The organism is Microbulbifer sp. SE14 (assembly GCF_059834885.1).
In genome coordinates, this window is sequence record NZ_JCBAJA010000029.1 from 1 (window position 1) to 56428 (window position 56428).

General features: G+C 61.9%; 59 protein-coding genes (1 of these 59 cut by a window edge). 45 read left to right on the plus strand and 14 right to left on the minus strand.

Going from position 1 to position 56428, the window contains the following annotated elements; translation table 11 throughout:
• Positions 1-44 precede the first annotated feature (44 nt).
• The 23 genes from AC6R19_RS17855 to AC6R19_RS17965 all read left to right on the plus strand — a co-directional run bounded on the left by AC6R19_RS17855 (position 45) and on the right by AC6R19_RS17965 (position 19739).
• Positions 45-1652, plus strand: coding sequence for a hypothetical protein (locus tag AC6R19_RS17855; protein WP_500581207.1), 1608 nt, complete (start codon positions 45-47; stop codon positions 1650-1652).
• Entirely contained in the window at positions 1567-2235 is a 669-nt protein-coding gene (locus tag AC6R19_RS17860; RefSeq protein WP_500581208.1) for a hypothetical protein, read from the plus strand. The genes AC6R19_RS17855 and AC6R19_RS17860 overlap by 86 nt, the downstream gene beginning before the upstream one ends.
• A gap of 313 nt (positions 2236-2548) precedes the next feature.
• Positions 2549-3013, plus strand: a complete 465-nt coding sequence (locus AC6R19_RS17865; protein WP_500581209.1) for a pyridoxamine 5'-phosphate oxidase family protein — start codon at positions 2549-2551, stop codon at positions 3011-3013.
• Positions 3014-3174: 161 nt separating this feature from the next.
• On the plus strand, positions 3175-3567 hold the full coding sequence (locus tag AC6R19_RS17870; RefSeq protein WP_500581210.1) for a cupin domain-containing protein: 393 nt from the start codon (positions 3175-3177) through the stop codon (positions 3565-3567).
• 352 nt (positions 3568-3919) lie between these two features.
• Positions 3920-4543, plus strand: a complete 624-nt coding sequence (locus AC6R19_RS17875; protein WP_500581211.1) for a glycine-rich domain-containing protein — start codon at positions 3920-3922, stop codon at positions 4541-4543.
• Positions 4544-4625: 82 nt separating this feature from the next.
• Entirely contained in the window at positions 4626-5003 is a 378-nt protein-coding gene (locus AC6R19_RS17880; RefSeq protein ID WP_500581212.1) for a nuclear transport factor 2 family protein, read from the plus strand.
• 294 nt (positions 5004-5297) lie between these two features.
• Complete coding sequence (locus AC6R19_RS17885) at positions 5298-6839, plus strand: protein kinase domain-containing protein (RefSeq protein ID WP_500581213.1); 1542 nt, start codon at positions 5298-5300, stop codon at positions 6837-6839.
• 265 nt (positions 6840-7104) lie between these two features.
• A complete protein-coding gene (locus AC6R19_RS17890; protein ID WP_500581265.1) occupies positions 7105-8556 on the plus strand; it encodes a protein kinase domain-containing protein in 1452 nt (483 codons plus the stop codon).
• A 17-nt stretch (positions 8557-8573) separates the two neighbouring features.
• A complete protein-coding gene (locus AC6R19_RS17895; protein WP_500581214.1) occupies positions 8574-9134 on the plus strand; it encodes a GNAT family N-acetyltransferase in 561 nt (186 codons plus the stop codon).
• A 191-nt stretch (positions 9135-9325) separates the two neighbouring features.
• Positions 9326-10210, plus strand: coding sequence for a putative selenate ABC transporter substrate-binding protein (locus tag AC6R19_RS17900; protein WP_500581215.1), 885 nt, complete (start codon positions 9326-9328; stop codon positions 10208-10210).
• Positions 10210-10887: an ATP-binding cassette domain-containing protein gene (locus AC6R19_RS17905; protein ID WP_500581216.1), complete on the plus strand. Its 678-nt coding sequence runs from the start codon at positions 10210-10212 to the stop codon at positions 10885-10887. The genes AC6R19_RS17900 and AC6R19_RS17905 overlap by 1 nt, the downstream gene beginning before the upstream one ends.
• Complete coding sequence (locus tag AC6R19_RS17910; protein WP_500581266.1) at positions 10887-12419, plus strand: PhnE/PtxC family ABC transporter permease; 1533 nt, start codon at positions 10887-10889, stop codon at positions 12417-12419. Before AC6R19_RS17905 ends, AC6R19_RS17910 begins: the two co-directional genes overlap by 1 nt.
• Positions 12416-12730, plus strand: coding sequence for a cupin domain-containing protein (locus tag AC6R19_RS17915; protein WP_500581217.1), 315 nt, complete (start codon positions 12416-12418; stop codon positions 12728-12730). Before AC6R19_RS17910 ends, AC6R19_RS17915 begins: the two co-directional genes overlap by 4 nt.
• 18 nt (positions 12731-12748) lie before the next feature.
• Positions 12749-13150, plus strand: a complete 402-nt coding sequence (locus tag AC6R19_RS17920; RefSeq protein WP_500581218.1) for a GFA family protein — start codon at positions 12749-12751, stop codon at positions 13148-13150.
• A gap of 138 nt (positions 13151-13288) precedes the next feature.
• Positions 13289-15565, plus strand: a complete 2277-nt coding sequence (gene mbhE, locus AC6R19_RS17925) for a hydrogen gas-evolving membrane-bound hydrogenase subunit E (protein WP_500581219.1) — start codon at positions 13289-13291, stop codon at positions 15563-15565.
• Positions 15562-15978, plus strand: coding sequence for an MnhB domain-containing protein (locus AC6R19_RS17930; protein WP_500581220.1), 417 nt, complete (start codon positions 15562-15564; stop codon positions 15976-15978). Before mbhE ends, AC6R19_RS17930 begins: the two co-directional genes overlap by 4 nt.
• A 2-nt stretch (positions 15979-15980) precedes the next feature.
• On the plus strand, positions 15981-16358 hold the full coding sequence (locus tag AC6R19_RS17935; RefSeq protein ID WP_500581267.1) for a Na+/H+ antiporter subunit C: 378 nt from the start codon (positions 15981-15983) through the stop codon (positions 16356-16358).
• Position 16359: 1 nt separating this feature from the next.
• Positions 16360-17859, plus strand: a complete 1500-nt coding sequence (locus tag AC6R19_RS17940) for a Na+/H+ antiporter subunit D (protein WP_500581221.1) — start codon at positions 16360-16362, stop codon at positions 17857-17859.
• Between the two features lie 24 nt (positions 17860-17883).
• Positions 17884-18357, plus strand: a complete 474-nt coding sequence (locus AC6R19_RS17945) for a Na+/H+ antiporter subunit E (protein WP_500581222.1) — start codon at positions 17884-17886, stop codon at positions 18355-18357.
• On the plus strand, positions 18357-18695 hold the full coding sequence (locus AC6R19_RS17950) for a cation:proton antiporter (protein WP_500581223.1): 339 nt from the start codon (positions 18357-18359) through the stop codon (positions 18693-18695). The genes AC6R19_RS17945 and AC6R19_RS17950 overlap by 1 nt, the downstream gene beginning before the upstream one ends.
• The gene (gene mnhG, locus AC6R19_RS17955) at positions 18664-19026 is read left to right on the plus strand and encodes a monovalent cation/H(+) antiporter subunit G (protein WP_500581224.1); all 363 of its coding nucleotides are present in this window, start codon (positions 18664-18666) and stop codon (positions 19024-19026) included. The genes AC6R19_RS17950 and mnhG overlap by 32 nt, the downstream gene beginning before the upstream one ends.
• Positions 19027-19142: 116 nt before the next feature.
• On the plus strand, positions 19143-19313 hold the full coding sequence (locus tag AC6R19_RS17960) for a hypothetical protein (protein WP_500581225.1): 171 nt from the start codon (positions 19143-19145) through the stop codon (positions 19311-19313).
• A gap of 63 nt (positions 19314-19376) precedes the next feature.
• Positions 19377-19739: a DUF7737 domain-containing protein gene (locus AC6R19_RS17965; RefSeq protein ID WP_500581268.1), complete on the plus strand. Its 363-nt coding sequence runs from the start codon at positions 19377-19379 to the stop codon at positions 19737-19739.
• A 61-nt stretch (positions 19740-19800) separates the two neighbouring features.
• Here AC6R19_RS17965 and AC6R19_RS17970 read toward each other — a convergent pair whose 3' ends face one another.
• Positions 19801-20577, minus strand: a complete 777-nt coding sequence (locus AC6R19_RS17970) for an NAD(P)H-dependent oxidoreductase (RefSeq protein ID WP_500581226.1) — start codon at positions 20575-20577, stop codon at positions 19801-19803.
• Positions 20578-20666: 89 nt separating this feature from the next.
• On the opposite strand from AC6R19_RS17970, the gene AC6R19_RS17975 reads away from it, so the two are divergent.
• The 8 genes from AC6R19_RS17975 to AC6R19_RS18010 all read left to right on the plus strand — a co-directional run bounded on the left by AC6R19_RS17975 (position 20667) and on the right by AC6R19_RS18010 (position 25770).
• Positions 20667-21560 (plus strand): LysR family transcriptional regulator, encoded by an 894-nt coding sequence (locus AC6R19_RS17975; RefSeq protein WP_500581227.1) that lies wholly within the window; start codon positions 20667-20669, stop codon positions 21558-21560.
• A gap of 80 nt (positions 21561-21640) precedes the next feature.
• Entirely contained in the window at positions 21641-22096 is a 456-nt protein-coding gene (locus AC6R19_RS17980; RefSeq protein ID WP_500581228.1) for a GNAT family N-acetyltransferase, read from the plus strand.
• A gap of 170 nt (positions 22097-22266) precedes the next feature.
• Complete coding sequence (locus tag AC6R19_RS17985) at positions 22267-22836, plus strand: TetR/AcrR family transcriptional regulator (RefSeq protein ID WP_500581229.1); 570 nt, start codon at positions 22267-22269, stop codon at positions 22834-22836.
• Between the two features lie 25 nt (positions 22837-22861).
• Complete coding sequence (locus AC6R19_RS17990) at positions 22862-23149, plus strand: YciI family protein (RefSeq protein ID WP_500581230.1); 288 nt, start codon at positions 22862-22864, stop codon at positions 23147-23149.
• Between the two features lie 32 nt (positions 23150-23181).
• Positions 23182-23793 carry a DNA-3-methyladenine glycosylase I gene (locus AC6R19_RS17995; RefSeq protein ID WP_500581231.1) on the plus strand — a complete coding sequence of 204 codons (612 nt, stop codon included), beginning with the start codon at positions 23182-23184 and terminating at the stop codon, positions 23791-23793.
• A gap of 50 nt (positions 23794-23843) precedes the next feature.
• Positions 23844-24443, plus strand: coding sequence for an esterase/lipase family protein (locus AC6R19_RS18000; protein WP_500581232.1), 600 nt, complete (start codon positions 23844-23846; stop codon positions 24441-24443).
• 102 nt (positions 24444-24545) lie between these two features.
• Positions 24546-25376 (plus strand): ATP-grasp domain-containing protein, encoded by an 831-nt coding sequence (locus tag AC6R19_RS18005; RefSeq protein ID WP_500581233.1) that lies wholly within the window; start codon positions 24546-24548, stop codon positions 25374-25376.
• A 166-nt stretch (positions 25377-25542) separates the two neighbouring features.
• The gene (locus AC6R19_RS18010; protein WP_500581234.1) at positions 25543-25770 is read left to right on the plus strand and encodes a hypothetical protein; all 228 of its coding nucleotides are present in this window, start codon (positions 25543-25545) and stop codon (positions 25768-25770) included.
• A 91-nt stretch (positions 25771-25861) separates the two neighbouring features.
• Here AC6R19_RS18010 and AC6R19_RS18015 read toward each other — a convergent pair whose 3' ends face one another.
• The 8 genes from AC6R19_RS18015 to AC6R19_RS18050 form a co-directional block, all read right to left on the minus strand.
• Positions 25862-26623: a TerC family protein gene (locus tag AC6R19_RS18015; protein ID WP_500581235.1), complete on the minus strand. Its 762-nt coding sequence runs from the start codon at positions 26621-26623 to the stop codon at positions 25862-25864.
• Positions 26624-26788: 165 nt separating this feature from the next.
• Positions 26789-27175 (minus strand): SpoIIAA family protein, encoded by a 387-nt coding sequence (locus tag AC6R19_RS18020; protein WP_500581236.1) that lies wholly within the window; start codon positions 27173-27175, stop codon positions 26789-26791.
• A 64-nt stretch (positions 27176-27239) separates the two neighbouring features.
• Positions 27240-27959, minus strand: coding sequence for an SIMPL domain-containing protein (locus AC6R19_RS18025; RefSeq protein WP_500581237.1), 720 nt, complete (start codon positions 27957-27959; stop codon positions 27240-27242).
• A 71-nt stretch (positions 27960-28030) separates the two neighbouring features.
• Positions 28031-28429 (minus strand): VOC family protein, encoded by a 399-nt coding sequence (locus AC6R19_RS18030; protein WP_500581238.1) that lies wholly within the window; start codon positions 28427-28429, stop codon positions 28031-28033.
• Positions 28430-28588: 159 nt separating this feature from the next.
• Positions 28589-28900, minus strand: a complete 312-nt coding sequence (locus AC6R19_RS18035; RefSeq protein WP_500581239.1) for a putative signal transducing protein — start codon at positions 28898-28900, stop codon at positions 28589-28591.
• Between the two features lie 63 nt (positions 28901-28963).
• Positions 28964-29359, minus strand: coding sequence for a hypothetical protein (locus tag AC6R19_RS18040; RefSeq protein WP_500581240.1), 396 nt, complete (start codon positions 29357-29359; stop codon positions 28964-28966).
• Positions 29360-29720: 361 nt separating this feature from the next.
• Positions 29721-31229, minus strand: a complete 1509-nt coding sequence (locus tag AC6R19_RS18045; protein ID WP_500581241.1) for an aldehyde dehydrogenase — start codon at positions 31227-31229, stop codon at positions 29721-29723.
• Between the two features lie 310 nt (positions 31230-31539).
• On the minus strand, positions 31540-32202 hold the full coding sequence (locus tag AC6R19_RS18050; protein ID WP_500581242.1) for a fumarylacetoacetate hydrolase family protein: 663 nt from the start codon (positions 32200-32202) through the stop codon (positions 31540-31542).
• A 129-nt stretch (positions 32203-32331) separates the two neighbouring features.
• On the opposite strand from AC6R19_RS18050, the gene serA reads away from it, so the two are divergent.
• From serA to AC6R19_RS18080, 6 genes are all read left to right on the plus strand, one after another.
• Positions 32332-33564 carry a phosphoglycerate dehydrogenase gene (gene serA, locus AC6R19_RS18055; protein ID WP_500581243.1) on the plus strand — a complete coding sequence of 411 codons (1233 nt, stop codon included), beginning with the start codon at positions 32332-32334 and terminating at the stop codon, positions 33562-33564.
• A 303-nt stretch (positions 33565-33867) separates the two neighbouring features.
• Positions 33868-34776, plus strand: a complete 909-nt coding sequence (gene rarD / locus AC6R19_RS18060) for an EamA family transporter RarD (protein WP_500581244.1) — start codon at positions 33868-33870, stop codon at positions 34774-34776.
• A gap of 68 nt (positions 34777-34844) precedes the next feature.
• On the plus strand, positions 34845-35924 hold the full coding sequence (locus AC6R19_RS18065) for a sensor histidine kinase (protein WP_500581245.1): 1080 nt from the start codon (positions 34845-34847) through the stop codon (positions 35922-35924).
• Complete coding sequence (locus tag AC6R19_RS18070) at positions 35921-36226, plus strand: LytR/AlgR family response regulator transcription factor (RefSeq protein ID WP_500581246.1); 306 nt, start codon at positions 35921-35923, stop codon at positions 36224-36226. The genes AC6R19_RS18065 and AC6R19_RS18070 overlap by 4 nt, the downstream gene beginning before the upstream one ends.
• On the plus strand, positions 36223-36699 hold the full coding sequence (locus AC6R19_RS18075) for a LytR/AlgR family response regulator transcription factor (RefSeq protein WP_500581247.1): 477 nt from the start codon (positions 36223-36225) through the stop codon (positions 36697-36699). Before AC6R19_RS18070 ends, AC6R19_RS18075 begins: the two co-directional genes overlap by 4 nt.
• Before the next feature lie 139 nt (positions 36700-36838).
• Positions 36839-37696 (plus strand): DUF2306 domain-containing protein, encoded by an 858-nt coding sequence (locus AC6R19_RS18080; protein ID WP_500581248.1) that lies wholly within the window; start codon positions 36839-36841, stop codon positions 37694-37696.
• A 150-nt stretch (positions 37697-37846) separates the two neighbouring features.
• Here the strand turns inward: AC6R19_RS18080 and AC6R19_RS18085 are convergent, their stop codons facing one another.
• The 3 genes from AC6R19_RS18085 to AC6R19_RS18095 all read right to left on the minus strand — a co-directional run bounded on the left by AC6R19_RS18085 (position 37847) and on the right by AC6R19_RS18095 (position 41299).
• A complete protein-coding gene (locus AC6R19_RS18085; protein WP_500581249.1) occupies positions 37847-38830 on the minus strand; it encodes an alpha/beta hydrolase in 984 nt (327 codons plus the stop codon).
• A gap of 88 nt (positions 38831-38918) precedes the next feature.
• Positions 38919-39986 (minus strand): class II fructose-bisphosphate aldolase, encoded by a 1068-nt coding sequence (gene fba / locus AC6R19_RS18090; protein WP_500581250.1) that lies wholly within the window; start codon positions 39984-39986, stop codon positions 38919-38921.
• Between the two features lie 149 nt (positions 39987-40135).
• Positions 40136-41299, minus strand: coding sequence for a phosphoglycerate kinase (locus AC6R19_RS18095; RefSeq protein ID WP_500581251.1), 1164 nt, complete (start codon positions 41297-41299; stop codon positions 40136-40138).
• A 251-nt stretch (positions 41300-41550) separates the two neighbouring features.
• Here AC6R19_RS18095 and AC6R19_RS18100 point away from each other — a divergent pair, with 251 nt between their 5' ends.
• From AC6R19_RS18100 to AC6R19_RS18130, 7 genes are all read left to right on the plus strand, one after another.
• Positions 41551-42324, plus strand: coding sequence for an alpha/beta hydrolase family protein (locus tag AC6R19_RS18100; protein ID WP_500581252.1), 774 nt, complete (start codon positions 41551-41553; stop codon positions 42322-42324).
• A complete protein-coding gene (locus AC6R19_RS18105; protein ID WP_500581253.1) occupies positions 42324-42521 on the plus strand; it encodes a CPXCG motif-containing cysteine-rich protein in 198 nt (65 codons plus the stop codon). Before AC6R19_RS18100 ends, AC6R19_RS18105 begins: the two co-directional genes overlap by 1 nt.
• A 130-nt stretch (positions 42522-42651) precedes the next feature.
• Positions 42652-43050, plus strand: a complete 399-nt coding sequence (locus AC6R19_RS18110; protein ID WP_500581254.1) for a globin — start codon at positions 42652-42654, stop codon at positions 43048-43050.
• A 235-nt stretch (positions 43051-43285) separates the two neighbouring features.
• A complete protein-coding gene (locus tag AC6R19_RS18115) occupies positions 43286-46123 on the plus strand; it encodes a M16 family metallopeptidase (protein ID WP_500581255.1) in 2838 nt (945 codons plus the stop codon).
• Between the two features lie 504 nt (positions 46124-46627).
• The gene (locus AC6R19_RS18120) at positions 46628-48220 is read left to right on the plus strand and encodes a S8 family serine peptidase (RefSeq protein ID WP_500581256.1); all 1593 of its coding nucleotides are present in this window, start codon (positions 46628-46630) and stop codon (positions 48218-48220) included.
• Positions 48221-48337: 117 nt separating this feature from the next.
• On the plus strand, positions 48338-48568 hold the full coding sequence (locus tag AC6R19_RS18125) for a DUF350 domain-containing protein (protein WP_500581257.1): 231 nt from the start codon (positions 48338-48340) through the stop codon (positions 48566-48568).
• 5 nt (positions 48569-48573) lie between these two features.
• Positions 48574-49401: a transglutaminase domain-containing protein gene (locus AC6R19_RS18130; protein ID WP_500581258.1), complete on the plus strand. Its 828-nt coding sequence runs from the start codon at positions 48574-48576 to the stop codon at positions 49399-49401.
• Positions 49402-49577: 176 nt separating this feature from the next.
• Here AC6R19_RS18130 and AC6R19_RS18135 read toward each other — a convergent pair whose 3' ends face one another.
• Entirely contained in the window at positions 49578-51968 is a 2391-nt protein-coding gene (locus tag AC6R19_RS18135; protein ID WP_500581259.1) for a zinc-dependent metalloprotease, read from the minus strand.
• 194 nt (positions 51969-52162) lie between these two features.
• Here AC6R19_RS18135 and AC6R19_RS18140 point away from each other — a divergent pair, with 194 nt between their 5' ends.
• Complete coding sequence (locus AC6R19_RS18140; protein WP_500581260.1) at positions 52163-52951, plus strand: DUF2884 family protein; 789 nt, start codon at positions 52163-52165, stop codon at positions 52949-52951.
• 306 nt (positions 52952-53257) lie between these two features.
• Here the strand turns inward: AC6R19_RS18140 and AC6R19_RS18145 are convergent, their stop codons facing one another.
• Positions 53258-56428, minus strand: partial view of a S8 family peptidase gene (locus AC6R19_RS18145; RefSeq protein WP_500581261.1) — the 3' portion only. 213 nt of this gene lie beyond the right edge of the window; the window shows 3171 of its 3384 coding nt (coding positions 214-3384); its start codon lies beyond the right edge, outside the window; the stop codon is at positions 53258-53260.

Here is a 56428-nt window from a genome sequence, read left to right on the forward strand (position 1 = left end):
CCGCAACTGGAAGCCAGCGCTAAACCGTTTTATGATCGAATTTGGTGATCGCTTGGTCGATCACCAGTAACCAGCGGCATGGGCGGTTACACAGAATTATTTACAGCCTCGGCTATCGTGAAGATAGCGTGCCGTTTTATTGGTTGTCAGCACGCCTTTGGCTCATCGCTACATTTGATCGAATTGCATCCGAGGTGCCGGAAGCCATCGCACCTGTTGCACGCCGTTTGTTGTGTTTCTCCACGGATCAAGACTTCCCGCATGTTTTGATGCGCCATTTTGCAAAATCCTGTTTGATGAAGCTTCATTCAAACGGCTTTATTGATTTTGATGAGCAGGAAATTTCAGCTCTGCATGCTATCAATACTTCGGAATTAGCTACCGAAGAATCAAAGCGTCGAATTTCTCGAGGAGGATTTCGTAAGGGTGGTAAAGAGAGAAGGTTTAGCTTTGATTCACTTGATACTCTTAGGTATGTGTACCCGAGCGCGATAGGATGTTTTGCTGATGTTGACGAAGAAACGTTTCTTGATGAGGCGGAAGCTTGGATCATGGATCGCTGGAAGAGTGGTTCCGATTTATCAAAATGGGAAAATGAACCAAGAAAACATAAGTTTGAAAACGCTAACTACACCCTATACAGCCACAGTCACGGTTCGATGCCGACGATAGAGCGCCATAGATACTACCTGGAATGGCACGCTATGTGGTGTAGCCTCGGTTCTCTAATGGCAGGAAATGCGTTAGCTGAGCCTAAATATGATGATGACGATTATGGAACACTAATCGGATTTTTGAGACAAGAGGGATTAACTCAGCCGCCTCACTGGTCAAGTGATCTTCGCTGCCCAACACCACTAGAGTTACGTTTTCACAAACCACCGTCAATCGAAGCAGAAGAGTGGGTAGCATCAATTACCGCTGAGGATTTTGAGCTGGAGATTGGTTTAACCTCCGCAGATAATTATCTGGTTGTGGATTCTCTTCATGATATTCGCACCAGTAATCATCGCACCAGCGTAAGAATATCTTCTTCGCTTGTTAACGCTGATACCGGGCTGTCATTGATTAGGGCCCTTCAAACATCTGATGACTCCCACGATTACCGTTTGCCACCTGCAGATCATGAATTTGAAATAGATGATGGCCCCTATTTATTACGTGGTTGGCTATGCGAAAGTTCTGGTGATGCGCGATTGGACGGGAAAGACACGTTTAATCATGGTGTCCGTATGATTGAAAGTATGCCTTCCGAAAATACAATTGAAGTATTAGGGTTGTGTCGATCCAATAACTATCCAGTTTCTTGGATTGATAACCGTAGCGGGGATAGAGTATTTGCCTATGAGGCTTGGGGAGATGCAAGAGATGACTCTAGACAGAGAGAATACATTTACGATGGGAGTGTTATCTCTGATGGACATCGTTTGAAAATTTCATTGAGCTACCTCAAGAAGTATTTGAAAGATGTTGATTTAGATTTAATTCTTGAGGTCGAAATAACACGAAGGGTGACTAAAGATGGAGTTACGAAGTATGACGAAGAGTCCAAAAAAGAAGCGCGGTATGCAAGACTCTATCTTTTCAGAAGAACTGGAGAAATCTTTACCGCTGAAGGACGTGTTGGTGCTTGGACATCACTTAGCGACTGAGCTGGGTTTCTCCGACAGTTGTGATACCCTGGGGAAATGGATGTCACATCATTTAGCTGAAATGATGGATAGGGTTGAGCGTGAAGAAAACGCAGAAAAAAAAGAAAAATACCAGCAGCAGACCGTTGATCTAATTTTGAAAATATGGGAGCACAGAAGCTCATTAAATGGGCACGCATACCCGTTAGCAAGGTTTAAGGGGATTATCGATTCGTTAAGCATACTTTCCCCGGAGGCTAATGTGTGGGAGAGAAACAGGCTTGGCAGATATGAGTCGCTCGCAGCAGACAGTTTTTCAATGGTCGTTGATTTATATAGAGCCTTGCACTTTATTGAGTTTGTTTCCCTTAAATCGGTTAGAAATAAGCAGGTCCCTCCCTCTGTTTTTTCCGATGAAGAACAAAAAGTATATGATTTTTTGAGTGCTTGGGCTGAGCAGGAGCTAGATTTTCGCTCATTAGAAGGTTCATCATCAGATACAGCAGAGTTCGAAAAAGCGGCCGACAGTGTGTGTGATTTTATTGATAAATTATGTGGAAAGCTGAACGAACTCAAAAGTGAGATATCAGATAAAGATAAGTAGAATAATAATGTCCGCTTTTCCGGTTTTAGGCATCGCAAAGATGGTGCCGATAACGTATAACAAACGCAAGCACTCGGAACAAATTTCCGCTGCGCTCCAAGTTGTCCGGTGTTGCGGGCGTTCAGGCTATAGAAAAACTCGAGCAACTTCCGAGTAGATAAAGTTTCAGTGCGGAGAGGGGTCTGAATTGCTTTTCGCAGTGCAAAACAAGTCCAAAATTCACGTAGAGGCGCGGTCTGCGTGTAAAATTTAGCCAGAAATTAGAGGCTGGAGTCTTTCTACGGCCTCGTTACGTGTATTAGGAGAGATCGTGGTGTTAACTGAAGAAGTGAAGAAAGCGATGGATGAGAGCGTACTTTGTTGGCTCGCCACCGTTAATGAGAATGGGGTTCCAAACGTTTCGCCAAAAGAAATGTTCATACATCATGAAGACGACAAGGTGTTGGTTGCGAATATTGCATCACCACAAAGCGCTAAGAACGTGACGTTCAATTCCAATGTCTGCATCAGCTTTGTCCACGTCTTTAAGCAAAAGGGTTTCAAATTGATTGGCAGGGCTCGGGTAATAGACCGATCCAGCCCGGAGTATCAGAAACTTGAAGACAAACTGTATACGTTAGGTGGTCGAGATTTTAAATTTAAATCTATATTTGAGGTGTCAGTCAACAGCATCTCTCCAATTCTCGCACCTAGCTATTTGCTCTTTCCGAAAACTACTGAAAATGATCAGATAGAACAGGCAAAGAAGACGTATGGAGTTTTGCGCAACAACACGTAACAAAGCCAAGCACGGCGACAGCTTTTCCGTTGTGCCTTCGCCTCCACTACAAATCTGCGCGTGTTGGCGGCGTTAGAACATACGGGGAAATTTGAATGGTCTAAAAGTTACATAGAATTAAATATATTTAGTCAGTAGTTGATCAAAGAGGAAAGCCGCTAATGTCCAAGCCGTTCGTCCGCAAGGTTTCAGAGAGTTCATGGACCGATTGGAATGACTCGCGCAACGGCCTTCTGTCGTTCACCGCGATAATTGGAGATGGTACTACGCCATCGGACACGCTGACCGCAGGTCTGGCGAAAGTTCCGGTAGGAGGATGGCTCGGGCTGCACAGGCACGAGGCGACCGAGATTTACCATGTGCTGATTGGAGAAGGCATCGTGCATATTGCGGGAGATGAGGAGCACGTCAGTTCAGGCAGTATGGTCTTCATCCCTTCCGGATGTGTTCACGGAATACGCAACACAGGCGACCGTGAGTTGGAGTTTTTCTATGTCTACGCCGCAGATTCGATAACAGATAAGCGGACCCAGTATACCTACCCGGACAACTGAGCTAAAAGCCGTCGGAACCGGAGTATTCTCGCTGGGTAGATCCACTTTTCGCCATGGCTGGTGATCGCTATCCGATACCCAGCGCCTTCACTGTAAGAGCTATCTCTGTGAAACTGATTGTTGCACCTAGCTACCGGCTTTACCCTCGCGCGGTCAAGGTAAGTCTTACCTGGCTGGAGACGCGAGAAGGTATAAAAAGACTTAACAAACGAGTGAGATTGTTCCATACCTTAGGACATCGGCAATTAAGCTTTAAAATACCTGGAGGCATGGTAAAGCTCTGACGCGAAATACAACTAATATAGCTAGAGTCACACAGTAAATCAATTCGAACTTCACCACCCAAATGAAAATGAAACAAAAAATATTGGACTTTGAAGTCTCCTGCCATGCAGATAGCAATCTCTTCCTGAGGAAGCTCGCCGCGGAAAACAAATGGACCGCAACCTTTGCCGAGCGTGCATTCCTCGAGTACAAGCGCTTTATCTATCTCGCCACAACCGGAGAGGGCAGAGTTGTTCCATCAAAGACCATCGACAAGGTCTGGCACCTGCACCTGACCTTCACAAAATCCTATTGGCAGGACCTGTGTCGCGACCTGATCGGCAAGGAAATCCACCACAACCCATCCCCTGCCTATAAGGAATCAAGAACTCGCGATCTCAAGGACTACCAATCCACTCTGGATCTGTACAGATCCAAATTCGGCGCAGAACCTCCCGCCGAATACTGGCCCAGTCCCACCACCGGAGCATCAAAAAGCAACAGGTTTTGGCTGCCAGTCGTTGGCATTTCCGCCCTGCTAACTGCCTGCTCGTCCATCGCCAAGGACGATGTCAAGTCGGTGATTATGTGGGTCGCCGGTATCTACCTGCTCTATCGGGTGTTGAAGTGGCTGGCCTCACACACTACCGGTGGTGGCGGCGGCGGCTTTGGCTGCGGTAGCTGTAGTAGCGGCTGCGGAGGTGGAGACTAGACAATTGGAAATTTCGGAATCAGGGCAAAGTGTTTACGCAGAAATCCTTGATTAACTTTTGTAGAGACTTCCGGAGGCAAACATGGCAAATACAAACAATTCAGAGATCGCAACCAACTTCCTGTCCATGGCCGCGGAAGGCAGGGTTCGAGAGGCATACGCCCAGTATGTCGCCGAGTCTTTCCAGCACCACAACGCCTACTTCCCGGGCGACCGGGAATCCCTGCTCCTCGCCATGGAGCAGAGCGCGGCCTCGGAACCAAACAAATCGTTCACGGTAAAACAGGTTATTGCCTCCGGTGATCGGGTGGCAGTCCATTCCCACTTGAAGCGTGCGGACGGCTCGACCGAGTACGCCGTTGTGCACATCCTGCGATTTGACGGGGGAAAAATCGTCGAAATGTGGGATATAGCCCAGGAGATACCCAAAGATTCCCCCAACAAACTGGGTATGTTCTAACCGCGCCGGCTCGACGTACCAGGATCAGGGTAAAATCTTGACGCGGAAACTTTCGGCCACCTGCTGCGCCAATATTTTACTCTGACCTTCATTTCCCCTCACTTCTTCTGCCCCATATTTCCTCATCCAATAACAGACGCGTCTTTTTTCCAGGGCGGGGCGAAGGCGTTTGTAACCTGGCGTACGATCGTCTATCTAATTTATCGGTTCTTGATACGGCAGGTCCGCGTCGGCTTGCACCGCATGGCGGCCAAAAACCCATCCTGCTCGCAGATATCGAGCAAATCAGGCGATATGAATTTTTCCCACATTCGCATACCCGGATACACCATTCATTCCGCCATCGGTCACGGCGGCATGGCGTCTGTGTACCTCGCCACCCAGGAGTCGCTGAACCGCAAGGTGGCGATAAAGCTCCTGCGCAACAGTTCTGAGGCGGGTATTGGCGAGCGCTTTATCAACGAGGCGCGTTATATCGCCAGCCTGAACAGTCCCCATATCATCACCATCTACGACATCTCGACGCTGGAGAAGGGGGACTGCTATATCGCCATGGAGTTTGTCGATGGCGGTGATGTGACGGAAAACCCGACGCGGCTTGCCACGCCCGGTGCCCTGCTCGACATGGTCCGCCAGGTTGCGCTGGGCCTCGCGGTGGTACACGACAATGGCATCATTCACCGGGACGTGAAGCCGACCAATATCCTATTTCGCCAGGACGGCACGGCGGTGCTGACGGATTTCGGCATCGCCAAGGATATCGATGGCGACTCGGACCTGACCCAGTCCGGCTACAGCCTGGGCAGCCCCTCCTACAGCAGCCCGGAGCAGGCACAGTGCCTGCCCCTCGATGTGACGACGGATATCTACAGCCTGGGCGTGGTACTGCTGGAGCTGCTGCTCGGCCATAACCCCTTCAAGGACGACAGCCACACCGCTACCGCGTTCAACCATATCCAGCTGCCGGTGCCCGCGCTGCCGGCGGAATTCGATTATCTGTCGCCGCTGGTAAACCGGATGCTGGCCAAGCTTCCCGAGGAGCGCTACCAGTCCTGCCGGGATCTGGTCGCGGATATAGATCGAATACTGGAAATGGGGGACGGCGAAGACGACGACGAATTTTCGCCCAGCCGATGGGGCCTGTCGCCCCCGCCCGGAGGGATAAAGGGCGGACTGGCGGCACTGACCACCGGCGCGGTTGTGGCGGCAGTTTATTTCGGTATTTTTTATCAAAGCGAAACCGAACGGGAGATCGACAGGCTGCTCGGCCAGGCGGAGCTTAGCATGCAGGCCGGCCGCTATATGGCGCCGGCCGGTGACAACGCCCGCGATTTCTATCGCCAGGTGCTGCTGCTGGACAATACCAACCTCAAGGCAACCCTGGGCCTGAAGACCGCCGAGCTGAGGCAGCTGGACGCCTACCTGGCGCAGGGTGCACAGGCGCTGGAACGCGGCAGGCTGCAACGGCCGGAAGGGGACAACGCTTTACTCTACTTCCGCCAGGCGCTGGCCATAGACGCAGACAATGCGCGGGCGCACGCCGGTATCGGGCAGGTGATCGACGAGTATATTCGCCTGGCGCGCGCCGGGATTGTCGAACGCGACTACAGCGGTGCCCACTACTACGTAGACAGCGGTCTTAACATAGCGCCGAACAATGAGGTACTGCTGTCGCTCCGCGCCCAGCTGAAGCAAAGGCAGGAGCAGCGGCAGGCCCGGCAGCAGAAAGCACAGCAGCAACTGGCACAGAAGTCAAAACGGAAGTCGCCCACCATAAGGACACATATCCGCAATGCGCTCGACAAGTTGCGCAACAAGATAAGCGGCGACCGCTGAAGAAGCCGCGGGTGATACCGAGGGGCGCGAAGTGCGCTCCGCTTCGTTTAACTTATCCCTCCCTAAGAGTATCCTTGGCGGCCGCCCGCTTTCGCGGGACCCGGGTATTGGCGAGCACAGGACTGGCGACAAAACAGGCAACCCGACCAGAAAACGCCCTCCTTTCCCGCTCGGGTGTTTCAACTTACCAGCAGTTTTTGAGGTCGATCACGGGTAATTCAGGGCTTATGAGTTCTCCCCCAACATTCACATATCCGGATACAGCATTCACGGTGCCATCGGCCAGGGCGGCATGGCGTCCGTCTACCTGGCCACCCAGGAGTCGCTGAACCGCAAGGTGGCCATCAAGGTACTGCGCAACAGCGCCGAGGCGGGCGTCGGCGAGCGCTTCGTCAACGAGGCCCGCTTTATCGCCAGCCTGAACAATCCCCATGTGATCACCATCCACGATATCTCCAGGCTGGAGAACGGGGACTGCTATATCGCCATGGAGTTCGTCGGCGGCGGCGACCTGAGCGGGAACCTGGGGCGCTTTGCCGATCCGGCCAGCGCTCTCGGGTTGATCCGGCAGATCGCCGAGGGCCTGGCGGTCGTGCACGACAACGGCATCATCCACCGGGATGTGAAGCCGGCCAATATTCTCTTCCGCGAGGACGGCACCGCGGTGCTGACGGATTTCGGCATCGCCAAGGACGTCGACAACAACTCCGACCTGACCCAGGCCGGTTTCAGCCTGGGCAGCCCCTCCTACAGCAGCCCGGAGCAGGCTCAGGGCCAGCCCCTCGACAGGACGACGGATATCTACAGCCTGGGCGCGGTGCTCCTGGAGCTGCTGCTCGGCCATAACCCGTTCAAGGGGGACAGCCACACCTGCACCGCGATCAACCATATCCAGCTGCCGGTGCCCGAGCTGCCGGCCGACCTCGACTACCTGTCGCCGCTGGTACAGCGCATGCTGGCCAAGGAGCCGGGCGGCCGCTACCAGTCCTGCCGCGAACTGATCGCCGATATCGACCGCCTGCTGGCGTCGGCCGACGGCGGGCGCGGGGCCCGGCCACAGGCCGCGCTTCCCCCCGCCGCGCGCTGGCGGGCGGCCCTGCCCGGGAGGCTCAGGCCCGGGCCGGCCGCAGTGGCGGCGATTGCCGTCCTGGCCGCGCTGTTTTTCGGCCTTACCTTCGAGAGCGAAACCGAGCGGGAGATCCGCCAGCTGCTCGCCCGCGCGGAACAGAGCATGGAGGCGGGCCGCTACACGGCGCCCGAGGGCGACAACGCCCGCTATTTCTACCGCCAGGCGCTGCTGCTGGACAGCGACAACCGCGAGGCCATCCGCGGCCTGCAGGCCGCGGACGACAAGCAGATAGACGAATACTTGGCGCAGGGCGCGCAGGCACTGGAGGCCGGCAGGTTGCACGGGCCGAAAGGGGACAATGCGCTCTTCTATTTCCGCCAGGCCCTGGCCATAGACGCGGACAACGAACGGGCCCACGCGGCTATTGCGCAGTTGACCGGGGAATATATCCGCCTGGCGCGGGCGGATATGCTGAAGAGCGACTACAAGGGCGCCGGCTACTATATCGAGCGGGGCCTCAAGGTCGCGCCCGACGACGAGGAGCTGCTGGCGCTGAGAACCGAGCTGGACCGAAAGGCGCCTTCCGCCGGGAAGTTGATTCGCGATGTGTTTGGCAGACTGCGCGACACGATCGGCGGCGATGGTTGAGAGCTCGGCACGATTTTATGGAGGAACCGATAAGAGTCTCAAAAGAATCGGGCATTCAGATACGATTCATTTCCAAAAGCGACGCAAAAGCCATCAGTGCGTTCTATCAAAAAAACTCAACGCACTTACGCCGCTGGGAGCCACTGCGACCGGAAGGCTTTCATTCGATTGACGCTTGGGCTCAACGTCTAGCAGAGCGAGAAGAAGAACAGCTCGCGGGCCGCTCGGCATATTTCGCATCCTTTGATGCTGAAACCCGAGAAGTCATTGGTGTTTGTTCACTGACCAATATAGTGAAAGGCCCATTCCAGGCGTGCAATATGGGGTACGCCATCTCACGGTCGCATCAGGGCAAAGGACTTATGACGCAGCTGTGTTTGCATGTGATTGATTACGCATTCAATAAGCTCAAACTCAACCGCATCATGGCGAACTATATGCCCGGCAATCGGAGATCCGAAAATCTGCTAGAGGGCCTGGGATTTGAGCGGGAAGGCCTGGCTAAAAGGTATTTGTGCATCAATGGCAAGTGGGAAGACCATGTGCTGACGTCTCTCATCAACCCACGAAACACCTGACAGGTGCAACGGTGAAAGCACCTTTCTAACCTAGTGGGTTCGATGAGCCGGTACGACCCAGGATAAGCCGAGCCACGGGTAAGCCTCCACCGTCTGTCGCCACCACAGCCCCCACTCCCAGCCATTTGTAAAATCCGGCCACTTGCGCTAAAAAGCACCCACAATCTTCCCCCACCATAAGGCCCCTACCGATGCGCTATTTAACCGCATTACTGGCCCTGTTGGTGTCCGTGAGCGGCCCAGCCCAGATCGGGTTGGCCGCGGATACCCAGCGCCCGCAATTTACCTTTACCGCCATTCCCGACCAGAATGAAGCCGAGCTGGTGCGGCGCTTCCAGCAGGTTGCGGACTATCTTTCCGGGCAGTTGGACGTGGACGCCAAGTACATCCCGGTGAAGAGCTACCCGGCGGCCATCACCGCCTTCAGGAACAACCAGGTGCAGCTGGCCTGGTTCGGCGGCCTGTCCGGTGTGCAGGCGCGCAGGGCGGTGCCGGGTTCCGAGGCGATTGCCCAGGGGTACGAGGACCAGTTCTTCAAGAGCTACTTTATCGCCCACAAGAGCGCCGCTATCGAGGCGGGCGAGGATCTGCCCAAGGCCGTTGCCGGCCGGACCTTTACCTTCGGTTCCAAGGGCTCCACTTCCGGGCGCCTGATGCCGGAGTTCTATATCCGCGAGGCCTTCGGCGAGGCGCCGGAGCAGGTCTTCTCCCGCGTCGGCTTCAGCGGCGATCACAGCCGCACCATTGCCCTGGTGCAGTCCGGTGCCTTTGACGTGGGCGCGGTCAATTACGCCGTCTGGGAGAAGGCGGTTGCCAGTGGCGACGTGGATACGGACCAGGTGTCGGTGATCTGGACCACGCCGGAATACGCGGACTACCAGTGGACGGTGCGCGGGGATATAGACCGGCAGTTCGGGGCCGCCTTCAAAGACAGGCTGACCGCGGCGCTGCTGGCCATCGACGACAGGGCGATCCTGGACGGCTTCCCGAGATCCCGGTTTGTTCCGGCGGACAACAATGTCTACCGGGCCATCGAGCAGACCGCCCAGGCGATCGGCCTGCTCGACGAATTTTGATGGCTGTTCTGCTCGAATTGCAGGACTGCCGGCTGACCTATCCGAGTGAGACGAAGAACGCCGCGGATAAACTGGCGCTGGCAATTGATCACCTGACCATCCGGGAGGGCGACCGTATTGCGCTGCTCGGCAGGAGCGGGGCCGGCAAAAGCACCCTGCTGCGGCATATCCGCGGGCAGCTGGGCGACAGGGCCAGCTGGTGCCCGCAGCAGGCGTCCCTGGTGCCGCAGCTGAAGGCCTTCCACAATATCTACTCGGGTGCGCTGGACCGCCACTCCGGTTTCGTGAACCTGAAGAACCTGCTGCTGCCGTCGCCGCGCTTCAAGGCGGAAATCAGGGAGTTGGCGGAACCGCTCGGTATCGCCGACCTGCTGTGGACCAAGGCCGATGAATTATCCGGCGGCCAGCAGCAGCGGGTCGCCGTCGCCCGCGCCCTCTACCAGCGGAAATCCATACTGCTGGCGGACGAGCCGGTATCGGCGCTGGACAGGCTTCAGGGCCATCGGGTCCTTGAGCTCTTGACCGGCCGGCACAGCACCTCGGTGATCGCGCTGCACAATGCGCAGCTGGCCCTGAAGCTGTGCAACCGGGTCATCGGGCTGAAGGACCGCAGCGTATTCCTCGATTGCCCCGCCGACCAGCTCGATAGCGACTCAATAGAGCAGCTCTACCGGTGATGCACTTCCTGGCGCACCTTCTCCAGCAAAGACGCAGCCTGAGAAGACTCACCTTCTGTTTTGCGGCCATCGCCGCTGTCTGCCTCGCATTTGCGGATATCGATATCGGCACCCGCAGCCCGGGGCACGAGCTGTGGCTGATGGCGAAGGGGTTGGTGTCGCCGCGGATCGACGATCCGCGCCAGTGGCTGGACGCGGTCGTCTACACCCTGACCTTTTCGCTGCAGGGGGTGATTCTGGCCGCCGGCCTCGGCTTTGTGTTTTCCGTTTTCTACCACCTGGCCTGGGTGCGCATTGTCGCCGCCTGCCTGCGCTCGGTGCACGAGGTATTCTGGGCGCTGATCTTTATCCAGGTGTTCGGCATTTCCACCCTGGCGGGTGTGCTGGCGATTGTGCTGCCCTTTGCCGGCACCCTGGCGAAGGTCTACGGCGAGCAGCTGGAGGAGAGTGACCCGGCCCCGGCCAGGGCGCTGCTTCCCGACGGGCGCGCCAGTGTCAGCCACTTCTTCTACACCAGGCTTCCGCTGGCACTGCACGCGATGCGCAACTACACGGCCTACCGCATGGAGTGCGCCCTGCGCTCGTCGGTGGTGCTGGGGTTTATCGGTCTGCCCACGCTGGGCTTCCACCTGGAGACGGCGTTGCGCACCGGCGACTACTCCGCGGCGAGCGCGCTGCTGCTGACCCTGCTGGCCCTGGTCTACTCGCTGCGCTTCTGGTTCCGGGCGAAACTGCTCTGGTTGCTGGTGCCGGTGGCCTTTGTCGCCAGGCCTATAAGCGCGCAGTGGAACGCAGCCAACCTGGACCAGTTCCTGCGGGACTGTGTGCCGGCGCCACTGCGCGAGGACTGGCCGTTGGAGAAGACGGGGCGCTGGCTGCTGTGGCTCGGCGAGCAGATCGCCTCCGGGGTCTGGAACACTGTCCTGCTGGCGCAGATAGTGCTGGTGCTGACCGGCGTATTTGCTCTGCTGGGGTCCACCCTGAACTCCTCGCACTTCGTCGGGGTCTGGGCGCGAAGGGCCGGCGACGGATTGCTGCTGGTCCTGAGATCCCTGCCGGAGTACCTGCTGAATTTTATCGGCCTGATCGTGCTGGGGCCTTCGATGCTGCCGGCCATTATCGCGATGACGCTGCACAACGGCGCCATTATCGGGCACCTGCTGGGCAGGCACAGCGACGAGCTGGCGCCCGCCGCTATCCGGTCCGGCCCGCTGGGCCGCTTCGCCTACTACTATGTGCCGACGCTGTACCAGCGCTTCCTGGCCTATTGCTTCTATCGCTGGGAGATTATTATCCGGGAGACGGCGATGCTGGGTATCCTGGGGATTCCGACCCTGGGCTTTTATATCGACTCGGCCTTTGAGTTCCTGCGCTTTGATGTCGCCCTGATACTGATCGGCGTCAGTGCCGGCATGACGCTTTCTGCGGACGCGATTTCCAGAAGGCTGAGACACAGATTCCTGGAAACCGGACAGCCGTCGGCTTTTGAAACACAGATACGGCTGTCGCCTTCAGCGGCTCAAACCCCATGAAAAATATATTCGCATCACTGCCCGAAGATCTCCGCGAGGAAGTCTTCGAGGATATAGTCCGCAGCGACAGCGTCAGGATCGAGCGCATCGTCTCCCAGGGCCACAGCTCCCCCGAGAGCGGCTGGTACGACCAGGACGAGAGCGAGTGGGTTATGGTCCTGCAGGGCGCGGCCAGCCTGGTGTTCGAGGGTGGGCGCGAGGTCAATCTCGGCGCCGGCGACTTTATCAATATTCCCGCCCACACCAGGCACCGGGTTCGCTGGACGGACCCGGAAAGGGCCACCATTTGGCTGTCGGTATTCTACAAGTAGTCACATTGAGGGAAGACCATGAAAGGAAGCTGCCTTTGCGGTCAGGTTCAGTATGAAATCAAGCGGTTTGAACCGAACATAGCGAATTGCTTTTGCCGCATGTGCAGAAAAACAAGCGGCTCCTCCCACGGCACTTACGGTGCCGTGCTGCCCGAAAACTTCCAGTGGCTGAGCGGGGAATCCCACATCAAAGCGTATAAATCCTCGGTCAAGGCCGAGAGAGGATTCTGCAAAGAATGCGGTTCCAGCCTGTATTACAAAGTGCGCAGCGCCGATTCATGTTATGAAATAGCGCTGGGAACCCTTGACGAAGAACCCGACCATTTTCCCAATGCCAATATATATTGCTCATCGAGGGCAAAATGGGCCCCCGGCAGTGAAAATCTGCAGGAGTTTGCAGGAAGTCGAAAACCTTCTTAGCAGGGAGTCTGGCGCGCCCCTCTTCCTGACGCCCCTTTTCCCGGCGTACCGCGCGCGGTAAACGCCCTGCCCGGTCTACAATTTCCTGACCCGGCCGGCAATCGGACGGTTTGCGCACCGCACCGGGGAAGGATCCCAATGGAAGAAAAATCGCACACCGGGGTTACCCCCCGGGACCGGAGGAAGCGCGACACCGCCCTGACGCTGCTGGTACTGGCCGTTCCGGTCTGTGTAACCCTGTGGCTGCTGTGGCTGCTGCCGGACGTACGCGGCGGCGCGACCCTGCAGTTCGGCCTGCCCTGGGTGCCGAGTCTCGGCGTTTCGCTGGTGTTCCTGGTCGACGGCCTGAGCCTGCTGTTCGCGCTGCTGGTCAGCGGTATCGGCGCCTTCGTCGTGCTCTACGCCAGCATCTACCTGCGCGGCCACGCGCAGCTGCCGCGCTTCTATCTCTACCTGCTGCTGTTCATGGTCGGCATGCTCGGGGTGGTGCTGGCGGCCGACCTGATCGCGCTGTTCGTGTTCTGGGAAGTAACCACCATCGCCAGTTACCTGCTGGTCGGTTTCAACCACGCCAGTGCCGCGGCGCGGCGCGCGGCGCTGCAGGCGCTGCTGGTCACCGCGTTCGGCGGTCTGTGCCTGCTCGCCGGCCTGATCCTGCTGGGCCAGGCGGCGGGCTCCTACGGGCTCGTCAGCGTGCTGCAGGCTGGCGCGCAGATCCGCGCCAGCGCCCTTTACACGCCGATGCTGCTGCTGATCCTCGCCGGCGCGCTGACCAAGTCCGCGCAGATACCCTTCCACTTCTGGCTCCCCAACGCGATGGCGGCGCCGACTCCGGTGAGCGCCTACCTGCACTCGGCGACGATGGTGAAGGCGGGCATCTACCTGATCGCGCGCCTGCACCCGGCACTGGCGGGCACCGCCCTATGGGAGTGGACCCTGACGCCGGTGGGCGCGGCCACCGCCGTGGTCGCGGCAACCCTGGCGCTGCGCCAGACGGATCTCAAACTGGCGCTCGCCTATACCACCGTGGTGGCCCTCGGCATCCTGACCATGTTCCTCGGCTCCGATACACCGGTGGCGATCGCCGCGGCCATCACTTTTGTGCTGGTGCACGCCTTTTACAAGGCGGCGCTGTTCATGGTGGTGGGAATCATCAATCACGCCACCGGCACCCGGGAGCTGGCGCAGCTCGGCGGGCTCTGGCGCTCGCTGCCGATTTCGTTTGTCGCGGCGCTGGCGGCGGCCGTATCCATGGCCGGTTTCCCGCCGTTTCTCGGCTTTATCGGCAAGGAATTGAAATATCAGGGTGCGCTGGCCATGGCCTCGGTGCCGCTGCTGGCCGCCGCTGCGGTGGTGTTTGCCAATGCGCTGATGCTGACCGTGGCGGCCACGGTGGTACTGAAGCCTTTCCTCGGCCGCCGGCCCCGCGGGGCCGGCGGGCACGAGGCTCCCCCCGGCCTGTGGATCGGGCCGCTGGTGCTAGCCGGGCTGGGCCTGGCGTTCGGCCTGGACACCAGCCTGATCGCGGACAGCCTGGTGCAACCCGCGGTGACCGCCGTTCTCGGCCGTCCGGGAATCGTGGAGCTGAAACTCTGGCATGGGATCAATCTGGCCCTGCTGCTGAGTATCGCGACCCTCGGCCTCGGCGTCGCCGCCTTCCTGGCTCAGCGCCGGCTGCGCGCGCTGATGTCCGCACTGGCGCCGCGGCTGCCGCTGAGAGCCGACCGGAGCTGGGACAGGGCCATCGAATACCTCAAGGCAATTGCCGCCGCGCAGACCCGGCTGCTACAGCACGGTGTCCTGAGCCAATACCTGATGGTGGTTTTCGCCACCCTGGCGCTACTGCTGGCGTTGGCCCTGTTGCGCGGCGACACCGCGCCCGCAGCCGGCTGGCCGCAGCTGACGATCAAGACGTGGACGGTGATGGCGCTGGCGCTGGCCGGCGCGCTGCTCGCGGCTGTGGCACGGCGGCCACTCGCGGCCATCTGCGGGCTCGGCGCTCTCGGTGTGAGTCTCTCCCTGATCTACCTGTTCTTCGGCGCACCGGATGTGGCGATCACCCAGCTGCTGGTGGAGACGCTCCTCCTGGTCATGATCGCCATGACCCTGCACCGGCTGCCGCTCTTCCCGCGGCCGCACCTTTCCGCACTGCGCATCGGCCACGCACTGCTCGCCGCCGCCTTCGGCTGCGCGGTGACGGCAACCCTGCTGTTTGTCCTGCAGCAGCCGTTTGATTCCGCCACGCAGGAATACTTCGAGCAGGCGGCGGTGCCGGAGGCCCACGGGCGCAATATCGTCAACGTGATCCTGGTGGATTTCCGCGCGCTGGACACCTTCGGCGAAATACTGGTGGTCTTTGCCGCGACCGTGGCCGCGGTCGCGCTGCTGCGCGGGCGAAGGGGGCAAGACGGATGAACACGCCGATTCTGCGGAGTGCCACGCGGATTCTCGCCCCCCTGATCCTGCTGTTTTCGATCTACATGCTGCTGCGCGGACACAACGAACCCGGCGGCGGCTTTATCGCCGGACTGATCGCCGCGGCGGCGCTCATCCTGTTTGCAATGGCCTGGGGCGCCGGCGCGGCGCAGGCTTCGCTGCGAATCGCGCCGGCAAGACTCGCCGCCGCCGGCGCGCTGCTCGCCGGGGTCTCCGGGGTCGCGGGAGCAGTACTCGGCCGGGCGCCGTTTTCGAGTCTGTGGCTTTTTGTCGGCGGCGGCGAGGGTGACAAGGGGCTGCCACTTTCGACCGTGCTGGTCTTTGATATCGGCGTCTACCTGACGGTGCTCGGGTCGGTACTGGTACTCTTTTTTGCGCTGGAGGACGATTGATTATGGAGACCGCCCTGGCTTTCCTGATCGGCGCCATGACGGCGACCGGCATCTACCTGATGCTCGCGCCAAACCTGCTGCGTTATCTGTTCGGACTGATCCTGTTCAGCAACGCCGCCAACCTGGCGATCTTCGCCGCCGGCCGGCTCACGCGGGCGGCACCGCCGCTGATCGAGGCGGGGCGCGACGCGCCCGCGTCGGCGGTGGCCAATGCCCTGCCCCAGGCGATGATTCTCACCGCCATCGTCATCGGTTTCGGGCTGCTGGCTTTTGCGCTGGCGCTGATCGTCGACAGCTACCGCAGCCTCGGCACCCTGAACGCCGATACCATGCGCCTCGCCGAACCGGTGCCGAAACACGGCGCGGAAGGGGGCCACTGACTTGAGCTGGTTACTGGCACTGCCATTCCTGCTGCCGATCGCCGCCGCGCTGACGACCTTCCTGACCCGGCGGCGGCACGGACTCACACGCGGGATCAGCATCGGCAGTTGCGCGCTGCTGCTGCTCGTCACGCTGGCGATTTTCGTCACCGTTGTGCAGCGGGGGCCGGTGGCGGCGCAGATGGGCGGCTGGCCGGCGCCGCACGGCATCTCGCTGGCCGCCGATTACCTGAGTGCGGTGATGCTGTTGATTGCCGGCGGCGTCGGTATCGCAGTGGCGGTTTTCGCGCTGGCGGATATCGACCGCGCCCGCGCCCGGCTCGGCTTTCACAGCTATTACCAGCTGCTGCTGGCCGGTGTCTGCGGCAGCTTCGCCACCGGCGACCTGTTCAACCTGTACGTCTGGTTCGAGGTGATGCTGATCGCGTCCTTCGCGCTGATGGTGCTCGGCGGCGAGCCACTGCAACTGGACGCGGGGATCAAGTACCTGGCACTGAACCTGGTCTCGACCCTGCTGATGCTGACCGCGATCGGCCTGGTGTACGGCCTCACCGGAACCCTGAACATGGCGCGTCTGCACCTGGCGGTGGCCGCGCTCGACAACCCGGTGGCGGTCGATGCGCTGGGCGCCCTGCTGCTCGGTGCCTTCGGCATCAAGGCGGCGCTGTTTCCGCTGTTTTTCTGGCTGCCAGCCTCCTATCACGCGCCGCCGGTGGCGGTCACCGCGGTCTTTGCGGGGCTGCTGACCAAGGTCGGGGTCTACGCGCTGATCCGCACCTTCACGCTGATTTTCCCCGCCGGCGACGGACTGGTGCACCAGTTGCTGCTGCCGGCCGCCCTGCTGACGATGCTGACCGGTGTCCTCGGCGCCGCGGCGCACTACGAGTTTCGCAAGATTCTCGCGTTTCACATCATCAGCCAGATCGGTTTCCTGGTGCTGGGGCTGGCGCTGTACAGCCCGCTCGCACTTGGCGGGGCGATTTTCTACATGGTCCACAACATCGTGGCCAAGACCAACCTGCTGCTGATCAGCGGCACGGCGCGGCGGCTGGCCGGCAGTTTCGAGCTGCGGCGCATCGGCGGCCTCTATCGCCACAGCCCGCTGCTCGCCGCGATGTTTTTTATCGCCGCTTTCAGTCTCGCCGGCTTTCCGCCGCTGTCCGGTTTCTGGGCCAAGTTCCTGCTGGTGAAGGCCAGCCTGGACTTGGCCGCCTACTGGGTCGCCGCCCTGGCACTGTTGACCGGCGCCCTGACCCTGTATTCGATGAGCAAGATCTGGGCCGAGGCTTTCTGGAAGGATCATCCCGGCGGCGAGAAGAATGCGGCGCAGCCGCTCGCCGGCGCCGAGCGGCTGCAGCGGATGGTCCCGTCGCTGGCGCTGGCGTTGGTGACCCTGGCACTGGGGCTGTTCCCGGAACCGCTGATCGGCTTTTCCCTGCGCGCCGCCGCCGGCCTGCTGGACCCCACCGCCTATATCGACGCGGTGCTCGCCGGCTCCTGACGACCCCTGCAAGAGGAACTGACATTGAAACTGTTTCTGTTAAACATTCTGCTCGCGATCAGCTGGTTGGCACTGACCGGCAGCGCGACCCTGCTCAATTTTCTCGCCGGCTTCGCGATCGGCTATGTGGCGCTGGCCGCGACGCGCGGCCGTTTGCGCGGCGACAGCTACTTCCGGCGGCTGCCGCGCGCACTCGGGCTGCTGCTGTTTTTTCTCGGCGAAGTCGTGATCTCCGGGCTGCGCGCCACACGCGAGGTGCTCTCCCCGGTGCGCCGCAGCCGCCCGAAAATCATCCGCGTATCCTTGGCAATCCGCGAACCATACCAGATACTGACCCTGGTCCAGCTGATCTCACTCACGCCGGGCACGCTGGTGCTGGATATCTCCCCGCAACAGGACGCGCTGTATATCCACACGATGTTTGTCGACGACGCGGACGCCTTTCGCCGCGAAGTACGCGACGGTTTCGAGCGCAGGGTAAAGGAGGTCCTGTCCTGATGCTGGAGGCGATCACCACGGGCGATTCGTCGCTGCTGAAAGTTGCGATCAACCTGGCCTCCTGGCTGCTGCTGCTGGCCTTGGCGCTGTGCTTTTTCCGCATCGCCCGGGGACCGACGCTGGCGGACCGGGTGGTGGCCCTGGACGTACTGAATGTTCTCGCGGTCGCCTATTGCGCGTTGCTGGCAGTGGCGACGGGGCGCGCGGTGTACCTGGACGCGGCGATCGCGCTGGCACTGGTGGCATTCCTGGTCTCGGTGGCATTTGCCCGCTTTATCGAGCGCGGCGGCGCGCAGGCGAAACACGATGACGGAGCACGAGAGCATGGGGATCACTGAAACTCTGGCGGCGGTCCTGATTCTCAGCGGCAGTTTTTTCGGCTTTACCGCGGCACTCGGACTCGTGCGCATGCCGGACATCTATATGCGCATGAGCACCTCCGGCAAGGCCGCCACCCTGTGCTGCGGGCTGCTGCTCGCGGCCGTCGCGCTGCTGCTCCACGAAGCGCGGGTGACGGCGCACGCGGTGGCCGCGGTCCTGTTCCTGTTCCTGACCGTGCCGGTGGGCATCCACATGATCGCGCGCGCCGCCTTCCGCAGCCACACCCCGCTAGCCCCGGGCACCGAAGTGGAGCCCGGAGCAGACCGGGACCGGACGCCAAACAAATAAGAAGCAGTAGATTTTTCCGTTGAATTTCCCCGGCCTGCAGCGGTCCTGCCCCCGGGTGTGGTAATCCGGTATATTGGCAGCCCAACTTCCACTTTATCCACGGGGGAGAGGCAGACATGGCAGTGGCCCTGAAGATTTCCGACGAATCCGCCGGCGGCGAGAAGGTTTTCGAAAGCCTGCTGCAATTCCCCGCCGAGACCATTTCGGTGCGGGAGCTGATCGAGGTGCGGGTGCAGACCGAGGTGGAGCGCTACAACGCCTCGGCCCGGAAAAGTTTATGGGATTGATCCAGCCCAGCGACTCGGAGCGCGACCTGAACGGCTACAGGATGCGCAGGAACCGCCGGGTGGATCTCCTTCAGCTTCGGCGAACTCAACGCCAGCGCCCACACCCGCAAGGCGATCCTGGAGAAGCTGGTGCCCAAACTGAAGATCGGGCCCCAGTGCCAGTTTATCGACCGCTTCCTGGTGGTCGAGGGCCGGCGGCGCACCTACAAGATCCACCTGGGCTCGGGCAATATCCTGATGGAGCCGAACAGCCAGTACCTGTGCATAGTGCCCGGCAGCCGCAAAGACTCGGCCGCGGACAAGCTGTTCCTGCCGTTCGAGGGTGACAATACGCTGCCGGTGATCCTGTCCAAGGCGGTGTTGCTGGCGGAGGACAACAGGATCAAGGACTCGACGATCAATTCGCAGATTGATCACTATCGGTGACCAGGCCTTCCGCTCCAAGGGTTATTGGAAGTATCCGCAGGAATACACAACGCTGGAATTTCTATTCGATGTGCACAGAAAATCCTGACTGGCCCGGGGAAATATCATCCCGCAAAGTGCATTCCGGTATGCTGTAGGCGCCGGTGTTCTGTGGGCGAAAGGGGATAGGCGCAGTCAGCCAAAGGTTATCGAGACGCTGCCCGAGCTGCTCGCAAACCTGCGCAAACCTCGCTTCGTCTACCCGGCCAGTACGGTAGACAAGGTACGGCGGCAGTACGTCGAAGCCCGGGTAATACAGGATCCCGTGCTGGATGGGAAATAAAATATCATCGATGGGGCCGTTGATACCCCGGGGGCTGTAATGGGACTCCCATCCACCCGTGGTGACGACCAGCATCGCCCGCTTTCCCTTCAGGCGGCCTTCCCCATAGCGGTCGCCCCAGTGCCTGTCGGAATGTTCGCCCACACCATAGGCAAGGCCGTAGGCATAGACGCGCTCCACCCAGCCTTTCAGGATCGCCGGCATCGAGAACCACCACAGGGGAAACTGCAGGATAAGCGCATCCGCCCACATCAGCTTCTCCTGTTCGAGTTCGATATCCTTGCTCTGCCAGCCGTTCTCCAATGCGAGCTTGGAATCCAGGGCCGGGTCGAAGCGCGCACCGGCCTGCCGGTTGGTATTGTCGTCGGCGTCCAGGGTTGCCTTCCACCGCATGGCGTAAAGATCCGATACCTGGACCTCATGTCCCGCCGCCTCGAGGCGCTTTATCGCAAAGTCCCTGAGTGAGCCGTTCAGTGACCTGGGTTCGGGATGGGCATAGACGAGAAGAATATTCATGGCTGGTTCTCCGTTAATTGCCGGGAGGAAGCAGAATAGGATTCCGTCAGGTATAGTTGAAATGAATTTCCTATATTCCAGGCATTACCGTGAATAATTTCAGGCAACTGGACCTCAACCTGCTGATCACACTCGATGTTCTGCTCTCGGAGCACAATGTGACCCGCGCGGCGGAGCGCCTGAATCTGTCCCAGCCCTCGGTGAGCGTCCACCTGGCCAAGCTCAGGGATTTCTTCGGGGATCCGCTGCTGCTGCCTGGACCAAGGGGAGTGCGGCCCACCAGGCGGGCGGAGGCACTGCGCGAGCCCCTGCGGCAGGCGCTCGAGTCACTGGAGCGCGCGGTATCCCCCGCCGCGCCCTTTGACCCGGCCGGGGCCACGGACACCTGGCGCGTTGCCGCCTCCGATTACGGGGAATCGACGATACTACAGCCCGCCCTGGCCGGGTTGCGGTCGGCGGCGCCCGGCACCCGGCTGGCATCCATGCAAATGGTGCCCTCGCGCATCGCCGGGCAGGCGGAGCGCGGGGAGATAGATCTCGCCTTCCACACTGCCGATGAATCTCCGGCAGGTTTGCGCCGGCGGATACTCTTCGCGGAGCGCTATGTCCTTGTGGGCCGCGCGGGCCACCCGCGCCTGAAACGGCGGCCGACACTTGCACAATTCTGCAAACTCGACCATGTGATCGTATCGCCGGATGGCGGGGGGTTCAGTGGCGTCACGGATAAGGTGCTCGCGGAAAAGGGCCTGGCGCGGCGGGTGGTGCTGTCTGTTCCGCATTTCCTGTTCGTCATATCGGCCGTGGCGAACACAGACCTGGTAGCGATGCTGCCCTCACGCCTGGTCCGCGACAACGACGCATTGCGGGTTGTCGAGCCGCCGCTCGAAGTGTCGGGTTTCGAGATGGCCATGCTCTGGCACGATCGCAGTCATCGCGATCCCGCACACCAGTGGCTGCGCGAGCATATCGTGGGTTCGGTGTGACCGGGGGCTTCGCTATCCGGTATATTGCATCCCGGATTCCATCCCGAACGGATAAGTGCGCTAGATTTTAAGGAATTGCAGTGACGGTTATTTACAGAGAAGCCCGGGAAAATGATCTGCCCGAGCTGGTGGCCCTTCTGGCCGACGACGCCCTGGGCAGCCAGCGGGAAGATAGCGGCAACCCGATCAATCAAAGATACCCGGAAGCCTTCCGCCACATTCAAAGAGACCCGAACAATGAACTGGTCGTGGTCGAGGATTCCGGCCGGATCCTGGGCATGATGCAGCTCACTTTTATTCCCTACCTCACCCACACCGGCTCCTGGCGCTGCCTGATCGAGGGGGTGCGCATCCACAGCGATTTCCGCGGCCGCGGCCTGGGGGAGCAGATGTTCCGCTGGGCATTTTCCAGGGCCCGGGAAAAGGGCTGCAGCATGGTCCAGCTCACGTCGGACAAGCAGCGCCCGGACGCATTGCGCTTTTACGAGAAGCTCGGGTTTACCGCCAGCCATGAGGGCTTCAAGCTCCGACTTTAACGCTGGCGGAGCCGCCATCGCCAGTGGAAAATGGCGCCAAATTTTCCCTTCCTCTGCAGCGATACCCGATGGCCATTGACAGCCTAGGACATCCGTCCTAGGCTGGCGCTCTTCTAGGACAAACATCCTAATCCGCGGCGACGGCCGCGCCCGACACCGGCGGAGCAGCGATGGGCAACAGGACAACCAGGGGACAGATCGTCGAGGCCGCCGACCGGCTGTTCTACCAGCAGGGCTTCGAGCGCACCTCCTTCTCGGATATCGCCGGCGCGGTGCGGATATCCCGCGGCAATTTTTACTATCACTTCAGGTCCAAGGACGAGATCCTCGCCGCGGTGATCGAGCTGCGCCTGGCCAACACCCGCGAGATGCTGGCGCGCTGGGAGCAGGAGGGGGAGACGCCCGCGGGCCGCATCCGCTGTTTTATTCATATCCTGATCGCCAACCGGGCCAGGATCAAACTCTACGGCTGCCCGGTGGGCAGCCTCTGCGCCGAACTGGCCAAGCTGGAGCACGCTTGCCAGGCCGAGGCCAACAAGCTGTTCACGCTCTTCCGCACCTGGCTGCGCCGGCAGTTCAGGCTGCTGGGCCGGGACAAAGACGCCGATGCACTGGCCATGCACCTGCTCGCCCGCAGCCAGGGCGTCGCCACCCTGGCAAACGCCTTTCGCGATGAGAAGTTTATCCGCCAGGAGGTCGCGCAGATGTGCGACTGGCTGGAATCCAGTATCGCTGAGTAACGGATCTTTTACGGAGGAAAAACCAATGTTTGTCGTATTGCTCAAATTCTCGGACAACAGGGACCGGGCCGGCCAGTTTATGGAGGGTCACAAGGCGTGGCTGCAGCGCGGCTTTGACGACGGCGTCTTCCTGCTCGCCGGCAGCCTGCAGCCGAACCAGGGCGGTGCCATTCTCGCGCACAACACTTCACTGCCCGATTTGCGCAGCCGGGTGAACGAGGACCCGTTCGTCGCCGAGGGGGTTGTGAGCGCGGAGATACTCGAGATAACGGCGTCGAAAGCCAGCGAAGCGCTCAGCTTCCTGCTCGGCTGAGCCCGACGATTCAAACACAGGACAGCTAGCCTATGAGCAAGACCATGACTGGCCCGGACGGTAAATCCCGCTGCCACTGGTGCAGCATAGCGCCGGAGTTTATCGACTACCACGACAGCGAATGGGGCTTTCCGGTCGACGACGACCGGCGCCTGTTCGAGAAGCTGAGTCTGGAGTCCTTCCAGTCCGGGCTCAGCTGGCGCACCATCCTCGCCAAGCGCGAGAATTTCCGCGCAGCCTTCCACCATTTCGACTTCGACAGGGTGGCGCGCTTTAGCCGGCGCGACGTCGAGCGCCTCCTAAAGGACGAGGGCATAGTCCGCCACCGCGGGAAGATAGAGGCGGTCATCAACAATGCGCAGCGGGCGCGGGAACTGGTGACACAGGAGGGCTCGCTGGCGGCCTATGTCTGGCGCTTTGAACCCGGCGGCGAGCAGCTCACCGAACCCCAGAGCGCGTCCACCTCGGCGGAATCCATTGCCCTGTCCAAGGATTTGAAAAAGCGCGGCTGGAAATTCGTCGGGCCGACCACCGTCTACGCCTTTATGCAGGCCATGGGACTGATCAACGACCACGCCGAGGGCTGCGCACTGCGGGCCGAGGCCGAGCGGGTGCGCCAGCGCTTCCGGCGGCCGGGGCGCTGATGGGGAAGGAGCCTAAACTGGTATCGAGCCCAAGCAAGTTTGAGCGATCGATGAAGAGCAAAACCAGGGTGGCCATACTGGTCCCCGGCATCTTCGACTACGGATGGTCGATGATCAGGATGAAGCAGGCCCTGGAGGCGGCCGGCTTCTCAGCCCACTACATCCACCTGAAATACAATTCCGGCTGGCACGGCATGGAACACCTGTCCGAGCAGCTGCAGAGCCGGGTCGAGGCGCTTACCGGGGAGGGCGACAGCTGTTCACTCGTCGGCTTCAGCATGGGCGGCATAGTGGCGAGGCATTACCTGCAGATACTGGGCGGGTTGGAGCGGGTGCACAAGTTCATCGCCATTTCCAGCCCCCACTACGGCAGCTACTGGGCCAATCTGCTGCCCTACCTGGGCGGCAGGCAGCTGCGCATCGGCAGCGAATTCCTCGACAACCTGAACAGGGATATGGAAATGCTGGCCCCCACCACCCCGGTGTCCATCTGGACCCCGTACGACATCACGATCGTCCCCCATACCAGCGCCCTGCTGCCGATCGGCAGGAACTACGAGGTGCCGGTCAAACTGCACCGCTGGATGCCGTCCGACCCCAGGGTGATCGACCTGGTCGGGAAGGAGCTGGACGAAGCCCTCGGCAACTGAAGGGCGGGCGGATCAGCGCCCCTGCGACGGCTGCACAAATATCTTGACGGCCGCCCCGGGCTGCCTTAAAAACGCGCGTCGCAGTTTCACTCCCCCTACGAGATGTCCTGGGTCTCCTTTAATGTGTTCCGCACCCTGGGGTTCGCGGACACCCTGCAGTTAAAGCCGGAAGAGGTCTTCAAGTACAAGGCCGAGATAGGCGCCGCCGACTGGGTGCTCTTCCCGGAATACTGGCAGCTGAACGCGCTGGTCTACGGCCTGAAGGCGCGGGTATTCCCCAGCGAGGCCAGCTACCGGCTGGGCCACAACAAGATTGAGATGACCCGCGCCTTCGAGCTGGTTGCCCCCGCCAATACGCCCACTACGCGCATCCTCGCCAACACCCCGGAGAACGCCGCAGACCTCTGGGATGAGATGGACCAGCCCTTCGTGGCCAAGCTGCCCAAGGCCTCCCAGGGCAATGGGGTCTGGCTGATCGAATCCCCGCAGGACTGGCGGGACTACCTGGCCAGGGCCGACGTGCTCTATGTGCAGGAGCAGCTGCCGATAGACCGGGATATCCGCATAGTGATCATCGGCGACCAGGTGGTAGCCGCCTACTGGCGCCTGCAGGCGGCCCAGGGGTTCTACAACAATGTCTCCAAGGGCGGTTTCGTCGACCGCAGCCCGGTACCCCAGGCGGCCATCGACCTGGCCCTGCACCTGGCGCGCACGCTGGAGATCGACCACGCGGGCTTCGATATCGCCATGGTGGGCGAACATCCCTATGTGCTGGAATTCAACCGGCTGTTCGGCAACCAGGGCATCGAGGGCGGCGACGCCCGGCTGCGGGAGGTAATACTCGACTACCTTCTGCGGCAGTCGGTGCCCACCGGACCCAACTTTCCCAGCCGGCCCTCTTCGCCGCGCCGGCGGCTCAAGCGGGTGGCCTGATCCGCGCCACTGGTCCCATCGGTTCCCCACAGGTGGTGCTAACACCGCCGCCGCGGCCGCAGCATCTTATAAGCGCTCTGTGTCAGCCGGTCTCATGCTGCCCGCCGCCTGCGGCGGGAGACCGCATCGCTCAATAGAAAACTCATATAAAAAGCCAGGTGCGACTATGAAACCCTTCCCCAAACTGCGCTGGGCGCTGCTGGCGCCCGCCCTCGTTTTACCGCTGGCCGCGAATGCGGCCGCGGTTTTTTCCGACGATTTTTCCACTGGCGATATCAGCGGCTGGTCCACCTCCGGCACGGTGGACGCCTACAACAATGAATCCATCCGCCTGGGCGCCACTTTCACGGCGACCCGGGCGGTTTCCACCGACGGCGGCGGCAATACGCGGTGATCTCCAATGCCGGCAGCGCGGATCTGGTGATTGGCAGTACCAGCAACCCGGCCTCGCCCTACAAGTCTGATTCGGTGGAAGACGAGGGGCCTCAGCCCCGCTCGGCGTTTTCCTCGCGGTAGGGCTTGTGCAGTTCCACCGCCCTCGCCTGCTTCTTGCGCAGGCGCAGGTTGAGCATTTCCACTGCCACCGAGAAGGCCATGGCGAAGTAGATGTAGCCCTTGGGCACGTGCACGTCGAAGCCCTCGACGATCAGGGTCAGGCCGACCATGATCAGGAAGGACAGGGCGAGCATTTTTATTGTCGGATGGCGGTCGACGAAGTCGCCGATGGGCTTGGCGGCCACCAGCATCACGATCACCGCCAGCACGATCGCGATCGCCATGATGGAGATCTCGTCCACCAGGCCCACCGCGGTGATCACCGAGTCCAGCGAGAAGACGATATCCAGTATCGCGATCTGCAGCAGCACCATGCCGAAGCCGGCAGTGGCCACCGAACCGCCGCCGCCATCGACACCCTCCAGGCTGTTGTGGATCTCGTGGGTGGCCTTGGCGAGCAGGAAGAGGCCGCCGCCGACCAGGATGATGTCGCGGCCGGAGATCTCCATGCCGAACACCGTGAACCAGGGCTCCACCAGCCCCATGATCCATACGATGGAAAACAGCAGTGCCAGGCGCGTGACCATCGCCAGGGTCAGGCCGATAAAGCGCGCCGGTTCGCGCTGCTTCTCCGGCAAACGGCCGACGAGGATGGAGATAAAGATGATATTGTCGATGCCCAGGACGATTTCCAGCGCCGCCAGCGTCGCCAGCGCAATCCAGGCCTGCGGATCGGCCACCCATTCAAACATGTAAAATTTCCTTATCTGCAAAGGGGTAACTACTCGCCCCTCCCCCGTTTGCGGGGGAGGGGCCGGGGGCTCCGATCAGCTCCCTCTCCCTACCCCCTCCCCCAAAGGGGGAGAGGGGACTGTTGGGGTGAGTAGTCGGGGAGTTATTTGAATGGGCTTATTCTATTAGGCTTCGTGCAGCCAGGCCATGGCCTTCTCCTCGTCTTCGAAGTAGCGCGCCTCGCCGCCGATAAACCAGCTGCCCACCCTGGCGGACATCTCCTGCCAGCGGCGATTGCCGACCATGGCGACGCGGTTGAACTGGCGGCCGTGCTTGACCCCCAGCTTGAGGTCGTCCCAGGCCGCGCGCGGCTCCCACCCCTCCATTTCCGTCGCATCGAAGAAGACATTGATCTTCGGATGGTCCACGCCCTCGATGGCGGACTCCAGCATGGGCACCAGGGACTGGTAGTCGTCGTGGGTCAGCTTGCCGCGCACATGCATGGTCAGGAAAAACTCGCCCGACCCATCGCCGCGCTCCAGGCCGACGGAAATGCCGTGACGTTGCCTCATAAGCGACTCCCGCAACGGTGGTGGCAGTTCAGGCATTTATAGTGTCGCGGCAGGGCGGCGGCAATCAGTCGGAGAGATAGTATTCGACCGTGGAGACGACGCGCACCTTCTTGATATGGGGGTTGTTCTTGTCCCGGTCGCTGATGCTGAACTGGCCCTGGGAGGCGCGCTTGATCTTGCCCAGCACGCTATCCGAGTCCTCGGCGAATTTCTGTGCGACCTGTCGCGCCTCGACGGTGGCCTGTTCGACCATCTGCGGCTTGATGTCGTTGAGGCCGGTGAAGATGTATTCGATCTGGCCCTGGTAGTTGCCCTGGGAGAAGGCGATGCCCTCCTTGCCCAGATTCGCCAGCCTGTCCATGGCCGCGCGCACCTTGTCCACCTGCTCCGAATAGACGGTCACCGTCTGCAGTGCGGTGTAGCGGAACTCGGCCTTCTGGCCGCCGCCGTACTGCTGCGCGGACTTGTCGGTGATCGCCGGCATCGACACGGACACCGCCTCCGGCGCTATGCCCTGCTCACCGAGGAATTTCTCGATGCGCTCGCTTCTACTGGCGATGCCCTGGTAGAGGGACGGCAGATCGTTGCTGGCGGCGGTGAACTGGATCGGCCAGATCACGATATCCGCCGGCACCTCCCGCTCCGCCAGGCCCTTGACGGTGACGGTGCGCTCGTAACCCTTGAATTTTTCCACCGCGCTGCCGAGCAGGTAGCCGAGGGCGGCAAGGCCCAGCAGTATGCCGGTGCCGAGGAGCAGGGCGGGGGTCGCATTTTGTGATTTCATTGTTGTTCCCATATTTTTCGGTTGCCGCCGGGAGGGCGAACACAAGGTTCGCCCGGCGGAGCCGCGGGCAACTACTGGCAGATCTCGTCGTAACCGCGACCGCGAAACTCCAGCAGGCAGAAGCCGTGGCCGAAGGGATCGGACAGGCCGGCGATCGCCCCCCAGTCATTGACCCGGATCTGTCCCTCCAGTTTCGCGCCGGCGGCCAGCGCCCGCTCCACCGCGGCCTCCACGTCGTCCACCACCATATCCAGGTGCAACGGCGTCCAGTGGCGCTGGTAATCCCGCCGCCGTTCGCCGGCGGCGAGGGAGCCGGCCTCCTTCGCCAGCAGGTAGAGGGGCGCGTTGCCGCCGAGCATCTCCATCCCGGAAGCGCCGAAGCTGCGGCCCGGGCGCAGGCCGAAGGCGTCGCGGTAGAAAGCGATCGCCCGCTCCAGGTCGTCGACGTCGATATTGATCAGGAATTGCATTTGAATCTCCGCTCTGCGAGCCGCACAAACTCTTTCGGCTGGCATGGTACCAGGCCCTGATGCCGGTGGCCGTCCGGGAAATATTTACCGATGAGGTTTTTTGCCGGGCGGCCACCGGCAGCAGGGCCGATCGGAGCCCTCCGCCTGCCGGCATTGGACTCAAGAGCCGCCGGCCGGCCGCGGCTGCTCGCAGTTCCAGCAGTAATCGAAGGCCGCACCGTTTTCCTCACCGCACTCGCGGCAGCGCCAGGACAGCTGTCCCGCCTCGGCGTCGGCGAGCAGCTGGCGGGCGCGCTCGTAGTCCCGCTCCCGCTCGAGCCAGAGTTCCGGCCACACCTGGTTCGGCGCCAGCTCGCCGGAGGCGCCCTGGGCAAATTCGTTTTTCAGGAATACCGGAATGCCGGCGACTTCGAGCTTGCTCTTCGCCAGTTCCACCAGCAGGCGGTTCTCGTGGGTGTAGATCAGTTTCATCAATAAAAAAGGGCCGCTTGTGCGACCCTGAGAGTAACAGCCCCGATCGGCAACTCAAATCTTTTAGCGCGGCTCTTTGCTGGTCAATTTTTTGTCGACCACGGGACAGTCCGCGCCTTCGCAGCTCTCCCCGGCGGCAAGGGTCCCGATTTCGATCGTGGTATCGACAGCCCCCAGGCCGACGCGTCCGGCGACCGTCGCCCTGCCGCTGGTACTGGCGATGTATTCCTGTACCACCCTGCCGAGACTGTTTCTCTGCACCGCCAGTCTCTGCCCCGCCTTGACTTTTTCGCCGCGGCACACGAACAGCTGTATCCAGTCGCCGCGCGTTCGATCAACCTTCGCGCCTTCGACAGGGACCAGCCCGTCTATTTCGCCGAATAGCTGGCCCGGCGCGGCTGCGGCTGCGGCTGTAGCCGCAGGCAGTGACACCAGTAAAAACAGCAGAGCAAACTTCACCCGCATTCTCCCACGCAATCGCAGAAACAGTGCGGCGGACAGGACTACCCGCCGCGGTGAGCGTGTCGCCAGATACCCTCTGATTCAGGTATAGACGGGGAACAATATTCGCGCCAATCGAACGCGGGAACCGGGCAATAAAAAAGGGCCGCGATTGCGGCCCGAAATTTTAGGAGTCAAAAACGAAAGCGCGGAATCAGCCCAAATCGAAGAATTTGAATTGATTACGGCGTAGCGAACGGGTGGCTGGTGGTGGCCGCCGGAGCGCAGGCACCGGAGCGTACTTCAGTACGTGAGGATTCGACCGGGCTGGCGCACCAGCACCGCCGGACGCCGCCAGGCGCACGCGCAGTAGGCGTAATCAGCTCAAATCGATCCAGGTGGACTTCAGCTCGCAGTACTTGTCCAGCGCATGCAGGGACTTGTCGCGGCCGTTGCCGGACTGCTTGAAGCCGCCGAAGGGCACGGTGATGTCGCCGCCGAAGTAGTTGTTCACCCACACGGAGCCGGCGCGGATGTCGCGGGCCATGCGGTGGGCGCGGCCGAGGTTGTGGGTCCAGATGCCGGCGGCGAGGCCGTAGATGGAGTCGTTGGCGATGCGCAGCGCCTCCTCCTCGGTCTCGAACTCGATCACCGCCAGTACCGGGCCGAAGATCTCCTCGCGGGCGATGGTCATATTGCCGGTCACGCCGCGGAATACGGTGGGCTCGAAGTAGTGGCCGCCGGCCACGGCGTCCGCCGGCTTGCCGCCGCACACCAGGGTCGCGCCCTGCTCCAGGCCCTTGGCCACGTAGAACTCGACGGTGTCGAACTGGCTCTGGTCGATCAGGGCCCCCATGACGGTATTGGGGTCCTGCGGGTGGCCGGGCACAAAGCGCTCGCTGGCCTTTTTCACTTTCCCGATGAACTCGTCGGCGATGGATTTCTCCACCAGCAGGCGCGAGCCGGCGGTGCAGGTCTCGCCCTGGTTGTAGAAGATGGCCAGGGCAGCGGCCTCGGCGGCCTTGTCCAGATCCGCGTCGGCAAAGACGATATTGGGGCTCTTGCCGCCCAGTTCGAGGAAGGTGCGCTTCAGGTTCGACTGGCCGGAGTACTCGGTCAGGGTCTTGCCCACTTCGGTGGAGCCGGTGAAGGTGAGGCAGTCGATATCCATATGCAGGCCCAGGGCCTTGCCCAGGCTGGAGCCAGGTCCCGGCAGCACGTTCAGCACGCCGTCCGGCAGGCCGGCCTCCCTGGCCAGGCCGGCCAGCTTGATCGCAGTCAGCGGGGTGTTGGAGGCGGGCTTCAGGATCACGCTGTTGCCGGTGGCCAGCGCCGGCCCCAGTTTCCAGGCGGTGGTGGAGAGCGGGAAGTTCCAGGGCACAATCGCCGCGACCACCCCCAGCGGCATGCGCTGCACCAGGGCCAGCTCGTTGGGGCCGGTGGGGGCGACTTCGTCGTAGACCTTGTCGATGGCCTCGCCGCTCCAGCGGATGGTGGTGACGGCGCCGGGCACGTCCACGTTCATGGTGTCAGAGATCGGCTTGCCGGCGTCCAGGCTCTCCAGCAGCGCGATTTCCACCTTGTTCTGCTCGATCAGCTCGGCGAAGCGCACCAGGATCTTTTTGCGCTCCATCGGCGGCATGTGGGACCAGACGCCGGACTCGAAGGTCTCGCGGGCGGCCTTGACCGCCAGTTCGGCGTCCTCGGGGCCGCAGCTGGCCACCTGGGCCAGTTCCTGACCGTCCGCCGGGTTGATGGTGGGGCGGGTTTGGCCTCCCAGGGCGTCCACATACTCGCCGTTGATAAAGGCGCGGCCCTCGATCTCGAGCCCGGCCGCCAGGGCCTGCCACTCCTGCAGGGTTTGGGGAGTTTGTTGTTGCGCTGACATGGCACACCTCTTATCAAAGTTGAATGATTGTTCGGTTTATATCGAAAATGTGATCACAAATCAAAGGGTATCAGAAGTCTTGTCGTAACCGCCAGGCTCTGCCGGGCGAACACAAGGTTCGTCTCTACAGCGCTCTCTCGTCATTCCGGCGCAGGCCGGAACCCAGGTGTCACCAAACTGGATACCGGTACCGGATCAAGTCCGGCACAGGCTATGCGCCGGTATGACGAACCAATGAAAGCTTGTTCTGGAACAGAGTAGCTGCCTGATTGCATTCATTGCCCCTGCGGCGCTGCCCTTCGACCTTCTTTCAGGCCACGCTCGTCTCCACCCGCAGCCAGTCGTCCTCCAGCTGCATCGCGATGCCGTCGCCGTGCAGCAGTTCGCCGACGCCGGCGGGGGTGCCGGTAAGCACCACGTCGCCGGGCTCCAGGGTGAAATGGCTGCTGGTATAGGCCACCAGGTCGAGAATCGGCGTCAGCATATGGGCTGTTTTGCCGCGCTGGCGCAACTCGCTGTTCAGCCACAGAGAGTAGGTGAGATTGTCCCAGTCCGGTGCCCAGTCCAACTTCACGAAGGGCGATAGGGGGCAGGCGCCGTCGAAGCCCTTGGCCTTCTCCCAGGGATGACCGGCCTTTTTCAGCTGCGACTGCAGGTCGCGCAGGGTCAGGTCCAGGGCCAGGCCCAGCCCGACTATGGCCGCCGGCACCTCGGACGCATTGGCGTCGGTGAGCCGATCGCCGATCAGCAGCGCCAGCTCCCCCTCGAAGTGACAGCCGCCGCGGCCCGCCGGCAGGTGGATGGGCTCGGCCATCGGCACGGCCGCTGTGGCCGGCTTGATGAACAGCAGCGGGTCCTCCGGTATCGGGTTGTCCAGCTCGGCGGCGTGATCGGCGTAGTTGCGGCCGACACAGACGATCTTGCCCAGGTCCAGGTTGGTCTCGGTGCCGCAGGTGAATTGATGTCGGTACATAATCAAATTAGATACTTAGGATAGACATTTCGAATAAAGCGCCACAGGGCGCTTGTGGTATGATCGCGCCCTCGCCGGAAGCCGGCAGAGTCTACCCTTTTCCCGTCGCCCACCGTCAAGAGAGTGTATATGGCTCCACAAACCTCACTGCAAAAGGACAAGATTCGCATACTGCTGCTGGAAGGTGTGCACCAGTCCGCCATCGACCTGCTGGCGTCCCGCGGCTACACCAATGTGGAGTACGTGAAGACCTCCCTGCCGGAAGAGCAGTTGATCGAGAAGATCGCCGACGCCCACTTTATCGGCATCCGCTCCCGCACCCAGCTGACCCGCAAGGTGCTGGAGAATGCGCCCAAGCTGATCGCCATCGGCTGCTTCTGCATCGGCACCAACCAGGTGGACCTGAAGGCCGCCACCGAGCTGGGCATAGCGGTATTCAACGCGCCCTACTCCAACACCCGCAGCGTGGCGGAACTGATCATTGCCGAGACCATCTTCATGCTGCGCGGCATTCCGGAGAAGAACGCCGTCTGCCACCGCGGCGGCTGGATGAAGTCCGCCGCCGGCTCCTTCGAGGCCCGCGGCAAGACCCTGGGTCTCGTCGGCTACGGCGCCATCGGCTCCCAGGTGTCGGTGATGGCCGAGGCCATGGGCATGCGCGTGATCTTCTACGACGTGATCACCAAGCTGCCCCTGGGCAACGCCACCCAGGTCAACAGCCTCGACGAGCTGCTGGGCGAGGCGGACGTGGTATCCCTGCACGTGCCGGAGCTGCCGTCCACCAAGATGATGATCGGCCCCAGGCAGATTGCCCATATGAAGCCCGGCGCAATCCTGCTGAACGCCTCCCGCGGCACCGTGGTGGATATCGATGCGCTGGCAAACGCACTGAAGAGCGGCCACCTGGCCGGCGCGGCCATCGATGTGTTCCCGGTGGAGCCGCGCGGTAACGACGACGAGTTCGTGTCGCCCCTGCGCGGTATCGACAACGCGCTGCTGACGCCCCACGTGGGCGGCTCCACCATGGAGGCGCAGGAGAATATCGGCATAGAGGTCGCGGAGAAACTGGCCCACTATTCCGACAACGGCACCACCACCGGCTCGGTCAACTTCCCGGAAGTGGCCCTGCCGGGCCATGTGGGCGTGCACCGGCTGCTGCACATCCACAAGAATGTGCCCGGCGTGCTCAGCGCCATCAACCAGGTGTTCTCGGAAAACAATATCAACATCTCCGCGCAGTTCCTGCAGACCAACGAGACCCTCGGTTACGTGGTCATCGACGTGGATGCGGAGTACTCGGACCTGGCGCTGGAGAAACTGAAGAACGTGCCCAACACCCTGCGTTGCCGCGTGCTCTTCTAACTCAATTTTCGGAGTTCACGGGAACTGCTGGCCCCAAAGGGAGATGCCTTCGAGCGGCCTGCTGCCGGTGCCACCCGGAGGTTTCCTGTCCTCGATGTAAACTCCGAAACTTGAGTTCTAAATATTTCTCCTCACCCTGTAGGAGCGGCCGCTGGCCGATTGTGTGCTCCATGCACAATCGGCATTCCCGCCATCCATGGCGGCTGCCGCGATAGAGATTGATCGCGGCCAGCGGCCACTCCTACAATTGCGCTTTCACTCGGCGGGCCCGCGGCCCGCGCCCCCACAACCAGGTGTACCCCCTTGCGCAATCACGACTCCGCCGCGACCGGCCTGCTGGCCGGCATTGCCGCCTTTCTCTTCTGGGGACTGGCGCCGCTGTACTTCAAGCTGCTGGATGGTATTCCCTCGACGGAAATACTGGCCCACCGCAGTATCTGGGCGCTGCTGCTGGCGCTCGCGATCCTGCTGCTGATCGGCAAGTTCCCCGATTTCACCACCACATTGCGCGATGGCAGGAAGATGCGCACCCTGGCCCTGTCGGCGCTGCTGATCGGCAGCAACTGGCTGGTGTTCATCTGGGCCATCACCAACGACCACCTGCTGGATGCGAGCCTCGGCTACTACATCAACCCGCTGATTTCTGTGCTGCTCGGTGTGCTGGTGCTGGGGGAGCGGCTGCGGCGACTGCAGTGGCTGGCGGTGGGGCTGGCAGCGGCGGGCATCGCCCACGATCTCCTGCAGTTCGGACGCCTGCCGGTGGTGGCCATTTACCTGGCGCTCTCCTTCGGTTTCTACGGCCTGGTGCGCAAGCGCGCACCGGTGGACAGCCTCACCGGGCTCGCGGTGGAGACCCTGTACATGTTTCCGCTGGCCCTGGCCTACCTGTTCTGGAGCGACAGCCCCAGCAGCAACCTGTTCAACAACAGCTGGCAACTGAACGGCCTGCTGTTGCTGGCCGGCCCCATCACCCTGACACCACTGCTGCTGTTCAACATCGCCGCGCGCCGCCTGAACCTGTCCACCGTCGGCTTCCTGCAGTACCTGGCACCGACACTGCAGCTGCTGCTCGCCACCCTGGCGTTCGGCGAACCCTTCGGCGAGGGCAAGCTGGTCACCTTCGCGCTGGTGTGGCTGGGGCTGCTGCTCTATTCCTTCGATGCGCTGGCGCAGCGGCGGAAACTGCAGCTGCAGAGAAAAGCCGTAGCCTGACCGGCGGCAGCGTCTCCCCGCGGAATATGTGAGAATGGCGGCAGGTTAATAAAAACTCGTCGCCAACCATGAGCAACAGCCTGTCTCTCACGCTTCCCACCGCACTGCTGCCGAGCTGGCGGCGGCTGCACACCGTGCTGGTCGCTTCGCTGCTGTGGAGCCTGTTGCTGTTCGCTGTGCACTGGCAGAGCCCCTATCCGGGACTGCTGCTGCGCACCACCTCCGCCGGACTGGTAGCCCTGCTGGTGTTCTGCCTGCTGGAACTCTGGCCGCAGCGACTGCCGCACCGACTGGCGCGCTGGGTACTGCAGGTGCTCGGCGTGGCCACTTCCATTCCCCTGACCCTGCTGGCCTTCTATATCGCCTCCACCGAAGCGGGCGCGCCGCCCTTCTGGGAGGACCGGCACCGCCTGATCGGCTTTGCGATGTTGGCAATGAGCGGACTCCTGTTCGCTCCCTGGATCGCCATGTCCGCATTGATGCGCCAGCGGGATGAGACGGTGCGCAGCCAGGCCCGGGCCTTCGAGCGCGAGCGCGGCGAGTTGGAGCGGCAGGCCCTGGATGCCCGCCTGCGCCTGCTGCAGGCACAGGTGACGCCGCACTTCCTGTTCAACACCCTGGCCAATGTGCGCGAACTGGTGGAGTCCGCCTCGCCCAGGGCGCCGGCGCTGCTGGACAGCCTGATCGCCTACCTGCGCGCGGCGGTGCCGCGCCTGCACCAGTCGGACAGTTCGGCCGGGCGGGAACTGGAACTGGTGCGCGCCTACCTGGAGCTGATGCAGATGCGCATGCCCGACCGCCTGCAGTTTTCACTGTCCGCGGACGAGGCTGTGCGAAAAATTCACTGCCCGCCGATGGCGCTGCTGACCCTGGTGGAAAACGCGGTGCGCCACGGCATAGATCCCAGTGAGGAGGGCGGCCGCATCGACGTGCGCCTGCGGCTGCGCGACGGGCGCTGCCTGGCGGAGGTCGCGGATAGCGGCGTGGGCATACAGTCCGGGGCCGGCGGACTCAGCACCGGGCTCTCCACCCTGCGCGAGCGGCTGCGGCTGACCTTCGGCGGCGATGCGTCGCTGAAGCTGGTCGCGCTGGAACCCCGGGGACTGCTGGCGGAAATAGAATTTCCCGCGCGGGAGTGTGCACAGTGAACAGACACCCCACAGCCCTGATTACAGAAGACGAGCCGCTGCTGCGCCAGTCCCTCCGCCGCCAGTTGGCGGCGCTGTGGCCGGAACTGGAAATCGTCGCCGAGGCGCGCAACGGCCGCGAGGCCGCGGCGCAATTCGAGGCGTTGCAACCGGACATCTGCTTTCTCGATGTGCAAATGCCGGGCATCTCCGGCGTCGAGGCGGCGCAGCAGATAGGCCGCCGCGCCCACCTGGTGTTCGTCACCGCCTTCGATACATACGCGGTCGAGGCCTTTGCGCAGGGGCACTGGACTATCTGGTGAAACCGGTGGAAGCGGAGCGCCTGGCAGATACCGTGGCACGCCTGCAGGAGCGGCTGCGCTCGGCAGTGCCGGCACCGGATACCGAAGCCCTGCTGGCGCAACTGGCCGCTCGCCTGGCGCCGAAACTGGAGCCGGCAACCCTGCGCTGGATTCGCGCCTCCGTCGGCCAAGCGCTGCGCCTGATTCCAGTGGACGACGTGGATTTCCTGCGCGCCGACGAGAAATACACCCTGGTGGCCTGGCGCGACGGCGACAGGCCGGTCGAGGCCCTCATCCGCACGCCGCTGAAAGAGCTGCTGGCCCAGCTGGATCCGCAGCACTTCGCGCAGGTGCACCGCTCGGTGGTCATCAACCTGCGCGCCATCAAACAGATCACCCGCAATCCCAACGATACCGCGAACATCCACCTGAAAAGCCGCAGCGAGGTGCTGCCGGTCAGCCGCAGCTACCTGCACCTGTTCCGGCAGATGTAAGCAGCCGCACACCATCCGTCACTTTATAGCGTCTTTCACGGCACGGAATCCGCGCGTCGTCACACTGTATCTGGAGACCGCCCGGCCGACCAAATAGATTCGCAGGCGAATACACGCAGACGCAAAAGGAGAGGATGCGATGACCACGGCTTCCAGCAGTGCACTCCGCACTAGCAACCAGATTTCAACAGGCACTATCACTGACATCCGCGCCCGCAGGGCGCTGAAGACAGCCGCCATTACTTGGTTGGCTGTCGCCGTCACCGGCCAGTTAATGATGGCGGTTTACGTAATCGGCTTTTACCTGAGCGCGGTTCTCGATGGCGGTTGGGTGCGCTGGAACAGGTTGCCGGTCGGCTTGATTGAAGGAGACGGCGTCCGCAACCTGATATTGTTTTCTCACCTGCTGTTCGTCACTGTCGTAGTGGTTTCCAGCGCAATACAACTTCTGCCAATCATTCGACGCCGCTGGCCCCACCTCCACCACTGGAACGGTCGTCTGTACATAGTCGCTGCCCTGGTTATGGGGCTCGGTGGTTTGTACCTGGAGCTGAGCCACAAAATGCCAATTGGCGATCTCTCTTTGGGCATCGCTATTTCCATCAATGCCCTGCTGATACTGGGTTTTGCTGCCGCTGCCCTCCGCTATGCCTTGGTGCGAGACTTCGACCACCATATGCGCTGGGCACTGCGACTATTTCTGGCGATGGGCGGGGTCTGGTTCTTTCGAATAGGGCTGAACTTCTGGCTACTGATCAATCAGGGGCCGGTGGGTTTCGATCCGAAAACCTTAACAGGCCCCTTCGTGACCTTCCTCGGTTTCGCCCAGTACCTGTTGCCACTGGCGATACTGGAACTGTACTTCCGCGCGCGGGACAGCCACTCTGTACACGCTCAGCAGTGGATGACCGCATGCCTGGGGCTCGCCATCCTGGTCACCGCCACCGGAATATTCGCGACGTCGATGATGATGTGGCTGCCGCGTTTGGCGGCCTGAGTGCCACAAACAACCCGGGCGAACACAAGACAGATTTTTGCGTCCGGCCGCTCCAGGCATTCACGGCGCCTGCGGCCCTGCAAAATCTGCATTTCCGCTGGGCGGCACTCCGTCATCCATGGCGGTCGTTCGCCCCTACGGATCGGCCCGTTATGCATTCAGCCAGTCGTCCAGCGCCTTGAGTATCTGGTGCCGGTAGGGCTGGGTCTCGTTGATCATCTGGTGGCGGGCGCCGCGGACTATGACGCGCTTGCTGTTGGGGAAGCGGTCTCGTATCGCGCGCATGTTGTAGCGCCAGGAGACCGTCTCGTCGCCGGTGCCCTGCACAACCAGGATGGGCTTGGGATTTTTCGCGGTTTTGGGGAAGGTCTTCAGCCAGTCCACCATGGCGCCGAGCCAGCGCATCGACATCACCGGTGACTGCAGCGGGTCCCGGTGCGCCTGGCGGCGCGCGAACTCGGCGTCGTGGGTGTTGATGTTGAAGCCGCGGTCGGGGGCTACCAGGAAGAAGCGCCCCAGGTAGTACATCCACTTGCGCACATGCCAGCGCGCCGGGCGCACCAGCGGCGCCAGCAGGAAAACCTTGTCGAATGGCTGCCAGCAGCTGTACTGGAGGTAGGCCAACAGTGCCGCGCCGCCGGTGCTCTGGCCCAGGGCGTGCCAGGGGCCGGGCAGTTTGTCGCGGGCAATCTGCAACAGGCTGTCCAGCACCTGGCGGTACTGCAGGAAGGTATCGATCGCCACCGGTTCGCCGCTGGAGAGGCCGTGACCGGGGAAGTCGAAGATCACCACATTGAGGTCGCGCTCCAGGCCGAAACGCACCGCCGCGCCGTAGATGCCGGTGTGGTCGAAATAGCCGTGGCAGATAAACAGGGTACCGCGGGGCCTTTCCACCAGCCAGTACTGGGCCACCAGCTCGAAACCGGCGGCGGTGAAGGTGCCGACGCCGGTCGCGCTCGCCAGCGGGAATTGCAGGTCGTAGTAGTTGCGGTATTCCTGCAGCGCAGGGAGCAGCGGCCCCTCGTCATGGCTACTGAAATCCAGCGCCGGCAGCTGCTCGCGCAGGGCCGAATAGTCCGGGCGTTTGATGACCGGGCTGTGCTCGAGGGTGGTGATATCTTGCAGTAGGTCCATTGGTTTAATGGTACTGCATTTTGATTGGGGCGGCTGCGCGGTAAACCTGTAGGGGCGAACACAAGGTTCGCCCCTGCAGGTAAACGCCTCAGGCGTTTACCTGCGGCTCCAGCTCGCCGGCGTCGTAGCGCTGGCTCATGGCGTCGAGCCCAATCGGGCGTATCTTGCTGGCGTTGCCGGCGGTGCCGAAGGCCTCGTAGCGGGCGATGCAGATATCCTTCATCGCCTTGACGGTTTCCTTGAGGAATTTGCGCGGGTCGAACTCGGACGGGTTCTGGGCCAGGAAGCGGCGGGTGGCGCCGGTGGAGGCCAGGCGCAGGTCGGTGTCGATGTTGACCTTGCGCACGCCGTGCTTGATGCCCTCGCAGATCTGCTCGACGGGCACGCCGTAGGTCTCCGGGATCTCGCCGCCGAACTCGTTGATGACCTTCAGCCACTCCTGCGGCACCGAGGAGGAGCCGTGCATCACCAGGTGGGTGCCGGGAATACGCGCGTGGATTTCCCTGATGCGGTCTATGGCGAGGATGTCGCCGGTGGGCGGGCGGGTGAACTTGTAGGCGCCGTGGCTGGTGCCGCAGGCGATCGCCAGGGCGTCCACCTTGGTCTTCTGCACGAAGTCCGCGGCCTCTTCCGGATCGGTCAGCAGCTGGTCGTGGGACAGTACGCCCTCGGCGCCGACACCGTCTTCCTCGCCGGCCATGCCGGTTTCCAGGGAACCCAGGCAGCCCAGCTCGCCCTCGACGGACACGCCGCAGGCGTGCGCCATATCCACCGCGCGGCGGGTGACGTCGATGTTGTAGTCGTAGGAGGCCGGCGTCTTGCCGTCCTCCTGCAGGGAGCCGTCCATCATCACCGAGCTGAAGCCCAGTTGGATGGAGCGCTGGCACACCGCCGGGCTGGTGCCGTGGTCCTGGTGCATCACCACCGGGATTTCCGGGAACTCCTCGATGGCGGCCAGGATCAGGTGGCGCAGGAAGGGCGCGCCGGCGTATTTGCGCGCACCGGCGGAGGCCTGCACGATCACAGGGGAATCGGTCTGCTGTGCCGCCTCCATGATCGCGCGCATCTGTTCCAGGTTGTTGACGTTGAACGCCGGCACGCCGTAGCCGTATTCGGCGGCGTGGTCCAGCAGTTGGCGCAAGCTGATAAGGGCCATGGAAATTTCCTTTCTCGTCTAAACGTAAAAATTTTTGTTGTTATTTCGTCACCCCGGCGCAGGCCGGGGTCCAGGGCTCTTCGGCACTGGTTTCCGGCCTGCGCCGGAAAGACGATAGATAGATCAATCGTCGGCGCGGCTTTTTTGCCTCAATCGCCGGCGCGGCTTTCGAGAATCTCTACCGCCGGCAGTTTCTTGCCCTCCACATACTCCAGGAAGGCGCCGCCGCCGGTGGAGATATAGGAGACCTTGTCGGTGATGCCGTACTTGTCCACCGCGGCCAGGGTGTCGCCGCCGCCGGCGATGGAGAAGGCATCGCTGTCGGCGATGGCCCTGGACAGCCGCTCGGTGCCGCCGCCGAACTGGTCGAACTCGAACACCCCCACCGGGCCGTTCCAGATAATGGTCTTGGCTTCTTTGAGGATCTCCGCCAGCCTGGCGGAGGAGTCGGGGCCGATATCGAAAATCATATCGTCCTCGGCGACTTCATCGGCGGGCTTGGTCTCGGCGGCGGCGGTCTCGGAGAATTCCACACCGGTCACCACGTCCACCGGCAGCGGGATATCGCACTTGTCCATCAGCGCTTTGGCGGTGTCCACCAGGTCGTGCTCGCACAGGGACTTGCCCACCGGCTTGCCTGCGGCGGCGAGGAAGGTGTTGGCGATGCCGCCGCCGACGATCAGCTGGTCCACCTTGTCGGCGAGGGTCTCCAGCACGGTCAGCTTGGTGGACACCTTGGAACCGCCGACGATGGCGACCAGGGGGCGCGCGGGATTGGCCAGGGCTTTTTCCAGCGCGTCCAGCTCCGCGGCCAGCAGCGGGCCGGCACAGGCCACCGGGGCGAACCTGGCCACGCCGTGGGTGGAGGCCTGGGCGCGGTGGGCGGTGCCGAAGGCGTCCATCACGAAGATGTCACAGAGGCCTGCATAGGCCCTGGCCAGCTCCTCGTCGTCCTTCTTCTCGCCGGGATTGAAGCGCACGTTTTCAAGCAGGGCCACCTCGCCGTCGGCCAGCTCGACACCGTCGCGCCACTCCTTGACCAGCTTCACCTCGCGGCCGAGCAGCTTGCCCAGGTGCGCGGCCACCGGGGCCAGGGAGAACGCCTCCTCGTACTCGCCCTCGGTGGGGCGGCCCAGGTGGGACATCAGCAGCACCCTGGCGCCGGCGTCCATCGCGGCCCGGATGCTGGGGAGCGCGGCGCGGATGCGCACATCGGAAGTGACAGCCCCGTCTTTGACCGGAACGTTCAGGTCTTCGCGGATCAGGACGCGCTTGCCCGCCAGTTCCAGATCCGTCATCAATTTAACCGCCATTCGCCAATCCCCCTGCTGTGAATGTGCCAGTAACAATAAAAAGTAACTGTAGAAAAGTGGGCGCGGATTATAAGCCCTTGTACCGGGCCGCGCCCACCGGCCGGCGGCCCGCGCGGAGTATATCAAGCCGTTCTGTAGTTGAATTACCACAGGGCCTGCACATGTATTGATAACGCTGTCATTTCATCCCACTCCCCGGTCGGTACAATTGCGCCGACGATCGAGGCTTTTATCCAGCGAGGGGCGCGCATATGTCAAAGAGGCACAAGGTCAAGTTCCCCGGCAGCAGCGGCGCCCGCCTGGCCGGCATCCTGGAGATGCCGGAACAGGGAGAGCCGCGGGCCTATGCGCTCTTCGCCCACTGCTTCACCTGCGGCAAGGACGTGCTCTCGGCCTCGCGCATAGCGCGCCGGCTGGCGGACCTGGGCATCGCGGTACTGCGCTTCGACTTCACAGGCCTCGGCGCCAGCGAGGGCGACTTCGCCGAGACCAACTTCTCCTCCAACGTCCAGGACCTGCTCTGCGCCGCGGACTTCCTGCATCGCGAGCACCACCCGGTGGACCTGCTGATCGGCCACAGCCTCGGCGGCGCCGCGGTGCTGGCCGCCGCCGGCGATATAAAGGAGGCCAAGGCCATAGTCACCATCGCCGCCCCGTCGGACCCGGATCACGTGATCAAGCAGTTCGCCTGCGCCATCGACACCATCCGGCAGCAGGGCCAGGCGCAGGTGGAACTGGCGGGGCGGCCCTTCACCATCAGGAAGCAGTTCCTCGACGACCTGGACAGGCACCGGATGGGTTATATCCGCGAGTTGGGCCGGCCGCTGCTGATCTACCATTCCCCGCTGGACCAGACGGTATCTATCGACGAGGCGGCGGAGATCTACAACCGCGCCCTGCACCCGAAGAGCTTTATCAGCCTGGACCGCGCCGACCACCTGCTGACCCGGCGCGGGGACGCCGACTATGTGGCCAACACCCTGGCCGCCTGGGCCGAGCCCTACCTGCCGAAGGGCACCGGCTGATGCAGGCCCTCAAGGAGTACAGCGGCAGTTGTCCCTATTGCGGCGAGACGATCTCCCTGCTGGTGGACTACTCGGCGGGCGCCCAGCGCTATATAGAGGACTGCTTCGTCTGCTGCCGCCCGATACTGGTCATGCTGATCGAATCGGCGGACGGGTCCATCGAGGTCAGCCTGCGCCACGAGAACGAGACCGACTGAAGCCGCCCACGCCACTCCCATCAAAAAATCCTTGCGCCCGCCCCGCCCGCCGCTAGAATCCGCGCAACAAATCCATACAAATACCATGGTTATTGGCCGCCGGCATTTTCCGGTCCAGGGAGTATCCGCAATGGAAACCACCGATAGTGATATCGTCTTTCAGAGCTACGGGCGCTGCTGCAACAACGAACAATTTTTTGTCGACTTCTACGATCGCTTTATGGGTAGTTCCGACGAGGTCCGCGCGATGTTTGTCGATACCGATATGAAGCAGCAGCGCCATCTGCTGCGCAACGGCATCATGCAGCTGGTGCTGCACGCCCGCGGCATGCCGGACACCAAGCTGCGCGCCCTGGGGCAGAGCCATTCCCGCAACGGCTACAACATAAGCCCCGACCTCTACCGCCTGTGGCTGGATGCGCTGTTGGACACACTGCGCCGCCACGACCCGGCGTTTTCCGACGATATCGACAGCGCCTGGCGCCGGGCACTCCAGCCGGGTATCGAACTGATTCGCGGGGCCTACTGAGGGCGGTTTGCCAGCCCTGCGGCGGCCCTGTATAAAGTCCGGGCGAAAAGCTGTCATTCCCGAACGCGTGTAAAAGGCGGGAAGACGCCCGCGATTTTCGGCTCACGGATGTGCCGCCACCGGTCGCAGAGGCCGGTGCAGAACGACAATAATCAGAATAATTTGCCTCGGTTTTGTCGGCGGTCTCCGAAGTGCGGAATGGCAGCTTCAGGATAACCAGAACAAGGAAACCGCTATGAAAGCCCTGAAACCCCACTGGATTCCGCTGGCGCTGTCGCTGGCCATCGCCGGCTGCGGCGAGGCACCGAAATCCGGACCGGCCGCCGACACCGCCGCAAGTTCCCCCGCGACACCCGTCACCGCGACGCAGACGACCACCGAGGCACTGCGTATCCCCTACGAGAAATTCACCCTGCCCAACGGCCTGCGCGTGATAGTGCACGAGGACCGCAAGGCGCCGATCGTGTCCGTGGGGGTCTGGTACCACGTGGGTTCCAAGGATGAGAAGCCCGGGCGCACCGGCTTCGCGCACCTGTTCGAGCACCTGATGTTCAACGGCTCGGAAAACTACGACGACGAATTCTTCAAGCCCTTCGAGCAGGCCGGCGCCACCGGCATGAACGGCACTACGTGGCTGGATCGCACCAACTATTTCGAGACAGTGCCGTCCAACGCGCTGGATATGGCCCTGTGGATGGAATCCGACCGCATGGGCCACCTGCTCGGCGTCATCACCCAGGAGAAGCTGGACGAGCAGCGCGGCGTGGTGCAGAACGAGAAGCGCCAGGGCCAGAACCAGCCCTACGGCAAGGTCTGGGAAAAAATGCAGGCGGCCATCTTCCCCGAGGGTCACCCCTATTCCTGGACCACCATCGGCTCAATGGAGGACCTGAACGCAGCCGCGCTGGAGGACGTGCACGAGTGGTTCAAGACCTACTACGGCGCCGCCAACACTGTGCTGGTGCTGGCCGGCGACATAGACGTCGAGACGGCGAAGGAAAAGGTCAACAAATACTTCGCCGACATCCCCGCCGGGCCACCGCTGATCAAGAAGAAGGCCTGGATTGCCAAGCGCGAGGAATCCAAGCGTGAGCAGATGTTCGACCGCGTCGCCCAGTCGCGCATCTACAAGGTCTGGAACACTCCCAACCTGGGCCACGAGGATGCCAATGCGGTGTCCCTGGCGGCCGCGGTCCTCGGTGACGGCAAGAACTCGCGCCTGTATGAGCGCCTGGTGTACAAGGACCAGATCGCCACCAGCGTGAACGTCGCCCTCTACGAATTCGAGCTGTCGTCGATATTCCAGGTCATCGCCGATGCCAAGCCCGGTGTCGAGCTGACCAAAGTGGAGGCGGCCATCGAGGAGGAGCTGCAGCGCTTCCTGAAAGAGGGCCCGACCGCAGAGGAGCTGGCGCGGGTGAATATGAGCGAGTACGCCGCTTACGCGCGCGACCTGGAGCAGGTGGGTGGCTGGAGCGGCAAGGGCGTGATCCTGGCCCGCGGCGAGCTCTACCTGAACAACCCCAACGGCTACCTGGACGCCGTGGCCGAAAAGCAGCAGCTGACCCCGCAACAGGTACAGGCCGCCGCGCATGAATGGCTGTCGAGCGGCGACTACAATCTGGAGGTGCACCCCTTCCCCGAGTACAAGGTGGCGGACACCGGCGCCGACAGGTCCAGGCTGCCGGACACCGGCGAATTCCCTTCGGTACCCTTCCCGGAACTGCAGACTGCGGAGCTCTCCAACAGCCTGAAGGTGATACTGGCGGAGCGCAACTCGGTGCCGGTGGTGGATATGCGCCTGATTTTTGACGCCGGCTACGCTGCCGACCAGGGCAAGAAGCTGGGCACCTCCAGCTACGCCATGTCGATGCTGAAGGAGGGCACCGCCGGGCTGAGCGCGCTGGAGATCAGTGCCAAGGAGGAGATGCTGGGCGCGCGCATCGGCGCCGGTGCGGATATCGACACCGCCACCGTGAGCCTGAATGCGCTGACCGCCAACCTGGATGAATCCATGGCGCTCTTCGCCGACATAGTACTGAACCCCGCCTTCTCCGACGAGGAGATAGAGCGCAAGCGCGGCCGCTGGATCGCCGGCATACAGCAGGAGAAGACCAAACCGGTGCAGATGGCCCTGCGCAGCCTGCCGCCGCTGCTCTACGGTGCGGACCACGCCTACGGCGTTCCGTTTACCGGCAGCGGCACCGAGGCCTCCATCGAATCGCTGACCCGCGACGACCTGGTCGAATACCACCAGACCTGGATGCGCCCGGACAACGCCACCCTGGTGGCGGTGGGCGATATCACCATGGATGCGCTGGTGCAGAAACTGGAAAACCACTTCGCCGACTGGCGCGCGCCGCAGAGCGCGCTGCCGCAGAAGAACCTGGCGAAAGTGGCGCATCCGGAAAAGGCCAGCGTCTTCCTGATCGACAAGCCGGATTCCGAGCAGTCCATCATCATCGGCGGCCTGCTGGCACCCTCGGAGAAGATTCCGAACCGCGAGGCGCTACATATGATGAACGACATCCTCGGCGGCACCTTCACCGCGCGTATCAATATGAACCTGCGCGAGGAGAAGCACTGGGCCTACGGTGCCTACTCCTTCCTGACCGGCGCCAAGGGCCAGCAGCCGCTGCTGGTCTACGCCCCGGTGCAGACTGACAAGACCAGCGAGTCCCTGGCGGAGCTGCAGAGGGAGCTGCGGGCCTATATCGGCAGCGAGCCGGCCATGGCTGAGGAGCTGCAGAAGGTGAAGGCCAAACGCATCAACGAGCTGCCCGGGCGCTTCGAGACCATAACCGCGGTTTCCGGCGCGGTTTCCGATATGGTGACCTACGAGCGCCCGCTGGATTACATGGACGACTACGCCGAGCAGATTCGCGGCGCCGGCCTGGACAGTATCCACGAGCTGGCGCGCGAGACGATCAAGCCGGAGCAGTTTGTCTGGGTGATCGTCGGCGACAAGAAAAAGATCGAGAAAGGAATCAGTGATCTGGAAATAGGCCCGATTGCCGAGCTTGATGCCGATGGCAATCCCATCGGTGAGAGTGTGGCAGCCGGAGGACGCTAACCAGCTCCCGAGCCGACCTGCAGCCCCGGTCTACCGGCGGCTGCAGGCGCCCTGCGCTACATCGCCGGGATTCAGCAGTTAAAGCCCCGCGATCGCTAATCGATAGCTATCGGAATAAAGAAGGACAAACCGAAAACCAGAAAGAGAATTTTCGCGCCAGGCATTGCAATTCCGATCACTGGAATCGGGTAACCAGGGCATGCATATCCTAAAAAATGCAGCACAGGCGTACCAGAATTTTTCACAATCTCGATGAATTTGACGAATCGGAACCTCCCCACCTCAGTGAAATACGCGCCAATTAGCCACCAAATACTAAATTTGCCAAGGCCGTCACGAGCCTGAAACTTTTTAGTTGGCACCAGCCGACAAATTGATATTTTTCGATTTCCTCCACCAGCAGTCGGTACTGCCGTTCCCGATCGAAAAATCCGGATCGCAGGTCACCGGGTGGTCTTCAAACCAATAACGATAAATATTCAGACCCATTCTGGAGCATTACCAATGAGAAACCCTTTATCACCCACAGGTGCCCTGTCGATATTCGCCGCCGGCGCTATTGCGCTGGCCGTGTCCGCGCAGACACATGCCGCAGATGATCGCTATATCATCAAATTCAAGGAGGGCAAGGGCCCCGCAGTCAAAGCGCAAATGAAGCAGCACGGCGGCCGCGTCGCCCTCGGCCTGGAGAAGCGCAACGCCGTGGCCGCACACCTGCCCGCGAAAGCCCTGCAAGCATTGCGCAACAACCCCAACGTCGAATATGTCGAAGAGGACGCGAAGCGCTACCTGATGGCCCAGGAAGTCCCCTTCGGCATCCCGATGGTGCAGGCTGACCTGGTCAGCGACGGCGTGGCCGGCAACCGCACTGTCTGTATCATCGATTCCGGCTACGACATCTCCCACGAGGACCTGTCCGGCAACGCCGTGACCGGCACCAACGACTCCGGCACCGGCAACTGGTACGAAGACCAGAACAGCCACGGCACCCACGTGGCCGGCACCATCGCCGCGATGAACAACAGCGTCGGCGTCGTCGGCGTGCTGCCGAACAGCAATATCAACCTGCATATCGTCAAGGTGTTCAATGCCGACGGCTGGGGCTACTCTTCATCCCTGGTGCACGCAGCGGATACCTGTGCCGCCAACGGCGCCAACGTGATCAACATGAGCCTGGGCGGCAGTTTCAAGTCAAAGACCGAAGAGCGCGCCTTCGCCGATCTCTACAACACCAACGGCGTCCTCTCCATCGCCGCCGCCGGCAACGATGGCGACACCAGCCACTCCTACCCGGCCTCCTACGACGCCGTGGTTTCCGTGGCGGCGGTAGACAGCAACAAAGTGGTGGCCGACTTCTCCCAGCAGACCAACCAGGTCGAGCTGTCCGGCCCGGGCGTGGACGTGCTGTCCACCGTACCGGTGGGCATGGGCCGCAACACCGACCTGACCGTCGCCGGGGCGGCGGTGGAAGCCGCCGGAATGGACGGCAGCCCGGTAGCCTCCGCCACCGGCGCCCTGGCCGACTGCGGCACCGCCGAGTCCGCCTGCACCGCTGCCGCCGGCAAGGTGTGCCTGATCCAGCGCGGCAATATCAGCTTCGCCGACAAGGTGCTGAACTGCGAGGCCGGTGGCGGCATCGCCGCGGTGATCTACAACAACGAGCCGGGCATGCTCTACGGCACCCTGGGCGATACAGTGACCTCCATTCCCTCCGCCGGTATCTCCGACACCGACGGCACGGCGCTGCTGAACCAGCTGGGTGCCAGTACCACCCTGAACGTGGAGGCCAGTGACTACGCCTACTTCAACGGCACCTCCATGGCAACTCCCCACGTGGCCGGTGTTGCCGCACTGGTGTGGAGTCACTATCCGAACTGCGCCCCCGGTGAAATCCGTGCGGCCCTGAATGCGACCGCGGAGGACCTGGGCGCGGCCGGTCGCGACAACGCCTACGGTTACGGCCTGGTGCAGGCCAAGGCCGCGGTGGACTACCTGGCGGTCAACGCCTGTACCGGCACCAACCCCGGTGATGGCGGCGGCACAGGCGGTGGCGGCAACGGTGGCGGCAACGGTGGCGGCGGTCCGAAAAACAAGTAACCGCTTGCTTGCAGGATAAAAAGGGGCCTTCGGGCCCCTTTCCTTTTGTGCTCCCCGGCCTCCATTCCTCCCTTTCTATGGTTTAATAGCCGGCCGATTTATTTAAGAAAGAGAGATATGGAACTGGAATTTCTCACCGCCACCCTGTTTAACCTGGGCATGAATCTGCTCTACACGCTGCTGGCCCTGTTTATCGGTATCATTGCGCTGGTTGCCATCGACAAGAAGTTGCTAAAACACGTGGATATCGAAGGTGAACTGAAGAACGGCAACATCGCCGTGGCCATCTTCGCCTCGACGATACTGATCTTCGTCGCCCTCATTATCTCCTTCGGGCTCAAGGGCTGAGCGGCATGCGCGGCTGGCTGGTCATCGGCTGCCTGGGGGTTGCACTGGTAGCGCCGGATATTGCCCTGCGCCTGGCGCAGCGACAGGAGGCAGCCCAGGTCGGGCAGCAGATCGACGAAGCCCTGGATCGGCAGCTGAATATCGACGCCCCGGGCGACGCGGGCAGGGACCGCCAGTACGGCGTGGTGCGGGTACAGGGCACCAGCCGGCCGCTGCCAGAGGAGACCATCCAGCAGATAGTCGCCAGGCGCAGCCTCGAGCAGAGTGCCTATGTGTCGGTGTGGAACTGGCAGGGCATAGAGCAGGCCACTGCCTCGGCCCGCGGCCTGGACCAGAAACACCACTTCGCCAACAGCTACCTGGTCGGCTTCCGCCCCTTCAAGACCAGGCAGCTCTGGGTGCCCCTCTACACCCTGGCCATCCGCAAGGAGTACCAGTACGACCACCTGCAGTACGCCGGCCTCGCCGATATCTGGCAGACCTCGCGCCAGGCCTTCTACCAGAAGCGCGGCGACTGCGAGGACCACGCGATACTGCTGGCGGACTGGCTGATCGAACTGGGCGTGGACGCGCGGGTGGCGCTGGGCACCCACAAGGGCCAGGGCCACGCCTGGGTGGTGGCCATCGTGGATGACCAGGAATACCTGCTGGAGGCCACCAGCAAGCGTCGCCTGTCCAACTGGCAGGCGCTGCCGCTGGCGGAGCTGGCCGAGGGCTACGATGCGGAGTTCCAGTTCAACAGGAATTTTTTCTGGGCAAAAAAGGGGGCCGGCCCGACCAGAAAATACCGCGGCAGCCACTGGATAAAGAAATCGCAGTTTATCCGCAGCTGATCTGTGTTTTCCTGTAGGAGCCTGCTTGCAGGCGGCCAAATCGCCTGGAGCGATTTGGCGCAGCGAAGCTGCCCGAAGGGCCGAGCACAGGGATATGCTCGGCGAATATCCCGGAACTTTCCAGACACTCCCCATTCGCCTGCAAGCAGGCTCCTACAAGTTTTTTTCGCCTCTGATTAAATCGGCGAGCCCGGCGGCATCGCCACCAGATCCCCTGCTTCCACCTTCAGCTCGCCATCCATAAAGGCGGCGATGCGCTGCGCCTGGTGGAAATAGTGGGCGCTGTAACCCTCTGGATCCTCGCCAAAAAGTTTCATACCGCCCATCTCATGCTGGAACCTGGCCAGCTGCAGATTGGCCTTGGCGCGCACCGATTCCGCCGCATTCTTGTCGCCCGCCAGCAGCATCAGCTTGTGGATATAGGCGTGGTTGACGCGCTGGTGAATGGCCGCCTGCAGGCCGGTGTGTCTGGCATCCAGCGCCCGACCGGTGAGCCGCTCCAGCAGCGAGCCGAAGCCCGGGATTTCACTGGAGCGCGCGTGCTGCTGCTCCATGCGCGCGGCGCGCTGCGGGTGCAGCAGAATGGACAGGGTATGGCCGGCGGCGGCCTCGCTCATGGCCACGGCATCGAAGGCGACGCCGGTGTAAGAGGGGAAGCTCTCATCGGTGCGCCCGTAGCCGTAGGACTTGGGCGGCAGCAGCTGCAGCACCCGCTCCGGCAGCGCCAGGAATTCCGGCTCCAGGGTTGACAGCAGGGCATCCACCGCCCGCTGCTGCCGCTCCGCCGGCACCAGTGTGTAGCTGTTCTGCTCGGCGCCGTTGTACAGGTAGTCGTAGTCGAGGCCGCCGATCAGCTTGCCCACGGCCTCCGCCTGGTAGCGGTGGCCGTAGTAGACGGGCACCAGCGTCTCCTCCAGGGAGGAGCGCGGCGCATCCTGGGGATTGGCGGCGGTGGAGAAATTGTCCAGCGCGTAGCGACGCAGCTCCACCATGCGCGCGAACTCCGCCAGCGGGTCGGCGCCGTTGTCCCACAGGTGGGAGACGGCGTGGGCGTCGTTGATATCGCGGGAGTCCGGATCGGAGATAAAGCGCAGCTGCTGCGCCTCGGCCTCGGCGATCACGCCGGCCAGATACTGGGCCTCGTTTTCGGCCTCGCCGTAACCGTAGCGGATTGCCAGCCTGTCCCAGGCGCCCAGCCCCTCCGCATAGGCGTCGGACAGTTCCAGCTCTTCCCCCTGCAGTGATACCAGCGGCGCCGGGTAGTCCATCACCGAGGCGCGGCCGTCGACGCTGGCGGCGAAGTTGTGGGCCAGGCCCAGGGTGTGCCCCACCTCGTGGGCGGACAGCTGGCGGATGCGCGCCAGGGCCATCTGCTTCAGCGCCTCGGTATCGGCATTGTCACTGCCGTAGGGCTGCAGCAGCCCCTGGGCGATCAGGAAGTCCTGGCGCACCCGCAGGGAGCCCAGGGTGACATTGCCCTTGATGATCTCACCGCTGCGCGGATCGACAATCGAATAGCCGTAGGACCAGCCCCTCGTCGAACGGTGCACCCAGTTGATCACGTTGTAGCGCACATCCAGCGGGTCGGCACCCTCGGGCAGTAGCTCCACCCGGAAGGCATTCTCGTAACCGGCCGCCTCAAAGGCCTGGTTCCACCAGCTGGCACCCTCCACCAGCGCGCTGCGCACCGGCTCCGGCACCCCGGAGTCCACGTAGTAGACGATCGGCTCCACCGGCTCGTCACTGCCCGGCTTCTTCTCCAGCCGGTGGCGGTAGATAAAGCGCTGGTCCAGGGGCTGGTCTATCGCCGTCGCGTAGTCCCGGTACTCGAACGGGAAATAGCCGCTGCGGCTGTGGAAGCGGCGCGGCTGGTAGTTGTCATCCGGCAGCGCCACCAGGGAGATATGCTGGCGCAGGGACACCAGGGTCGGGGTCGGCACCACCTCCTTCAGGTACTTGCCCGGCGCGTCGCCAGCGAAGGTCAGCTGCGCCTCGAACTCGCTGTTCTTCGGAAAATTCTTCGTGCGCGGCAGGTAGACGGCGGACTTGGACTGATCGACGCTGTAGCTGCCCTGCTCGGTCTGCTTCAGGCGCGCAGCTATGCCGTGCTGGTCGCTGAGCAGGAAGGGGGTGAAGTCCACCAGCGCGCGCTCGCCGTCCCGCGCCACTATCTCGAAACCCCAGAGCACTGACGAAGCAAAGGCCTCGTCCACCGCGCGGCGCTCGGCAGTATTGTCGGAGCGGGCGCGGTACTTCAGGTTCATTTGGTGCAGCAACACCTTGTTGCCCACCCGCTGAAACTTCACCACCCGGCTCTCGCCCACCTGGTTGCGGTCCAGTCCCACCGGGTTGGAACCCAGGCCCTGGGCCAGGCCGGTCAGCAGCAGGAAGTCACGGTCGAACTCGGCGATCTCGAGCAGAACCCTGCCCTCGCCGTCGTCCCAGTAGAAGTCGTGGTAGCCCGGCTGTTTCTCCATGTCCGCGGTGTAGTCGGTGATGCTCCCGGCCTGCGCGGCCAGGCTGGATAACAGCAGCAGCGCCCCCAGGCAGAGTGTGCGAATCGACATAGGCCGTCCCTCATTTATTGGATTTGTTGGGAACCCCCGGTAGGGTGGGGAGTTCGAGGAAATTGTGACAGGTTACCACCTAATCGCCCCAACGTAAGTCGCTTCGGGGCCGAAAAAATTTTTGTCCCGGCTGCATCCAGGCTGCGCACTCGAGCCGTCTCACTGGCATAACAGAAAGACTGGGGACAATTTCCATGTGGAAACCACTCGCACTAACCGCCGCCATACTGCTCCCGGGTACCGCCCTGGCCGGGAATATCCACCTCACCACCGGCGACGAGGAACACTGCAGCGCGGAACTGAACCAGGCCGTACGCGTCGGGCCCGACTTCCTCGAAATCCGCGAAGACCGGGAGGACAGCGAAACCCGGGTGCACTTCCAATCCCCAGCAAAGCTGGTGGTCGACGGCGAGACAGTTGAACTCGACGAGCGTCAGCAGCAGCTGATGCGGGATTACCAAAGCCAGCTGCACGGCGCCGGGCGGGAAGTCCTGCTGATTTCCCTGGAGGCCGTGGATGTCGCACTGAACGGCATGTCCGTCGCCCTGACCACACTGGCGGGGCCGGATCACCCCGACAATATCGAGCTGCAGCAGGCGTCAGAGGAACTACTGCGCCGCGTCGAAGCGCGCCTCAACCGGGAGGGGGAGATCTACACCCTCGGTGATCCGGATATCGACGAATTTATCGATCAGACGATCGAGGAGGAGTTCGAGCCCAAGATCGGGAAGCTGGCCAGGGATTCAGCCGGCACCATTGCCTGGCACGCGCTCAAGGCGGCCTTTACCGGCGGCCGCAGTATCGAGCGCCGGGCCGAGGAGGCCGCGGAAGAGATCGAACAGAAGATGGATCGGCAGGCAGAGCAACTGGAGCGGAGGGCGGAGGGGCTTTGCGGGCGGCTGGAAAGTATCGATCGGCTCGAGGACGAGGTACAAAAAACCATTCCCGCTCTGACACCCTACGATATTGTCAATATCGAGTAGATTGGAAAGAATAGCCCTCAATACTCGGCCGCTTCGCGCAGCCTCTATTCCACTAGCACTATTTCCGCCCCCTCCGCCGGCAAACCGGATACCTGCAGGCTATCCCCACTGTCGCTCCTGCGAACTTCGATCGCAATAATACGGCTGGACAGGGTTTTTGCCACCGGATCGTTCGGCCCTCTTGGGTTACCGGGCGGGTTTGCGGAGTTGCTTGAACCACCTCCATCGCAGGCGAAAAGAGATAGAAGCAGTGCGGAAAGAGCCGGCACGAGAAGTGCGTGTCTGCAGTTCATGGGTGTACTCTGTTTACAGTGCAATATCGTAGCTTACGACGAAGCGGGTTTCGCCCACTGCCAGCGGGAGAGGCCCGTCTCCCAGAATGAAGGTCAACTCAGCATCGTCGGCGAGAAAACGTTCACTGGCGATCAGGATGTCACCCTCATCCGGGATTGCGTTACCGTTACTGTCCAGATAAAGCTTCGCCATGGCAATATCCACGTTGTCGTCACCAGTGCCGGCCGCTTGCAGGGTCAGGCTGGCAAGCTCGGTTTCCACGTCCGTTTCCAGGCCGAACGCATGCACCACAACATCTTCCTGCCCCCGGCCTACCTCACCCCCTTGCGGGACGCCGGGCAGAAGGCGCACTCCAGCACTTTTCGCTTGCCAATAACGCGGATTGAAGCGCTGCGCATCCTCCTTGTCCACGGCCCCATCGCCGTCTGTATCTACTGCATTCGCCGCCTGCAACCCCAGTACAAACGCTCCCCGGATGGTGTTGTACACGCTGTTGCCGGAGATGTCCTCAGCGGAGATACGCAGATGGGCGATGGCAGTATCCGATACCTCAGGCAGTAGGGCGCGGTAGCGGCCATCCGCCAGCAGTACGGTTTCCAGCGGCAGCCAGTCACCACCATCCAACGCCAGCTCCGCAGTGAGCCTATCCAGTGGCTGCTGGTGCTCAAGAGTAAGGATCAACTCGGCATTAGTACGCGCGTAATGGGAGATGGTGCCGTCCTCCAGCAGTTCCAACATAGCGATGCGCGGTGAGCTGACGCCGTCCAGACTGTTTAGCTGCACCTTGGCGCTGGAGGTATATTCGATATCACCGAGCGAAGTTGGGTATTCGAAGTCCACCTGTACCGATGTGCAACCGACTGGGGCATAGGAAATATCGTACTCCCAGAGGTAATCGCCGCTCCGGAATTCTTCACCACCGGGCAGACACTTAGCACTAAAGTGCAAGCCCTGATCGTAACCATTTCCCCAACTATCCATTACCCAACTGGCAGAGGCGTAGCCCCCGGGACTCGGCCATGGCCGGTAATAGCCGTCATCGTTACGCAGACCACCGGCCCAGAACCTGGGTCCCAGCCCCATCAGTATCACGCCATTGGGTCGCTCCAGTATCAACTCCGGTGAATCGGAATTCCAACCGTTATTGCGGCGCAGCTTGCGATAGGTATCTTTACCGATGGACAGCTCGTGACTAAACAGCTGTTGGCTCCAGTCTGCCGATTCCACCAAGAAGTCCAGGAACGTTGGCCAGCCGTAAAAATCATCCTCTCTCCCGTAAATCGTGAGCAGTATCGATGCGTGACTCATTTCGTTTTCGATGGTCCACCAGTTCCAGTCTGGTCCATAGGTGTGCGCACCATAGCCCAGGCTGTACCCACCGCGATTCCACACAGGGTTTCCGATCAGCAGCTGCACGCTGCCTAGGTCGCCCAGTTCGAATTGCAGATCCGCGGGAAAGCCCGGCTGACGGCGCTTGACGGTATACAGCCGACGATCCTGCGGATGAGCGTCCGGCTCCTCCGCTAGACCGAAATAATCCACGCGGAAGCTGTCGGGCAGGTTGTGAATTGTCTTCAGCTGAAGATCGCCACTGTAACTCAGGCGATAGCTGAAGGCAGGGAAATCCGGATGTGAGAGTTCCAGAACCTGCTCCATAAATTCAAGTTTCTTTCCGCTCGGGGTTTGCAGCGGCGGCACGCCGAACCCGTGTTTGCCGGCGGGCACAGCCAGCGCCCCTTCGCTCGCTCGCCAGTTTTCCACCACATGCAGGGTATCGAAGTGGTCAACGCCGAACACTATGTTCACCGGCTCATCGCGCACCGCCGCGTAGAGGGTGGGGTCGCTGCTCTCATAGCTGTCGGTGCTGACCCAGCCTTGCCAGTCATCGGTAAAGAGGCCGGCGTGGTAACTCCAGTAATCGCCGGGTGGACTGTCCTCGCGCATGGCGAGTAGGCCCGCGCGGTGGAAGGCCACCGGCAGACGCACCCGCTCTTCACCAGCGGCAAATTCCAGCGCAGAGTCGTAAGGTATGTACAGAGACTCGCGATAAGGTACCCGGCTGCGGTCCACGCTCAGGTTCGCGACCTGAGCACTGCTATCGCCGGCCGCCAGCTCGAACTTGCCGGGGGACAATACCAGGGCCGCCCCCTCAGGGAGAGAACCTGTTTCCACCACGGTGAACTCTGACGATGCATTCAGACTCTTTATCGTCACCGGCAGTGACCGGTTATCGTAAGCACCCACACCGAAATGCCCCATATACAGGGTCGGCGGATTGACCAGAAAGCTTGCACTGGCGGCGGCAAAGACGTCCAGTTGCCCGTTGCCCACGGCGATCAGTTCCCCGTTTACCGGATTGGCGCGGTTGACCAGCAGCGCCTTGATCTCTGAACTATCCAGTTCCGGGTGCAGCTGGCGCAGCAGGGCAGCGGCGCCGGCCACATGGGGCGCGGCGAGCGAGGTGCCGGATTCCGTGCGGGTACCACCACCCATGGCGGTACTGGCGATCGACACTCCAGGGGCCAGTATCTCCGGCTTTACACTGCTGCTGCTCAGATCCAGGCCGGTACCGAACATACCTCGCGAGCTGAAGTCGGCCACCTGATCCGCGCTGTCCACCGCACCCACGGTAATAATCTCCCCGGCGGCTCCGGGGCTGTTGATGGTATTGTAATTGGGGCCGTCGTTACCGGCGGCGGCGACCACCACCACGCCGGCACGCATCGCGGTATTGGCCGCTATGGACAGTGCCGAGGTGCCGCCACCCCAGCCACCCAGGCTGAGGTTGATCACGTCCACCGCGTCATCCGTGTTTGGATTCCCGTCCGGATCCACCGCGGCTTCAATGGCAGCGATGATGTCGCTCTCGTAACCGTAGCCATCGCTATCCAGCGCCTTGTAGGCATAGAGGCTGCTCCCGGGGGCCACGGCTGCGGCCACACCGGCCACCAGAGTACCGTGGAAGTGGTCGTCCATGGGGTCTCCGTCACTGTTGACGAAATCGTAGCCGCCGATTACCCGGCAACCGGGGCCGAAGCAACCACCCAGATCCGGATGCCTGTAGTCGATACCGGTATCAATAATGGCGATATTGATGCCCCGCCCGTCAACGGCCCTGTTCTGGGCATCGCGCATACCCCACACCTCTGGCGCACGGATCTGCGGCACACTGCCGGTGAGCAG

What these genes read in the sequence shown, in the direction of transcription:
- AC6R19_RS17860 (WP_500581208.1), top strand. Translation starts at nt 1,567, where the DNA reads ATGCAAGACTCTATCTTTTCAGAAGAACTGGAGAAATCTTTACCGCTG.
- AC6R19_RS17870 (WP_500581210.1), top strand. Translation starts at nt 3,175, where the DNA reads ATGTCCAAGCCGTTCGTCCGCAAGGTTTCAGAGAGTTCATGGACCGAT.
- AC6R19_RS17875 (WP_500581211.1), top strand. Translation starts at nt 3,920, where the DNA reads ATGAAACAAAAAATATTGGACTTTGAAGTCTCCTGCCATGCAGATAGC.
- AC6R19_RS17880 (WP_500581212.1), top strand. Translation starts at nt 4,626, where the DNA reads ATGGCAAATACAAACAATTCAGAGATCGCAACCAACTTCCTGTCCATG.
- AC6R19_RS17885 (WP_500581213.1), top strand. Translation starts at nt 5,298, where the DNA reads ATGAATTTTTCCCACATTCGCATACCCGGATACACCATTCATTCCGCC.
- AC6R19_RS17895 (WP_500581214.1), top strand. Translation starts at nt 8,574, where the DNA reads ATGGAGGAACCGATAAGAGTCTCAAAAGAATCGGGCATTCAGATACGA.
- AC6R19_RS17900 (WP_500581215.1), top strand. Translation starts at nt 9,326, where the DNA reads ATGCGCTATTTAACCGCATTACTGGCCCTGTTGGTGTCCGTGAGCGGC.
- AC6R19_RS17905 (WP_500581216.1), top strand. Translation starts at nt 10,210, where the DNA reads ATGGCTGTTCTGCTCGAATTGCAGGACTGCCGGCTGACCTATCCGAGT.
- AC6R19_RS17910 (WP_500581266.1), top strand. Translation starts at nt 10,887, where the DNA reads ATGCACTTCCTGGCGCACCTTCTCCAGCAAAGACGCAGCCTGAGAAGA.
- AC6R19_RS17915 (WP_500581217.1), top strand. Translation starts at nt 12,416, where the DNA reads ATGAAAAATATATTCGCATCACTGCCCGAAGATCTCCGCGAGGAAGTC.
- AC6R19_RS17920 (WP_500581218.1), top strand. Translation starts at nt 12,749, where the DNA reads ATGAAAGGAAGCTGCCTTTGCGGTCAGGTTCAGTATGAAATCAAGCGG.
- mbhE (WP_500581219.1), top strand. Translation starts at nt 13,289, where the DNA reads ATGGAAGAAAAATCGCACACCGGGGTTACCCCCCGGGACCGGAGGAAG.
- AC6R19_RS17930 (WP_500581220.1), top strand. Translation starts at nt 15,562, where the DNA reads ATGAACACGCCGATTCTGCGGAGTGCCACGCGGATTCTCGCCCCCCTG.
- AC6R19_RS17935 (WP_500581267.1), top strand. Translation starts at nt 15,981, where the DNA reads ATGGAGACCGCCCTGGCTTTCCTGATCGGCGCCATGACGGCGACCGGC.
- AC6R19_RS17950 (WP_500581223.1), top strand. Translation starts at nt 18,357, where the DNA reads ATGCTGGAGGCGATCACCACGGGCGATTCGTCGCTGCTGAAAGTTGCG.
- mnhG (WP_500581224.1), top strand. Translation starts at nt 18,664, where the DNA reads ATGACGGAGCACGAGAGCATGGGGATCACTGAAACTCTGGCGGCGGTC.
- AC6R19_RS17960 (WP_500581225.1), top strand. Translation starts at nt 19,143, where the DNA reads ATGGCAGTGGCCCTGAAGATTTCCGACGAATCCGCCGGCGGCGAGAAG.
- AC6R19_RS17970 (WP_500581226.1), bottom strand. Translation starts at nt 20,577, where the DNA reads ATGAATATTCTTCTCGTCTATGCCCATCCCGAACCCAGGTCACTGAAC.
- AC6R19_RS17985 (WP_500581229.1), top strand. Translation starts at nt 22,267, where the DNA reads ATGGGCAACAGGACAACCAGGGGACAGATCGTCGAGGCCGCCGACCGG.
- AC6R19_RS17990 (WP_500581230.1), top strand. Translation starts at nt 22,862, where the DNA reads ATGTTTGTCGTATTGCTCAAATTCTCGGACAACAGGGACCGGGCCGGC.
- AC6R19_RS17995 (WP_500581231.1), top strand. Translation starts at nt 23,182, where the DNA reads ATGAGCAAGACCATGACTGGCCCGGACGGTAAATCCCGCTGCCACTGG.
- AC6R19_RS18000 (WP_500581232.1), top strand. Translation starts at nt 23,844, where the DNA reads ATGAAGAGCAAAACCAGGGTGGCCATACTGGTCCCCGGCATCTTCGAC.
- AC6R19_RS18005 (WP_500581233.1), top strand. Translation starts at nt 24,546, where the DNA reads ATGTCCTGGGTCTCCTTTAATGTGTTCCGCACCCTGGGGTTCGCGGAC.
- AC6R19_RS18010 (WP_500581234.1), top strand. Translation starts at nt 25,543, where the DNA reads ATGAAACCCTTCCCCAAACTGCGCTGGGCGCTGCTGGCGCCCGCCCTC.
- AC6R19_RS18015 (WP_500581235.1), bottom strand. Translation starts at nt 26,623, where the DNA reads ATGTTTGAATGGGTGGCCGATCCGCAGGCCTGGATTGCGCTGGCGACG.
- AC6R19_RS18020 (WP_500581236.1), bottom strand. Translation starts at nt 27,175, where the DNA reads ATGAGGCAACGTCACGGCATTTCCGTCGGCCTGGAGCGCGGCGATGGG.
- AC6R19_RS18025 (WP_500581237.1), bottom strand. Translation starts at nt 27,959, where the DNA reads ATGAAATCACAAAATGCGACCCCCGCCCTGCTCCTCGGCACCGGCATA.
- AC6R19_RS18030 (WP_500581238.1), bottom strand. Translation starts at nt 28,429, where the DNA reads ATGCAATTCCTGATCAATATCGACGTCGACGACCTGGAGCGGGCGATC.
- AC6R19_RS18035 (WP_500581239.1), bottom strand. Translation starts at nt 28,900, where the DNA reads ATGAAACTGATCTACACCCACGAGAACCGCCTGCTGGTGGAACTGGCG.
- AC6R19_RS18045 (WP_500581241.1), bottom strand. Translation starts at nt 31,229, where the DNA reads ATGTCAGCGCAACAACAAACTCCCCAAACCCTGCAGGAGTGGCAGGCC.
- AC6R19_RS18050 (WP_500581242.1), bottom strand. Translation starts at nt 32,202, where the DNA reads ATGTACCGACATCAATTCACCTGCGGCACCGAGACCAACCTGGACCTG.
- serA (WP_500581243.1), top strand. Translation starts at nt 32,332, where the DNA reads ATGGCTCCACAAACCTCACTGCAAAAGGACAAGATTCGCATACTGCTG.
- AC6R19_RS18065 (WP_500581245.1), top strand. Translation starts at nt 34,845, where the DNA reads ATGAGCAACAGCCTGTCTCTCACGCTTCCCACCGCACTGCTGCCGAGC.
- AC6R19_RS18080 (WP_500581248.1), top strand. Translation starts at nt 36,839, where the DNA reads ATGACCACGGCTTCCAGCAGTGCACTCCGCACTAGCAACCAGATTTCA.
- AC6R19_RS18085 (WP_500581249.1), bottom strand. Translation starts at nt 38,830, where the DNA reads ATGGACCTACTGCAAGATATCACCACCCTCGAGCACAGCCCGGTCATC.
- fba (WP_500581250.1), bottom strand. Translation starts at nt 39,986, where the DNA reads ATGGCCCTTATCAGCTTGCGCCAACTGCTGGACCACGCCGCCGAATAC.
- AC6R19_RS18095 (WP_500581251.1), bottom strand. Translation starts at nt 41,299, where the DNA reads ATGGCGGTTAAATTGATGACGGATCTGGAACTGGCGGGCAAGCGCGTC.
- AC6R19_RS18100 (WP_500581252.1), top strand. Translation starts at nt 41,551, where the DNA reads ATGTCAAAGAGGCACAAGGTCAAGTTCCCCGGCAGCAGCGGCGCCCGC.
- AC6R19_RS18105 (WP_500581253.1), top strand. Translation starts at nt 42,324, where the DNA reads ATGCAGGCCCTCAAGGAGTACAGCGGCAGTTGTCCCTATTGCGGCGAG.
- AC6R19_RS18110 (WP_500581254.1), top strand. Translation starts at nt 42,652, where the DNA reads ATGGAAACCACCGATAGTGATATCGTCTTTCAGAGCTACGGGCGCTGC.
- AC6R19_RS18115 (WP_500581255.1), top strand. Translation starts at nt 43,286, where the DNA reads ATGAAAGCCCTGAAACCCCACTGGATTCCGCTGGCGCTGTCGCTGGCC.
- AC6R19_RS18120 (WP_500581256.1), top strand. Translation starts at nt 46,628, where the DNA reads ATGAGAAACCCTTTATCACCCACAGGTGCCCTGTCGATATTCGCCGCC.
- AC6R19_RS18125 (WP_500581257.1), top strand. Translation starts at nt 48,338, where the DNA reads ATGGAACTGGAATTTCTCACCGCCACCCTGTTTAACCTGGGCATGAAT.
- AC6R19_RS18130 (WP_500581258.1), top strand. Translation starts at nt 48,574, where the DNA reads ATGCGCGGCTGGCTGGTCATCGGCTGCCTGGGGGTTGCACTGGTAGCG.
- AC6R19_RS18135 (WP_500581259.1), bottom strand. Translation starts at nt 51,968, where the DNA reads ATGTCGATTCGCACACTCTGCCTGGGGGCGCTGCTGCTGTTATCCAGC.
- AC6R19_RS18140 (WP_500581260.1), top strand. Translation starts at nt 52,163, where the DNA reads ATGTGGAAACCACTCGCACTAACCGCCGCCATACTGCTCCCGGGTACC.